51 protein-coding genes are annotated in these 48,436 nt (G+C 41.7%); 23 read left to right on the forward strand and 28 right to left on the reverse strand.

The window, feature by feature from the left end; all coding sequences use genetic code 11:
* Positions 1-167: 167 nt before the first annotated feature.
* Positions 168-2,492 (forward strand): TonB-dependent receptor, encoded by a 2,325-nt coding sequence (locus HU824_RS13475; RefSeq protein WP_217994203.1) that lies wholly within the window; start codon positions 168-170, stop codon positions 2,490-2,492.
* A 15-nt stretch (positions 2,493-2,507) separates the two neighbouring features.
* Positions 2,508-4,721 (forward strand): peptidase domain-containing ABC transporter, encoded by a 2,214-nt coding sequence (locus HU824_RS13480; RefSeq protein ID WP_136010047.1) that lies wholly within the window; start codon positions 2,508-2,510, stop codon positions 4,719-4,721.
* 293 nt (positions 4,722-5,014) lie between these two features.
* On the opposite strand, the gene argS is transcribed toward HU824_RS13480, so the two are convergent.
* Entirely contained in the window at positions 5,015-6,832 is a 1,818-nt protein-coding gene (gene argS, locus HU824_RS13485; RefSeq protein ID WP_176469119.1) for an arginine--tRNA ligase, read from the reverse strand.
* A 156-nt stretch (positions 6,833-6,988) separates the two neighbouring features.
* Positions 6,989-7,255, reverse strand: coding sequence for an HU family DNA-binding protein (locus HU824_RS13490; protein WP_136010045.1), 267 nt, complete (start codon positions 7,253-7,255; stop codon positions 6,989-6,991).
* 244 nt (positions 7,256-7,499) lie between these two features.
* Between HU824_RS13490 and HU824_RS13495 the strand changes: the two genes are divergently transcribed.
* The 6 genes from HU824_RS13495 (at position 7,500) to HU824_RS13520 (ending at position 17,582) form a co-directional block, all read left to right on the forward strand.
* Complete coding sequence (locus HU824_RS13495; RefSeq protein WP_168354310.1) at positions 7,500-8,183, forward strand: rhomboid family intramembrane serine protease; 684 nt, start codon at positions 7,500-7,502, stop codon at positions 8,181-8,183.
* Positions 8,164-9,054, forward strand: coding sequence for a rhomboid family intramembrane serine protease (locus HU824_RS13500; protein ID WP_176469120.1), 891 nt, complete (start codon positions 8,164-8,166; stop codon positions 9,052-9,054). Before HU824_RS13495 ends, HU824_RS13500 begins: the two co-directional genes overlap by 20 nt.
* Positions 9,055-9,139: 85 nt before the next feature.
* A complete protein-coding gene (locus HU824_RS13505) occupies positions 9,140-10,240 on the forward strand; it encodes an endonuclease/exonuclease/phosphatase family protein (RefSeq protein ID WP_136010043.1) in 1,101 nt (366 codons plus the stop codon).
* Between the two features lie 35 nt (positions 10,241-10,275).
* Positions 10,276-12,360: a M3 family metallopeptidase gene (locus HU824_RS13510; protein WP_136010042.1), complete on the forward strand. Its 2,085-nt coding sequence runs from the start codon at positions 10,276-10,278 to the stop codon at positions 12,358-12,360.
* A gap of 82 nt (positions 12,361-12,442) precedes the next feature.
* Entirely contained in the window at positions 12,443-15,439 is a 2,997-nt protein-coding gene (secDF, locus tag HU824_RS13515; protein ID WP_176469121.1) for a protein translocase subunit SecDF, read from the forward strand.
* Positions 15,440-15,611: 172 nt separating this feature from the next.
* On the forward strand, positions 15,612-17,582 hold the full coding sequence (locus HU824_RS13520) for a family 20 glycosylhydrolase (RefSeq protein ID WP_176469122.1): 1,971 nt from the start codon (positions 15,612-15,614) through the stop codon (positions 17,580-17,582).
* A gap of 348 nt (positions 17,583-17,930) precedes the next feature.
* Here HU824_RS13520 and HU824_RS13525 read toward each other — a convergent pair whose 3' ends face one another.
* The 26 genes from HU824_RS13525 to HU824_RS13650 all read right to left on the reverse strand — a co-directional run bounded on the left by HU824_RS13525 (position 17,931) and on the right by HU824_RS13650 (position 41,507).
* Positions 17,931-18,110: a hypothetical protein gene (locus tag HU824_RS13525; protein WP_176469123.1), complete on the reverse strand. Its 180-nt coding sequence runs from the start codon at positions 18,108-18,110 to the stop codon at positions 17,931-17,933.
* Positions 18,111-18,573: 463 nt separating this feature from the next.
* Positions 18,574-19,161, reverse strand: a complete 588-nt coding sequence (locus HU824_RS13530) for a DUF6549 family protein (RefSeq protein ID WP_016274611.1) — start codon at positions 19,159-19,161, stop codon at positions 18,574-18,576.
* Entirely contained in the window at positions 19,154-19,753 is a 600-nt protein-coding gene (locus HU824_RS13535) for an N-acetylmuramoyl-L-alanine amidase (RefSeq protein WP_016274610.1), read from the reverse strand. Before HU824_RS13535 ends, HU824_RS13530 begins: the two co-directional genes overlap by 8 nt.
* 3 nt (positions 19,754-19,756) lie before the next feature.
* Positions 19,757-20,353, reverse strand: coding sequence for a hypothetical protein (locus tag HU824_RS13540; RefSeq protein ID WP_016274609.1), 597 nt, complete (start codon positions 20,351-20,353; stop codon positions 19,757-19,759).
* A gap of 87 nt (positions 20,354-20,440) precedes the next feature.
* The gene (locus tag HU824_RS13545; protein ID WP_016274608.1) at positions 20,441-20,920 is read right to left on the reverse strand and encodes a hypothetical protein; all 480 of its coding nucleotides are present in this window, start codon (positions 20,918-20,920) and stop codon (positions 20,441-20,443) included.
* A gap of 11 nt (positions 20,921-20,931) precedes the next feature.
* A complete protein-coding gene (locus HU824_RS13550; RefSeq protein ID WP_016274607.1) occupies positions 20,932-25,164 on the reverse strand; it encodes a hypothetical protein in 4,233 nt (1,410 codons plus the stop codon).
* A gap of 5 nt (positions 25,165-25,169) precedes the next feature.
* Positions 25,170-25,484 (reverse strand): hypothetical protein, encoded by a 315-nt coding sequence (locus HU824_RS13555; protein WP_115502139.1) that lies wholly within the window; start codon positions 25,482-25,484, stop codon positions 25,170-25,172.
* Complete coding sequence (locus HU824_RS13560) at positions 25,484-25,876, reverse strand: hypothetical protein (protein ID WP_016274605.1); 393 nt, start codon at positions 25,874-25,876, stop codon at positions 25,484-25,486. Before HU824_RS13560 ends, HU824_RS13555 begins: the two co-directional genes overlap by 1 nt.
* Positions 25,857-26,897 carry an RNA-directed DNA polymerase gene (locus tag HU824_RS13565; RefSeq protein ID WP_016274604.1) on the reverse strand — a complete coding sequence of 347 codons (1,041 nt, stop codon included), beginning with the start codon at positions 26,895-26,897 and terminating at the stop codon, positions 25,857-25,859. Before HU824_RS13565 ends, HU824_RS13560 begins: the two co-directional genes overlap by 20 nt.
* 60 nt (positions 26,898-26,957) lie before the next feature.
* A complete protein-coding gene (locus HU824_RS13570) occupies positions 26,958-27,152 on the reverse strand; it encodes a hypothetical protein (RefSeq protein WP_016274603.1) in 195 nt (64 codons plus the stop codon).
* Between the two features lie 43 nt (positions 27,153-27,195).
* A complete protein-coding gene (locus tag HU824_RS13575; protein ID WP_176469124.1) occupies positions 27,196-28,623 on the reverse strand; it encodes a hypothetical protein in 1,428 nt (475 codons plus the stop codon).
* 38 nt (positions 28,624-28,661) lie between these two features.
* Positions 28,662-29,423, reverse strand: a complete 762-nt coding sequence (locus tag HU824_RS13580; RefSeq protein ID WP_016274601.1) for a hypothetical protein — start codon at positions 29,421-29,423, stop codon at positions 28,662-28,664.
* A 1-nt stretch (position 29,424) separates the two neighbouring features.
* Positions 29,425-30,162, reverse strand: a complete 738-nt coding sequence (locus tag HU824_RS13585) for a hypothetical protein (RefSeq protein ID WP_016274600.1) — start codon at positions 30,160-30,162, stop codon at positions 29,425-29,427.
* On the reverse strand, positions 30,152-31,120 hold the full coding sequence (locus HU824_RS13590; protein WP_016274599.1) for a hypothetical protein: 969 nt from the start codon (positions 31,118-31,120) through the stop codon (positions 30,152-30,154). The genes HU824_RS13585 and HU824_RS13590 overlap by 11 nt, the downstream gene beginning before the upstream one ends.
* Complete coding sequence (locus HU824_RS13595; protein ID WP_016274598.1) at positions 31,117-35,952, reverse strand: tape measure protein; 4,836 nt, start codon at positions 35,950-35,952, stop codon at positions 31,117-31,119. The genes HU824_RS13590 and HU824_RS13595 overlap by 4 nt, the downstream gene beginning before the upstream one ends.
* Positions 35,945-36,148, reverse strand: coding sequence for a hypothetical protein (locus HU824_RS13600; protein WP_032941290.1), 204 nt, complete (start codon positions 36,146-36,148; stop codon positions 35,945-35,947). The genes HU824_RS13595 and HU824_RS13600 overlap by 8 nt, the downstream gene beginning before the upstream one ends.
* An 8-nt stretch (positions 36,149-36,156) precedes the next feature.
* Entirely contained in the window at positions 36,157-36,690 is a 534-nt protein-coding gene (locus HU824_RS13605; RefSeq protein WP_016274597.1) for a hypothetical protein, read from the reverse strand.
* Between the two features lie 7 nt (positions 36,691-36,697).
* Positions 36,698-37,171: a hypothetical protein gene (locus HU824_RS13610; RefSeq protein ID WP_016274596.1), complete on the reverse strand. Its 474-nt coding sequence runs from the start codon at positions 37,169-37,171 to the stop codon at positions 36,698-36,700.
* A gap of 3 nt (positions 37,172-37,174) precedes the next feature.
* The gene (locus HU824_RS13615; protein WP_016274595.1) at positions 37,175-37,582 is read right to left on the reverse strand and encodes a hypothetical protein; all 408 of its coding nucleotides are present in this window, start codon (positions 37,580-37,582) and stop codon (positions 37,175-37,177) included.
* On the reverse strand, positions 37,579-38,013 hold the full coding sequence (locus HU824_RS13620) for a hypothetical protein (RefSeq protein WP_016274594.1): 435 nt from the start codon (positions 38,011-38,013) through the stop codon (positions 37,579-37,581). Before HU824_RS13620 ends, HU824_RS13615 begins: the two co-directional genes overlap by 4 nt.
* Positions 38,013-38,324, reverse strand: coding sequence for a hypothetical protein (locus tag HU824_RS13625; RefSeq protein ID WP_016274593.1), 312 nt, complete (start codon positions 38,322-38,324; stop codon positions 38,013-38,015). Before HU824_RS13625 ends, HU824_RS13620 begins: the two co-directional genes overlap by 1 nt.
* 3 nt (positions 38,325-38,327) lie before the next feature.
* Positions 38,328-38,654, reverse strand: a complete 327-nt coding sequence (locus tag HU824_RS13630) for a DUF6706 family protein (RefSeq protein WP_005850280.1) — start codon at positions 38,652-38,654, stop codon at positions 38,328-38,330.
* Positions 38,655-38,657: 3 nt separating this feature from the next.
* Positions 38,658-39,005 (reverse strand): hypothetical protein, encoded by a 348-nt coding sequence (locus HU824_RS13635; protein WP_016274592.1) that lies wholly within the window; start codon positions 39,003-39,005, stop codon positions 38,658-38,660.
* A gap of 12 nt (positions 39,006-39,017) precedes the next feature.
* Positions 39,018-40,247, reverse strand: coding sequence for a hypothetical protein (locus HU824_RS13640; protein WP_016274591.1), 1,230 nt, complete (start codon positions 40,245-40,247; stop codon positions 39,018-39,020).
* A 13-nt stretch (positions 40,248-40,260) separates the two neighbouring features.
* The gene (locus HU824_RS13645; protein WP_016274590.1) at positions 40,261-40,908 is read right to left on the reverse strand and encodes a hypothetical protein; all 648 of its coding nucleotides are present in this window, start codon (positions 40,906-40,908) and stop codon (positions 40,261-40,263) included.
* Positions 40,909-40,919: 11 nt separating this feature from the next.
* The gene (locus HU824_RS13650; RefSeq protein ID WP_016274589.1) at positions 40,920-41,507 is read right to left on the reverse strand and encodes a hypothetical protein; all 588 of its coding nucleotides are present in this window, start codon (positions 41,505-41,507) and stop codon (positions 40,920-40,922) included.
* 378 nt (positions 41,508-41,885) lie between these two features.
* Here HU824_RS13650 and HU824_RS13655 point away from each other — a divergent pair, with 378 nt between their 5' ends.
* From HU824_RS13655 to HU824_RS13720, 15 genes are all read left to right on the forward strand, one after another.
* The gene (locus HU824_RS13655; RefSeq protein ID WP_016274588.1) at positions 41,886-42,251 is read left to right on the forward strand and encodes a hypothetical protein; all 366 of its coding nucleotides are present in this window, start codon (positions 41,886-41,888) and stop codon (positions 42,249-42,251) included.
* 37 nt (positions 42,252-42,288) lie between these two features.
* Positions 42,289-42,480, forward strand: coding sequence for a hypothetical protein (locus tag HU824_RS13660; RefSeq protein ID WP_016274587.1), 192 nt, complete (start codon positions 42,289-42,291; stop codon positions 42,478-42,480).
* A 39-nt stretch (positions 42,481-42,519) separates the two neighbouring features.
* Positions 42,520-42,660, forward strand: a complete 141-nt coding sequence (locus HU824_RS13665; protein ID WP_016274586.1) for a hypothetical protein — start codon at positions 42,520-42,522, stop codon at positions 42,658-42,660.
* Positions 42,661-42,702: 42 nt separating this feature from the next.
* Positions 42,703-43,026: a hypothetical protein gene (locus HU824_RS13670; protein ID WP_016274585.1), complete on the forward strand. Its 324-nt coding sequence runs from the start codon at positions 42,703-42,705 to the stop codon at positions 43,024-43,026.
* Between the two features lie 21 nt (positions 43,027-43,047).
* Positions 43,048-43,293, forward strand: coding sequence for a hypothetical protein (locus tag HU824_RS13675; RefSeq protein WP_217994204.1), 246 nt, complete (start codon positions 43,048-43,050; stop codon positions 43,291-43,293).
* A 10-nt stretch (positions 43,294-43,303) separates the two neighbouring features.
* Complete coding sequence (locus HU824_RS13680) at positions 43,304-43,477, forward strand: hypothetical protein (protein WP_016274583.1); 174 nt, start codon at positions 43,304-43,306, stop codon at positions 43,475-43,477.
* Between the two features lie 545 nt (positions 43,478-44,022).
* Positions 44,023-44,826 (forward strand): DNA cytosine methyltransferase, encoded by an 804-nt coding sequence (locus tag HU824_RS13685; RefSeq protein ID WP_176469125.1) that lies wholly within the window; start codon positions 44,023-44,025, stop codon positions 44,824-44,826.
* 183 nt (positions 44,827-45,009) lie between these two features.
* Positions 45,010-45,540, forward strand: a complete 531-nt coding sequence (locus HU824_RS13690; protein ID WP_016274578.1) for a hypothetical protein — start codon at positions 45,010-45,012, stop codon at positions 45,538-45,540.
* Positions 45,527-45,739, forward strand: coding sequence for a YopX family protein (locus HU824_RS13695; RefSeq protein WP_016274577.1), 213 nt, complete (start codon positions 45,527-45,529; stop codon positions 45,737-45,739). Before HU824_RS13690 ends, HU824_RS13695 begins: the two co-directional genes overlap by 14 nt.
* A 102-nt stretch (positions 45,740-45,841) precedes the next feature.
* On the forward strand, positions 45,842-46,126 hold the full coding sequence (locus tag HU824_RS13700) for a hypothetical protein (protein ID WP_016274576.1): 285 nt from the start codon (positions 45,842-45,844) through the stop codon (positions 46,124-46,126).
* Positions 46,127-46,430: 304 nt separating this feature from the next.
* On the forward strand, positions 46,431-46,697 hold the full coding sequence (locus HU824_RS13705) for a hypothetical protein (protein ID WP_016274575.1): 267 nt from the start codon (positions 46,431-46,433) through the stop codon (positions 46,695-46,697).
* Positions 46,698-46,703: 6 nt separating this feature from the next.
* Positions 46,704-46,955: a hypothetical protein gene (locus HU824_RS19535; RefSeq protein ID WP_016274574.1), complete on the forward strand. Its 252-nt coding sequence runs from the start codon at positions 46,704-46,706 to the stop codon at positions 46,953-46,955.
* On the forward strand, positions 46,952-47,170 hold the full coding sequence (locus tag HU824_RS13710) for a hypothetical protein (RefSeq protein ID WP_005850325.1): 219 nt from the start codon (positions 46,952-46,954) through the stop codon (positions 47,168-47,170). Before HU824_RS19535 ends, HU824_RS13710 begins: the two co-directional genes overlap by 4 nt.
* 2 nt (positions 47,171-47,172) lie before the next feature.
* On the forward strand, positions 47,173-47,958 hold the full coding sequence (locus tag HU824_RS13715) for an ADP-ribosylglycohydrolase family protein (protein ID WP_016274573.1): 786 nt from the start codon (positions 47,173-47,175) through the stop codon (positions 47,956-47,958).
* Positions 47,949-48,275, forward strand: coding sequence for a hypothetical protein (locus HU824_RS13720; RefSeq protein WP_016274572.1), 327 nt, complete (start codon positions 47,949-47,951; stop codon positions 48,273-48,275). Before HU824_RS13715 ends, HU824_RS13720 begins: the two co-directional genes overlap by 10 nt.
* Positions 48,276-48,436 lie beyond the last annotated feature (161 nt).

The raw sequence follows: 48,436 nt of genomic DNA on the forward strand, positions 1-48,436 counted from the left end.
CATAAGCGGCCTTCAATTTGACCGCTAAGCTACGAATTCAAATCCGTTTCATTCTAAAGGACTGCTTAAAAGACTGTATTTCAATAATTTCAAAGACCGATTAGCTAACTTTTATTGGACAGTAGTGAATGCGTATATTTACGCCACTTTAAATCAATAATCAATACATGATACCGATGAAACGTATTCTCTCTCTTATCTCAGCCATCGTGTGCAGCCTCTCGCTGCTGCATGCGCAAACGACCGCCATCACCGTAAGCGGCAATGTGAAAGACAAAGACAAGTCGCCGCTACAAGGCTGTACCGTATATTTCATACAAGCCGACACACTTGTGGGGGGCAGCATCACCGACAAGAAGGGCGACTTCTCCGTAAAAGGCCTACAGGCAGGAGACTATGTCTGCCGCGTGTCCATGGTAGGATTCAAGAAAATAGAACACCCCTTCAAGCTGACAGGAAGCGTGCGCCTGCCCCAGTTCACACTGCAGGAAGATGCCACGCAGCTGAAAGAGGTGACCGTGACAGGCGACAAGCGCAACATCGTACACAGTAGTGCGGGAAGTACCACCTTCTTTCTGTCCGAACATGCCAAGAAGGCGAAGACTGCTTACGATGCACTGTTGGAAGTACCCAAACTGGTGGTGAACCCCATCGAACGCAACATCAAACTGCTCACGGGGGAATCTCCCATAATTCTGATAGACGGGGTCAATCGACCGGGTTACATCAACGTGATGAATCCCGAGATTATAGAGTCCGTGGAGATTATAGACGTACCGGATGCACGCTACTTAGGCGAGGAGGGCGTGACTGCCATCCTGAACATCCACCTGAAACGCGTGGCTACCCCTACCTATGTCAACGGAAATATTTATGCAAACCATGCCCTCACCTACCGGTATGGAGTGACAGGTGGGGGAGCCGAACTGGGGAATGCCAAGTCGTCCCTATACTTGAATCTCCAGAGTTTCTACTTCTCCGATACCAAGAGCAATGAGTATTCGGAAAGCCAATCGGGGGACATCAGGCGCAAATTCTCCGGAGAGCAACTCTATAGCGCCAACAGCTACTACGCAGCATTGGGGGGAGACCGCATCTTTTCGGACAAGAACTATGCCGCCTTTGCCCTGAAATACATCAGTAACCCCTCGGACACCGAAAGCCACAGACAAGGAAACGTGGAATATGCCTCCGAACAGAAACAGTCGGATGCCACAGTCTACAACCAGTCGGACAACAAATACCATCTGGCCACCGCCTATCTCTATTACAAGCACTCCTTCAGCAAGCATCAGTCGCTGGAGGCCACCGGAAACTACTCCTACAGCTATTCCGGTTCCATCGGGGAGCAGCAGGAGCATAACGATTTCTACCAATACCATAACCTGATAGACTACATCAACGACCGGCACTACGGGAAGTTGGATTTGGACTACACAAACCTCATACAAGGCAAATACTCCCTCACAGCCGGCTCCAACACTTCTTATTCAAGCACCAACATAGACGACAAGGAAGATTGTTTTCCGGTGTACAACTACAAGAAGTGGCAAGAATACCTGTATGTCGGCTTCAACAACAACCGTTCGGGAGGCAAGTTCTTCTATTTGCTTTCCATAGGGATGGACATGCTCTTCACCGAAGCGGATGGGGTAAAGAACCATTACATAGACGTGCTTCCCTCCGTGGCACTAATTTATAAGTTCAATCAGAAACACAACTTGAACCTGAGCTACCGGCGCCATCGCTACAGCCCGACACTCAGCATGCTGAACCCGCGCAACACCTCTACCGACAGTTTGCTCATCAATCAGGGTAACCCGTATCTGAGACCCAGTTTCCAAGATCAGGTCCGGCTCTCTTACAAACTCAGCTACAAAAGCCTGTTCCTTGAGCCTTACATCTCCTACAGCTATTCGTCGAAGCTGATTAATGCCGTCGGTACGCTAAAAGACAACATCTATATCCAGTCTTACCGGAACCTCCTGTGTGCCAACTTCCTTAACGCGGGAACCTCGGCCAACTACAACTTGCCTTTCGGCAACATAGGCATGAGCGCCTACTACGAGAGAAGATATCAGAAAGGAATGACCTTTGCCAACGCAGATCTGTGGAACTTCAATATGAATGCCTATCTATACTACAAGCAGGTATCGCTCTCGCTGAACATGGGCTATACGACCGCCAGCTACGGCTACACCACCAAATCGGAAGGGACACCCTACAGCAATGCCAACCTCTCATGGAATCTGCCCAAGAACTGGAGAGTCTATGTGATGGGACAATATTTCGTAGGAACCGGCATGTGGTCGAAGTCGTGGGTGAAGGACGAAGGGTACACCTCATACAAGGCCAATTACCTGACAGACCGCACCCCCACCTTCTCAATAGGTGCCTCATATACCTTCAAGAACAAGGTGCAGAACAAGTGGAGACAGAAAAAGCAGTTCAATAATGATGATAGAGAATTGCAGGGCATAGGGGTGAAATAACTTAATTATATATTGATGATATTCAAGCCCCGTTTCCACCACATCAAGCAACCGGACGCCATGGAGTGCGGAGCCACCTGCCTCCGCATGATAGCCCGTCATTACGGCAAAATGTACTCTGCCGAAGCCATGCGCCGGATATGCACCGTAGGCCACAACGGGGTGTCCATGCTGAGCTTAAATGAAGCGGCCGTCAAAATCGGTTTCCGGACGGTCTGCGGACGAATGACCGTAGAGAAGCTGGTGGAACAGCATCCTTTTCCGTGCATCCTGCACTGGAACCAAGAACATTTCGTGGTGTTGCACCGCGTGGAAAGAGACCGAAAAGGCAAACTGAAATTCCACATCGCCGATCCGGGGAAGTACCTGCTTGCCTTAGACGAAGAGGCTTTCCGCAAGGCATGGACACCCGGCGAAGGAATGCAAGGCGAAAAAGGAATACTGATGGCGCTGCAACCCACCTCCGTCTTCCACTCGCTGAAAGAGGAAGTAGGCACGGAACGTTCATTGTCTTTTCTCTGGAGCTATCTGAAAGACTACAAGAGCCTGTTCGGACAACTGATTGCAGGACTGGTCATCGGCAGTGGACTACAGTTGCTCTTCCCCTTCCTGACGCAGGCAGTGGTAGATAAGGGAATAAACGGAAAGAACCTGAACCTCATCTACTTGATTCTGCTGGGGCAGCTGATGCTGACCATAGGAAGGACTTCGGTCGACTTCATACGCCGGTGGCTGTTGCTGCATATCAGCGTACGCATCAACATAACTCTGCTGTCCGACTTCTTCCTGAAACTGATGAGACTGCCCATGTCCTTCTTCGACACCAAACTGAAAGAAGACTTGATGCAGCGCATCAACGACCACCAGCGCCTCGAACAGTTCATGGCCGCCCAGACGCTGAATACCCTGTTCTCCGTCTTCAGTTTCCTCATATTCGGCGGGGTGTTGCTTTACTACAGCACCGCCGTGTTCGCCATCTTCTCAGGCGGATGCCTGATATATGCATTGTGGATTTGTACCTTCCTGCAAAAACGCAAGGCCATGGACTACGAATTCTTCGACCTCTATGCACGAAGACAAAACAAGACCATCCAAATCATAGACGGTATGCAGGACATCAAATTGCAAAACTGCGAACAACGCAAATGCTGGGAATGGGAAGACACACAAGCCGACTTGTTCCATACCAACATTGCCTCCATGAAACTGCAACAGACGCAAGAGGGAGGAAGCCTCTTTATCAACGAGGTGAAAAACATCCTCATCACCATCGTGACGGCAACCGCAGTGATAGAGGGGCAGCTCACCTTGGGAATGATGCTGTCCATACAATATATCATCGGCCAGCTGAATGTCCCGATAGAACAACTGATGCGCTTCATCTACTCCTGGCAGGATGTCCGGCTCAGCATAGAACGAATCAACGAGGTTCACCTGAAAGAAAACGAGAACACACATCGGAAGGTAATCGATTTCCATTGCAGCCGGGAAGACATCCTATTGAAAAACGTGACGTTCAGCTACAACGGCTCTCATTCCCTCAAAGTTCTCGAAGATATCTGCCTAAGAATCCCCAACGGGAAAGTGACGGCCATCGTGGGTGCCAGCGGCAGCGGAAAAACCACGTTGCTGAAACTATTATTAGGATTCTATCCGCCCGCATCGGGCGACATCCTGATAGGTGAGCATCGGCTGAACGAGATAAACCTCCGATTCTGGCGCAGCTTGTGCGGAGTGGTCATGCAAGACGGTTACATCTTCTCCGAATCAATAGCGCGCAACATCGCTTTAGACAATGAAGAGATAGATTACGAACGTATGCTGTCTGCCGCCCGAATAGCCAACATCACGGAAATGGTGGAACAACTGCCACTGAAGTACGACACCGTCATAGGTGCCAACGGACAAGGCATCAGCCAAGGACAACGACAGCGTATCCTGATAGCCAGAGCCGTATACAAGAGCCCGGCCTTCTTGTTCTTTGATGAAGCCACCAATTCCCTGGATTCCGGAAACGAACGACTGATAGTGGACAATTTGCAGAAATTCTACCAAGGAAAAACTACCGTCATCGTTGCCCACCGCCTAAGTACCGTGAAGCATGCCGACCAAATAGTGGTGTTAGACAAAGGAAGAATATCGGAAACCGGCACACATGACGAACTAATCCGAAAGAAAGGGACGTACTACAACCTGATTAAGAACCAATTGGAACTAGGGAACTCATGACTAAAAAATTAAAGGAAAACAACCACAGCAATTTTACAAACGAAAACGATTGCCACAGTGACAAAGTGCGCCGTATTATCGAGCAAAAACCAGCTTTTATCGTGAGGTGGGGAAACACATTGCTATTGGCAGGAATACTGGTACTCCTTCTGGTTATCTTGATAAGCAAACAATAATAAAGAGAGGTGCAGCAAAACGACTTGCTACACCTCTCTTCCGGCTTCGCCCCGCCCTAACACATCATTCCGTATCATCGGCAGTGGCAAAGATAAGATGTTTTTCAACAACCAAACTTACATCCTATCCGGCACCTCAATTCCCAGTAAGCCCATACCTAAACGTACCACCTTGGCTACATTCTCGGACAACGCAAGGCGGAATACCTTCACCGCTTCGTTCTCCTCACGCAGGATGCTGAAGTCGTGGTAGAACTGGTTGTATTCCTTCACAAGGTCATACGTATAGTTGGCAATGATGGACGGGCTGTAATCCTCACCTGCCTGCTTCACAATAGCGGCAAAGTCGGCAACCATCTGTATCAGTCCCTCTTCCTTCTCACTCAGTTCAATGCCGGCAGGCAACTGGGCAGGGATTTCGATACCGGCCTCTTTTGCCTTGCGCAGAACAGACTGGATACGTGCATAAGTATATTGGATGAACGGGCCCGTATTGCCATTGAAGTCGATGGACTCTTTTGGATTGAATGTCATGTTCTTGCGGGCATCCACTTTCAGGATGAAGTACTTCAAGGCACCCAGACCGACGATACGGGCGATATCGTCCGCCTCTTCTTTCGTCAGACCGTCCAGTTTGCCCAGTTCGTTGCTGGTCTCCTTGGCTGTATCAATCATCTCCGCCATCAAGTCGTCAGCATCAACCACGGTACCCTCGCGGCTCTTCATCTTGCCTTCGGGCAGTTCTACCATGCCGTAAGAGAAATGCACCAAGCCTTTTCCCCATTCAAAGCCCAACTTGTCGAGCAGAATAGAAAGCACCTGGAAGTGGTAGTTCTGTTCGTTGCCCACTACATAAATCATCTTGTCGATGGGATAATCTGCAAAGCGGAGTTTGGCAGTACCTATATCCTGCGTCATGTAGACGGATGTACCGTCCGCACGCAACAACAGTTTGTGGTCCAACCCCTCACCCGTGAGGTCCGCCCACACGGAACCGTCTTCTTTCCGGTAGAAGAAACCTTTCTCCAGGCCCTCCATCACTTTCTCTTTCCCTTCAAGGTAAGTGTTCGACTCGTAATATATCTTATCGAAAGTCACGCCCATCATGCGGTAAGTCTCGTCGAAACCGGCATACACCCAGTCGTTCATCTTCTTCCAAAGCGCACGTACTTCGGGGTCGTTGGCTTCCCACTTCACCAGCATCTCACGGGCTTCCTTCATTAAAGGAGATTCGGCTTCCGCCTTTGCCTTGGCCTCTTCCTCATTCATGCCTTCGCTTTGGAACTTCGCCATCAACTCCTTCACTTCCGCCTTGTAGTGCTTGTCGAAAGAAACATAGTAATCGCCAATCAGGTGGTCGCCCTTCTTGCCGGATGATTCGGGAGTCTCACCATTGCCGTACTTCTGCCATGCCAACATGGACTTGCAGATATGAATTCCACGGTCATTGACAATATTGGTCTTTACTACCTTATTGCCGTTGGCAGCCACTATATTAGCCAGCGCATTTCCCAAAAGATTGTTGCGTACGTGGCCCAAATGGAGCGGTTTGTTGGTGTTGGGAGAAGAATACTCAATCATCACCAACGGAGAGCTGTCAGTAGCAGCCATGATGCCGTACTGCTTGTCCGCATGAATGCCATTCAGCAATTCTATCCACGCGGAAGAGGCAATGGTCAGGTTCAGGAAGCCTTTGATGACATTAAATGCAGCAACCGAAGGTTCGTTTGCCTGCAAGTATTCACCGATTTCTTGTGCCGTCTGCTCCGGTCCCTTCTTGGACATGCGGAGGAAAGGAAATACCACCAACGTGAGGTGTCCTTCAAATTCTTTCTTGGTTTTCTGCAACTGCACTTGTGCGGCAGGAACATCCTGCCCGTAAAGCGCTTTCAGTCCGCCGATGACGGACGCTACCAGTTTCTGTTCTATATTCATGATTCAAATGTATTTTCCTGCGTGCAAAGATAACGTAAACCAAAATCAGTACAAAACAAGCAGGCTTGTTTTTATTGACCCACAAGATATTCAACATACAAAGAGGGGACGCTCTTTGCAAAACGTCCCCTCTTTGTATGTTGAGTATACTGTTATCTATTCAGCTGTCAATTCCGCACCCGGTTTGAATTTAACAACTTTCTTTGCAGCAATCTCGATAGGCTTTTTAGTAGAGGGATTGATACACATACGTGCTCCTCTTTCCACCACACTGAAAGTTCCGAAACCAACCAATGATACTTTATCACCGGCTTTCATCGCCTTAGTGACTGATGCGGTAAATGCATCCAATGCTTTCTTTGAATCCGTCTTTGACAAACCAGACTCCGCTGCCATAGCGCCAATAAGCTCCGCCTTATTCATAATACTCAAAATTAATAATATGTTACACAAAATATTTTTTCACTTTTCAGTACAAGCCTCTACAAAAATAGAGCAATATTTCTGAATATCAAATAAAAACATAAAAAAACATTGGAAAACAGCGAAAAAGAAGGAATAGAATTTGCTTTTTCTGTTATAGAACAGAATTTATTCGTATTTTTGCCGGAGAAAGCAAAGACAGGCAACTGTTTTTAAACCATAAAATGAATTGAAACAACAGATTATGAATACCATACCTACTATAACCAAGAACCTCTTAATCATTAATGTGCTGATGTTTCTGGGCACCATTGTCGCCCAAAGCTACGGCATCGATCTCGCTCAATATTTAGGATTGCATTTTTTCCTTGCCGAAGAGTTCAATGCTGCTCAATTAATAACATATATGTTCATGCACGCCGGATTCACGCACATGTTTTTCAACATGTTTGCCGTATGGATGTTCGGACGTATTTTGGAGCAGGTATGGGGCCCAAAACGGTTTCTGTTCTACTATCTTGTATGTGGTATGGGAGCCGGAATTATCCAGGAAGCGGTACAGTACATTCATTACGAGACAGTGCTTTCTGCCTACGACAGCGTGAATACCGGCATGGCCATCATCCCGATGGAAGAATATCTCAACATGATGACTACCGTAGGAGCTTCGGGCGCAGTATATGCCATTCTGCTGGCATTCGGCATGTTATTCCCCAACCAACAGATGTTCATCTTCCCGCTACCGGTTCCCATCAAAGCCAAATATTTTGTTATCGGATATGCCTTGATTGAGCTTTATGCCGGATTTGCAAACAGCGCAGGAGACAACGTGGCCCACTTTGCACATTTGGGTGGTATGGTATTCGGCTTTATCTTGATTATGTACTGGAGAAAAAAGAACAGAGGAAATGGCTACTATTATAACTGATTTGAAAGAAAACTTCCGCAGGGGGAATATTTATATCCAACTGATCTACATCAATGTAGCGGTATTCATACTCACTACGCTAACCGAAGTCATGTTCCAGTTGTTCAACCGGAGCATAGTAGGCGTATTCGAATGGTTGGAACTGCCGGCATCAATCCTACGCTTCATCCTGCAACCGTGGTCACTACTGACCTATATGTTCATGCATGCAGGATTCATGCACATTCTTTTCAATATGCTGTGGCTTTACTGGTTCGGTGCACTGTTCCTGAGTTTCTTCTCTGCAAAACATCTGCGGGGTGTATACATTCTGGGAGGAATTTGTGGCGGTTTGCTCTATATTGCCGCCTATAACATTTTTCCGTATTTCCGTCCCATGACAGACTATTCGTTCATGCTGGGCGCCTCTGCCTCCGTACTTGCCATTGTAGCCGCCACCGCCTATCGCGAGCCCAACTATCCGATACGGCTGCTGCTGTTCGGAACCATGCGGCTGAAATACCTGGCACTGATTGTTATAGGTACTGATTTGCTGTTCATCACCTCCAGTAATGCCGGCGGACACATCGCACATTTAGGAGGTGCGCTGGCTGGGTTCTGGTTTGCCGCCAGCCTCAGCAAAGGCAGCGACCTGACCTCATGGATAAACAAATGCCTGGATGTCTTGGTTTCCATCGTTAGCTTCAAACCCCGAAAGCCGAAAATGAAAGTACACTACGGTACCAGTAAACAAAAAGATTATGATTACAACGCGCGGAAAAAAGCCCAATCCGACGAGATAGACCGCATTCTCGACAAATTAAAGAAATCGGGATACGAAAGCCTTACTACGGAGGAAAAGAAAAGCTTGTTCGACGCGAGTAAACGTTAAACAAATGGAAAACGGAAAGTGGAAAATAAGAAAATAACCGCTACTCTTATTTTCAGTTTTCACCTTTCAATTTTCAACTATTATAATGAAGCATTTAGGTAATTTTGTCGCCCTCCTGATTTTGGCGGTCAATGCCTTGTTTACGGGCTTGCTGCTGTTTACCGCCTACAGTCCGCACATCCAGCCGGTCACACATCCGGTGCAGTCGTGCCTGGGACTGACATTTCCCGTTTTCCTGGTGATAAATATAAGTTTCTTCATCTTTTGGCTGGTCATCCAGCGTTACAGAACCGCATTGCTTCCTTTGATAGGATTACTACTTTGTTATTCACAAATACGCACTTATCTACCCATCAACTTTCATACAGACAAGCTGCCTGAAACAAGTTTCAAATTACTCTCCTACAACATCATGGGATTTGACGGCGCCATCAAGCAGAATGGCAAGAATCCCATACTGACTTATTTAAAAGAAAGTAATGCCGATATCCTCTGCCTCCAAGAATACTCCACGACGGAATCATCCCGGCACCTTTCGCAAAAAGATGTGGAACGGGAACTCAAGGCATATCCATATCACCGCATCAACACGGTGGGCAGGGAAAAAGGACACACCAACAAGATAGCATGTTACTCCAAGTATCCGATTCTCTCGGCACGCGTACTGGATTATTCCAGCGAGTACAACGGTTCGGTACTCTATGAAGTAAAAATAGGAGAGGACACAGTTACCCTCATCAACAATCACTTGGAGTCCAACAAACTGACCAAAGCTGACAAAGCCGTGTACGAAAACATGTTGAAATCCCCTGGAAAGGAAAAGGTGAAAAGCGGTATGCGCCTGCTCATACGCAAATTGGCAGAAGCATCGGCCATCCGCGCTCCGCAAGCAGATGCAATCGCACACGAAATAACAACTTCACCACATCCTAGTATTATTGTATGTGGTGACTTTAATGATACCCCCATCTCCTATACTCACCGTACTATCGCCCAAGATTTGGATGATGCATTCACCGAATCGGGACGGGGATTAGGAATTTCCTACAATCAGAACAAATTCTATTTTCGGATAGACAACATACTGGCCAGCAAGAACCTGAAAGCCTACAATTGTACAGTAGACCGCTCCATCAAGGATTCAGACCACTATCCGATATGGTGTTATATCACCAAGAAGAATTGAGAATTAATACTTAACATTTAATACTTTAGAAAACAATGTTCAAAAAATGTATTCTAACTTTAGCTGCAAGTTGTATGATGTACTCCTGTGCCACCCGGACGGAAAACAATCCGTTTCTTACCGAGTTTCAAACCCCCAATGGTGTGCCTCCATTCGATAAAATCAAGTTGGAGCACTATGAACCTGCATTCCAGAAAGGTATAGAAGAGCAGAATGCCAATATCCAAGCCATCATTGACAATACAGAAACCCCCACTTTCGAAAACGTCATTGTTGCCCTCGACAAAAGTTCGCCCACCCTGGACCGTGTAGGCGGTGTATTCTTCAATCTGACCGAAGCCGAAACTACCGATGAACTGACAGCCCTTTCCATGAAACTGGCTCCGACACTGGCTGAGCACGAAGACAACATCTCGCTCAATCAGGAACTTTTCAAGAAAATAGATGCTGTCTACAATCAGAAAGAAGCTCTCGGCCTGACCCGTGAGCAACAAAGACTGCTGGAAAAGACTTATAAGGACTTTGTCCGTTCCGGTGCCAATCTTCCGGCCGACAAACAAGCCCGCCTGCGCGAAATCAACAAGCAGCTCTCCACGCTCGGAATCACGTTCAGCAACAACATCCTGAACGAAAACAATGACTTCAAGCTTTATGTAGGAAAAGAGGAAGACCTCGCCGGACTTCCCCAATGGTTCCGCGAAAGTGCCTTGGCCGAAGCCCGTGCCACCGGACAAGAAGGCAAATGGCTGTTCACCCTGCACAATGCAAGCCGCCTGCCTTTCCTGCAATATTCAGCCAACCGCCCGCTACGCGAGCAGATGTACAAAGCCTACATCAACCGTGGCAACAACAATGACAAGAACGATAACAAGAAAATCATTGCCGACATCGTAAGCCTGAGACTTGAAAAGGCACAACTGCTGGGTTTTGACTGCTACTCCAACTTTGTACTGGACAATACAATGGCAAAGAACTCCACCACCGTGATGGAATTCCTCAACAACTTGTGGAACTATGCACTCCCCAAGGCAAAAGCCGAAGCAGCCGAACTGCAAAAGCTGATGGACAAAGAAGGCAAAGGAGAAAAACTGGAAGCATGGGACTGGTGGTACTACACCGAGAAACTGCGTAAAGAGAAATACAACCTCGAAGAAGAAGATATAAAGCCCTACTTCAAGCTGGAAAACGTACGCGAAGGCGCTTTTATCGTTGCCAACAAGCTCTACGGCATCACGCTGACAAAACTCGAAGGCATCCCCGTCTACCATCCCGATGTAGAAGTGTTTGAGGTGAAAGCCGCAGACGGATCACAAGTGGGTATCTTCTATGTGGATTATTTTCCCCGTCCCGGCAAGAGCGGTGGTGCCTGGATGAGCAATTACCGCGAGCAGCAAGGCAGCATACGCCCATTGGTATGCAATGTATGCAGCTTCACCAAGCCCGTAGGAGACACTCCTTCCTTGCTGACCATTGACGAAGTGGAAACCCTGTTCCATGAGTTCGGCCATGCCCTGCACGGACTGCTGACCCGATGCCAGTACAAAGGCACTTCAGGTACTAATGTCGTGCGCGACTTTGTGGAACTTCCTTCACAAATCAACGAACACTGGGCCACCGAACCCGAAGTGCTGAAAATGTATGCCAAGCATTACAAAACCGGTGAAGTCATCCCCGACAGCCTGATTGAAAAGATATTGAACCAGAAAACGTTCAACCAGGGCTTCATTACTACCGAATTGCTGGCAGCCGCCATCCTCGACATGAATCTGCATAACCTGACTGATACGAAAAGCATTGATGCCGTAGCATACGAAAAAGAAGCAATGGACAAGCTGGGACTGATTCCTGAAATAGCGCCGCGCTACCGTACCACATACTTCAATCACATTATCGGCGGCTATGCAGCAGGCTATTACAGCTATCTATGGGCCAATGTTCTGGACAATGATGCCTTCGAAGCTTTCAAAGAACACGGCATCTTCGACAAGCAGACAGCCGACCTTTTCCGCCAGAATGTTCTGGAAAAAGGAGACAGCGAAGAACCGATGACTCTCTATAAAAACTTCAGAGGTGCTGAACCTCAATTAGACCCGATGTTAAAAAATCGCGGTATGAAGTAAGATTTGTGAAAAAAAAGCTATATTTGCAGCCTTGTATGCAACAGAATCTAATTAAAAATAATCATAATAAACTAAAAGTAACATGCAAAACAAAGGATTTGTAAGGGTTTTTGCGATATTGCTCACACTGGTGTGTGTGTTCTATCTTTCCTTTTCTTTTGTGACTCGCCATTACACAAATAAGGCTAAAGAGTTTGCAAAAGGCGATGTGAAAGTAGAGCAGGACTACCTCGATTCTCTAGCTAATGAGAAAGTGTATTTTGGCAATTGGACGCTGAAACAATGTCGTGAGATGGAAATCAGTTTAGGTCTGGACTTGAAGGGCGGTATGAACGTCATCCTTGAAGTCTCCGTACCCGATGTCATCAAAGTATTGGCTGACAACAAGACTGACGAAGCATTCAACCAAGCATTGGCCACTGCCGCCAAACAAGCTACCACGAGTCAGGATGACGTTATCACCTTGTTCGTCAAAGAGTATCACAATATTGCTCCGGGTGCTCCTCTTTCACAACTGTTCGCAACCCAACAATTAAAAGACAAAGTAACTCAGAAGTCTACCGATGCCGAAGTCGAGAAAGTATTGCGCGAAGAAGTAAAGGCAGCTGTTGAGAACTCCTACAACGTACTTCGTACCCGTATCGACCGTTTCGGTGTAGTTCAGCCCAATATCCAAAGTCTGGAAGACAAAATGGGACGTATCATGGTGGAACTTCCGGGTATCAAAGAGCCTGAGCGTGTAAGAAAATTGCTACAAGGTTCTGCCAATCTGGAATTCTGGGAAACATACACTGCAAAAGACGTTACTCCCTATCTGCAAGCTGCCGACAACAAGTTGCGTGCCATCGTTGCAAGCGAAACTCCGGCAGAAGAGGCAGACAACGCAGCCGCCGAAACTCCTGCCGCAACACAAGCTACCAGCACAGCCGACAGTCTTGCCGCTGCTTTAAAGGGCGAGAGCAAGACACAAGCTGTAGACCTTGCACAGATAAAGAAAGAACATCCTCTGCTCGCTATATTGCAAGTCAACCCAAGCGGTCAAGGTCCGGTAGTAGCTTATGCCAACTATAAGGATACTGCCGAAATCAACAAATACCTCTCCATGCCGGAAATCCAGGCTGAAATGCCGAAAGATTTACGTTTGAAATGGGGTGTTTCTCCTTATGAATACGATCCGAAAGCCCAAACTTTCGAACTTTATGCAATCCGTTCTACAGAACGTAACGGCAAAGCTCCGCTGGAAGGTGATGTAGTAGTAAATGCCAAAGACGAGTACGACCACTACGGTAAACCAGCCGTAAGTATGTCTATGAACACTGACGGTGCACGCCGCTGGGCTCAGCTCACCAAACAGAATATCAACAGGAGTATCGCTATTGTACTGGACGGCTATGTTTACTCTGCACCGAACGTAAACAATGAAATCACCGGCGGTAACTCACAAATCACCGGTCACTTCACTCCTGAACAAGCAAAAGACTTGGCGAATGTATTGAAATCCGGTAAAATGCCGGCTCCTGCACACATCGTACAAGAAGATATCGTAGGTCCTTCATTGGGACAAGCTTCCATCAACGCCGGTATCATGTCATTCATCGTGGCATTGATTCTGTTGATGATTTACATGTGCTCCATGTACGGGTTCATTCCAGGTATGGTGGCCAACGGCGCTCTGGTTCTGAACTTATTCTTCACGCTGGGCATCCTTTCTTCTTTCCAAGCAGCCTTGACAATGTCCGGTATTGCCGGTATGGTGTTGGCACTGGGTATGGCTGTGGATGCCAACGTATTGATTTACGAACGTACCAAAGAAGAGCTGCGTACAGGCAAGGGCGTGAAGAAGGCTTTGTCCGACGGTTATGCCAACGCATTCTCCGCTATCTTCGACTCCAACTTAACGTCTATCATCACCGGTATCATCTTGTTCAACTTCGGTACAGGCCCTATCCGTGGTTTTGCCACCACTCTGATTATCGGTATCTTGATTTCGTTCTTTACTGCCGTGTTCATGACACGTCTGTTCTATGATTATTTCATGGGCAAAGACAAACTGCTGAACCTGACATTCTCTTCCAAGATTTCCAAGAACCTGATGGCGAACGTACACTTCGACTTCATGGGCAGAAACAAACTGTGGTTGAGCATCACCGGAGCTGCCGTAGTTGTATGTATCGCTTTCCTTGCTATCCGTGGCTTGAGCCAAAGCATCGACTTCACTGGTGGACGTAACTTCAAGGTACAGTTTGAGAACAAAGTGGAACCGGAACAGATCCGCGAACTTATCTCCAGCAAGTTCGGTGATGCCAATGTAAGCGTTATTGCTATCGGTACAGACGGTAAGACTGTACGTATCAGCACGAACTACCGCATTGAAGAAGAAGGCAACAACATCGATTCTGAAATCGAGGCATATCTGTATGAGACTCTGAAACCTGTATTGACCCAGAACATTACACTGGAAACTTTCATCGACCGCGAAAACCATACGGGTGGCAGTATCGTCAGTTCTCAGAAGGTAGGTCCGAGTATCGCAGACGACATCAAGGTATCAGCCATCTGGTCTGTTGTACTTGCATTGATTGCCATCGGTATCTATATCCTGATTCGTTTCCGCAATATTGCATACAGTATCGGTTCAGTAACCGCACTGGCATGTGACACTATCATCATCCTGGGTGCCTACTCTATCTGTTGGGGTTGGATGCCGTTCTCTCTGGAAATCGACCAGACCTTCATCGGTGCCATCCTGACAGCTATCGGTTACTCTATCAATGACAAGGTGGTAATCTTCGACCGTGTACGCGAGTTCTTCGGTCTTTATCCGAAGCGCAACAAGATGCAGTTGTTCAACGAATCATTGAATACGACTCTGGCACGTACTATCAATACTTCACTGAGTACCTTGATTGTATTGCTGTGTATCTTCATCCTCGGTGGCGATTCTATCCGCAGCTTCGCATTCGCCATGATTCTGGGTGTTGTATTCGGCACAATGTCTTCTCTGTTCGTTGCATCTCCTATCGCTTACACGTTGATAAAAGACAAAAAGAGCAATGAACTTAATGAAGTTTCAAAATAAGAAAAACTTTATTGTTAATAATTAAGCTATTAAGGGACTATTCATTTTTGGATGGTCCCTTAATAGCTTAATTATTAACAATGAACATCAAAGTCCATAGCCCTATCAGGATTCTCACATATTTTTCGTGCTTTTTATCAAAACTATTTTTATCTTTGCCCAAAATACCAACATGAAAACCGTTAACCGTTTTTTCACAGCATGTCTCTTGCTGTTATCAGTCTGCACCAATCTGGCAGCAGCTGTAAATCCCAAACCGTTTGTAATCCCCGAGTTAAAGGAGTGGAAAGGGGCTGAAGGCACTTTTGTCCCCACCACAAAAACAAGAATCGTTTGCCCCTCCGGAGATCCGGAACTGCTGCGTATAGCCCGGCTCTTTGCCGAAGACTATGAAACGATGTTTGCCTGCAAGCCCGAAGTCATCCAAGATAAGGCTGCTGCCGGTGACTTTGTACTGGCATTGCGCACAGACAAGAAACTGGGCAAAGAAGGCTACAGTATTAAAGTGACCGACCGTGTGCAAATCAGCGCGCCGGAACCAACCGGCATCTATTGGGGCACACGCACCCTGCTCCAGATAGCCGAACAAACGCCCAACCATCAACTGCCCCAAGGCACCCTGCGCGACTGGCCCGACTATGCCATCCGCGGATTCATGATAGACTGCGGACGCAAGTTCATCCCCCTTCACTTCCTGCAAGACTATGTCAAAATAATGGCCTACTACAAGATGAATACCCTGCAGATTCACCTGAACGACAACGGCTTCAAACAATACTTCCAGCAAGACTGGAGCAAGACCTACGGCGCCTTCCGTCTTGAGTCCGACACTTATCCGGGCCTTGCCGCCGAAGACGGACACTACACGAAAGCCGAATTCATCGACCTGCAGAAGCTGGCCGAACAACGCTTCGTCGAGATTATCCCCGAAATCGATGCTCCCGCCCACACACTTGCCTTCACCCACTACAAGCCCGAAATAGGCAGCAAGGAATATGGCATGGACCACCTCGACCTCTTCAATCCCGAAACTTACACCTTCATGGACGGACTCTTCAAAGAATACCTCGAGGGTGATACTCCCGTGTTCCGTGGTCCCAAGGTGCACATCGGTACCGACGAGTACTCCAACAAGAAGAAAGACGTCGTAGAAAAGTTCCGCGCCTTCACCGACCATTACATCCGCTACGTGGAAAGCTTCGGCAAGCAGGCCTGCGTATGGGGCGCACTGACCCATGCCGACGGCGAGACACCCGTGAAATCGGAAAACGTCATCATGAGTGCGTGGTACAACGGCTACGCCCAACCCAAGGAAATGGCTAAACAAGGCTACAAGCTCATCAGCATCCCCGACGGAATGGTATACATCGTACCTGCGGCCGGCTACTACTACGATTACCTCAACACGGAGATGCTCTACAACAAGTGGACGCCTGCCCACATCGGCAAAGAAGTGTTTGAGGAACAAGACCCCGCCATTCTGGGAGGCATGTTCGCCGTATGGAACGACCACGTAGGAAACGGAATCTCCACCAAAGATATCCACCACCGCGTCTTCCCTGCCATGCAGACTCTGGCCGTCAAGACGTGGACCGCTGCAAAAACCACGCTTCCCTACGCCGACTTCGACAGGCTGCGCCACCGGCTCAGCGAAGCGCCGGGCGTGAACCAACTGGGCCGCATCGAAGGCGGGCCGGGACTGGTGTACGAACAATCCGCCGTAACTCCAAGCAGCCGCACTCCTCACCGCGAAATCGGCTACGACTACCGCGTCACCTTCGACATCGACGGAGCCGCCGAGACCCCGAACACCATACTGTTCCGCTCGCCCGACGCCGTCTTCTACCTTGCCGACCCCATCCGCGGCATGCTGGGCTTTGCCCGCGACGGATATCTGAACACATTCAGCTATCGCATCCACCAAGGCGAGCGCATGAACATCGGCATCGAAGGTGACAACAAAGCCACCCGCCTGCTGATAAACGGCAAGGTGGTAGAGGAGTTGAACATCGAAAAGCGGCTCTTCGACGAGGGAAAAGCGAAGATGAACTACGTGCGCACGCTGGTATTCCCGCTGCAAGAAACCGGAGAGTTCAAGAGCAAAGTCACCAACTTGAAAGTATATAAGAAGACGGCCGATTAACAAAACAAGCCGACCGGTGCGAATACAGAGGCACGGGAGTCGTCGAGAACCTGCCACGGACAAACATCCGGTTCACTACCTTTTCAAGCACTGAATTACACGGATTTCACAGAAAGAACAACCAATAAACGCGAAATCCGTGTAATCAGCGCCCAAAATCATAACATCAAAAGTAATTTTCACCCTTCATCACCTTCACCTCGGTCTCCAATCTCCCTATTCATCGGCTTTTCCGGTGAAACTCCTTTTTTGCATTACCGCATCTCACAACCGTTAACGCACCTATCTCATCAATTGTACAACCCTCCTTGGCAGAGCACCTTCTGCCGACAGTCAACTGATTATGAATCAAAGGACAAGCACTGCAAAATTCTGAAACAGTTTTGCAGTGACACTGCAACTATACTTGCAGTAGCGCTGCAACTGTTGTGCAGTAGCGCTGCAACCGTTATGCAGTGACAGTGCAAACAGCTTGCAGAATCTTGCAGCCATGTTCATCACCGTTGCGTTGCCACCACATTTTTCCATTGCAGTGAAATTGACAACAAGCCAAACTACAACTTCCCGTCACTCAACGGGAAAGCGAACACAAACCCAAACCACTTTCACCGGAAAAGCCGATGAATAGGGAGATTGAGAACAGAGGTGAAGGCGGTGAGGAATAAAAACAAGCATCAGAATGAGGGCAAAAAATGGAATGAAAGTGGTACCTCGGAGGGGAATCGAACCCCTATCTAATGTTTAGGAAAGTCTTGTTCTAATTCTAATAATCAGTGGATTACAACGGATATTGTGATTTTTGTAGAATATTTGTAGAAATAGTATGATAATTAGGCTTTCTACAAAGAAAATGGAAAACCCCACTTCTACAAAAAAGAAGCGAGGTTTTCACTAATGCAACACCGATATAAATTCGGCACTACAAAGATAGACAAAACGTGCGTACTTCTCAGTATGCACGTTCTGAAATGAAAAAAGTATTCTACAAAAGCTATTTTTTTAGCTCTATATATTCAGTATATGTAATTTTGTTGTGTGGATTTGAATTTACAACTTCCATTTTTATAGCCTTCACTCCAAATCGGAAGAAAAGAAACTTTTTCGGTATCTTATGTATGATATGGTGTAACGTGTCGGCACTTTCTATCTTAGCAGATAATACCCCTTTGTCAATAGTTCCCATTAAATCTATCCAAGAATCACGCCATCGAAAATTTGAAAGAGTATCAAGCTGGTTGCGATATACTATGCTATCACGTACTTCTGTTTTTATTTCTATTTCCGTTTTGGTTGCTGTTGTTGTAGCTGCCTGAATGCGTTTGAGCTTTATATTCAAATCATCTACTGTTTTGGTAAGACCCTTGTTTTTCTTCTCCAGCTCATTTTTCGTCAATTCCAACCTTAAAACAGAAGTAGCGTTTTTCCCTGATTCTGTTTTGTAGTGTTCCACATCTGAAAGCAATGCTGCTTGATTACTATCCAAGCGATCACGCTCTTTCTTTACGCTATCCAATCGTTTAAATAGAAAGATATTTGCCCCTATGAGTAAAACAAGCGCAATAAACAAAAACTTACGCATAATCTTCTATGTATTTAAGGATTGAATCAACGTGTAACTGGATAATTTGAGCCTTTCCTTCTGGAGATAGTAGAAACTTACAATCGGTTTCATTATCCATAAAGAAATTTTCCGTCAAAACAGCCGGGCATGAAGTCTTTTTGAGTATGTAGAAGTTACTTTCCCAATCTCCATCCCCATCCGACCAATCACCTCTAATTTTCCAAGTTCCTCCAAACATTCTGTTAGCTATATCCCAGAATATTTGCGCCAAATCATCAGCTTTTGTTTTTCCAGGACTGGTATGTATTTCCCATCCCGTACCCTTGCCAGTTCCAGAAGCGTTACAATGAATAGAAACAAGAAGCGTTTTTGTTTTACCGTATCGGGCTGCTATCTCGTTTGCTCTTCTGGCTCTTTCAGCCAAAGGTACATCTATATTTTCCTTTACCAACAATTCAATATCTATACCTTTTGCTCGTAATTGATTATATACGCCTCTGGCAATTTCTCTGGCATATTCCCACTCAAATAACTGTGATCCGTCCGACCACTTCGGAGATCTTTTACCTGGTGTATTTTCACCATGTCCGTTATCAATTAAAATTTTCATAAGCTAATTATTTATTCGATGATAGAAATCTAATTTTATATTTTCATATACAGCTTGTACATTAGTATAGGCTCTCCCGTTATTTGCACCATTTTCATTATAAATCTCATTCTCTATAACTTTTGATACCCATTCCACCCAATCGGGATTAGTATAATCTGACAGTTTCTTTCCTCTATAAGAATAGCAATCAAAGCGGCTATTTCTGTCCTCATGTAAGTTTCTTACTAAATTATGGATCTTATCAACTGTAGCCTTTCTATCTACAATATGGTTTTCCTCCCTAATCTTTTTAATCAATCGGCAAACCTTTTCCACAGATAAATCAAAATAAGTAGAAGAGGTATTTTTGATCCTTAATTGAGTTTCTGGGCGTAATCCTTCTGATATATCCGCAAGCATTTCGTTCTGAACACGAGTTTCATTTAGTAAATCATTCATAGTTTTATCCGTACTGTTGATAATACCATTAATGATTGATTTAAACCACTTAAAACAAGCTATCATCAAACCAGCAGATAAAACAAGGAAAAAAGCTGCCGTTATAGCCATCATACCCCAGTCGCTAATTCCTTTTGCAATAGTTGTTACATCATCCATGAGTTTCTACAAAGTATTTGGTACACATTACTATAATCACTGCAAATATACTATTTGTGGCGTATATATACACCACAAAAGACAAAATTATATATTTGAAACTATTAAGGCTTCCAATCTATTTATTTCATTCCTTACTTCCTGTCTTTTTTGGTGCAACTCAGATATATCGTAAGGCATACTTTCACCGATAAGAGAAGCCTCATAGCACTTTGTAATACGATAATCACCTATACAACTATCATTACTGGTAAGAGAAGCTTTTAACTCATCTATCTTATTCCGAACAATCTTAACATTAAACCTTTGTTCATATTTATACCTTATCTTATCTCCAGCGTCATAAGGAGCAATATGTACACTATAATAAAGAGGACAATTCAATTTTGTATCATCAACAAGTTCTACTTGTTTCCATCCCAAGCCTGAAAGGATATTCGCTTGTTCCTCTACAGAAATAATACGCTCTTGTATTTCTCCATCATCATCACGAAATTTTTCTGTATATTCTTCCAGTATCTTAGATGTAAGATACCCACTTTCGTCTATATATCCATATTCTACCATAACATATATTTTTAAAATCTGAATCTACTTACCGTCCAACATTGACGAAGTACGCCATTAAACATAAAACGAGTAAAAACAAAAACTCCCATCCACCCCTCAGGTATATCGTAATAATCATTTGCAGAACTATCATCATGTATATATTGTCCTGAACGTGGATAAAATTTTAATTGTCCTACACCTATTTGCTTAACAAACACAAAACGTCCTACTATTCCATCATTAGGCAAATAAACATTCTTTGTCACACCTTTATTTGTCAAACCAAGAACAAACGACTGGTATTCTGTTAAATAAGTTGTTCCAGAGTTATCATCTATAGATTTGACATTTAAAAGTAATCCAGCAGCCATCAGGTTTTGGAAAAAGCCTCCATAAGCAGGGGCAGTACCTCTATTACTCGCAGTACCATAAATACCAGCGATAAAATTTTCATTATCCCACTGAGATTTATCCAAATTACCAAAACCAAGTCCAACGATAGCAGCCTTTCTGGTTATTCCTAAAGTTGCAGAAACAGCATCTGTATTAGCCCAGTTTGAGAAAATGCCTCCAGGGGTCATATATGAAACACCCATATCATTTCTTGCCTCAATTAATCCATTGCCAGCATTCAATTCTATCTTAGAATGAAGCCCTTTCTGATACCTTCTTGACATCCATTCATATTGATAAGTTGAATTTACGCCCTGAGAGTAATAAGTCCATCCATCTGGCAGATACCCAGATACATTCTTTCCAGAAGGTGTAGAAGGACGGTTATTAGTTGTTGTTCTACAATAAATATACTCATATCCTTCTTCCTCTTCATTAGTTAATGATTGACCGTATTGCTTCCATAAAGATGGATATGTAAAGCTCGACCATTCACCTCCATAGGTATAATCCCCTGAAATACGCTTGCTTTCTATTATTATCCGAGCCATAGAAGCATCAAGGATAATCTTATTACCATCCAAAAGTGTAGAAACAATCTTTCCACCACTCATAAACCAATCTCCAATATTAGCCCCCTCAGCCAATAATAAGTTGGTTGCTATGCTTTCAAACTCTGCACCGAAATCATTCCAATAAGCTGTATCAGTAGGTACATGGTTTAGATATCCGTTTCCGGCATCCACTCTGGCAACATAATAGTGACCGTTATATTTCACTGCATCTACACGCTTTGAAGTGCCATAGTAAACTTTATCACTCGCATAAATGCCACGATAAACCATAGTCGGACCAGTATCGCCATTTCTGCCATCCACACCATCATACGGAGTTTGCCGAGCTGGCGTACTCCAGTTCTGTATCAATGAATTTGTTTCACCATTGATTTTTGCTACTGTAAACCATAAGTATTGCAAGTTTCCTACAGTTGGTACGGTTGTACTCCATCCCGAAGGGTTACGGCTCGTTTTACTCAGTGAAGGTGGTGTACTTCTGGAACCATTAACAGCATACCGATATTCAAAATAATCACCATTTATACCATCGTCTCCTTTTTCTCCAGTAACACAAATAGCCTCTGTAGTAATGCTGTTACCGTTTGTGTAATTAATAACGGATCGTGTCCATATATACCAACCATTTTTCCAAGTTGGGCTTGAATTAGACCAGCTACCATTTAAAAGAGAAGTTGCAGATGATGATAAATAATATTGCTCAATTATTGAACTTATACCATTGCCTGTTTCCCCCTTTCCACCTGTGATACAAGCTGCATCTGTATATACTATATCACCGTCCGTATAAACAACTTTTGTTTTACTCCAAATGTAATATCCATCTTCCCAGGCTGGAGCTGTTGTCTGCCAACCGGATGTTGGTGCTGTAGTATTATTGGATGATATGGCATACAGAACGTCTGTATTTGAAATACCCACACCTCTTTGGGCTACAATAATCCAATAGTTACTATTCTTTGGAGAAATACCTTTAACGGGATTCTTTGATACAAAACGATACATAGAATAGCCAGTACCATCATCATAGATAACCTCATCACCCCAATAATAGGTATAAGAGTTGTCATATACGTAACGAAAACAACCTATAGGGCTTTCATCCCCACTTTCACTTTGTACGATTGTACCTCTCAGACGTAATTTTTTATCTCCCCTGGTATTCCAGTCAAAATAACTGTCTGAATCTCCTACACGAAAAGCGTTATTCACAAAGTCCATGAAATTTAACCCATCGCTTGAAACGATTCTGTCTGTAGTTATTCTTCCTGGAAGTATCTCTGTAAATCCGAATAGTTCGACAAAGGAACGATCCTCTTCAAATTCACTGTTTAGAATACCTACAAGGAAATGATAATACCCCTCTACACCTTCCAGCTTGATAGCGTTTTTACTTAAAACGTATGATCCAGTAGTGCCATTTCTGTTAGCTTTCACGTAGAGATAATATCCTACTGTTTCTGTTAATGTTGGAGAAGTATATTTTTCAATATCCCAAAACTTATACTCACTGGCTTTATGCCCAGAAGAAAGTGTATCAATCCCAATAGTCATGTGCTGTAGTATTCCTCCTGGAGCCGAAAGCACTTTCTTTGCGTTGTCATAGGTAACAAGGTATTCTACTTGTGTCGGATTGGTTTTGTTGTTCACGAAACGAAACTGCAAACTTTCATCACCAACAAGCAAACTCATTGTTTGTACTGAGATTGGACTAATGGAACCTGAGAAATGCAAAAGCGCATCATTCAGCATTGAAATCGTTTCTTTTGCATCCCTAAAACGTCTTTTAGTGAATTGGATAGAGCTTTTATACTGGTTATCAGTCTTGATCTCATTACTCTCTATCTTATTTAACTCACTTGAAATAGTAGCTCCAGTAGTCGTGTTAGATAATTCAATAATTGGGCTGTAAGGTCTGTGTATATACTCTTTAATACTGGTGATCCTTATCTTTATTCCTTCTGGTATGAATTGCGGATCCTTAAAGAGTATATAGCCACCTAATTTTATTTTTCCACCGATAGAGAGCCAACGCTTTTTAGAATAGATACTATCCAGTTCTCCCTTGAATGTAAACTTTGGATCTTCATTCTCATAGAGGTATTTAGCAGCTTCCCTAAACATATCCCAGCTTGCACCTTCTTTTGTTGAATTATTGCAAATGTACGCATCTGGTAACTGTATTCCGAATACAGCGTATTTATCTCCCAAATTAGGTTTGTATATGTCATTTGGCATAATTTGACCGTCTATTTCTTGGGGGGTTATCAAGAATTTGCGTTCTTTATGAATGTATTTAACTTCAAACTCTTTACCTGCAAGCATACCAGACTGAAATATAACAGTCATAGTATTACCCTCTATCAAACAATCTTCAAAATTCAAATCATTTGGAATAGAACTATCTATAAAATCATAGAAATTCTTTTCTTTATCGGAAACAACAACATTAGAAACACCGCCTACTCTTTTAGGTGAAATATGAGAACAATCCAAACTATCCTCTTGAACATCCCTAAGTGGTGTATCAGCCCGTTTTATATACAAGCCATCTGCATCTGAAACATAAGTACGTCCTTCATACTCCAATCTTTGATTTTTAGGCAAAAGCAACTCCTTAGAGCCATACTTACTAAAGTCTATATTCTGTTCTCCACCTTGAACGTACAAGATAGTAACAGGTCTATTTCCGCTTTGGCTGGATCGCCCCAAACCAGGTACAAACCCTTTATCTTTTCCATATTCAAGAGGTAACGGTTCATTTTTGTTATATTCAACTTTACGCAAGTGTACCGTTTTAATAGCTGGATCTATCTCATACTCCGTTTTAAATATATTAGCAATATTAGGCAAAGCCTCACTACAAAACGTGTGATTATAGTTAATAGTCTTTTCCTCAGCTTCTATACACTCGCCAACTTTCCATCCGCTATCTCTCATATTGAGATTATCCACAATTAACTGTAGATGCTCGTGAGGCTTTGCTGTGTAATCGAATTTCAAACGCTTAGAAACAATATCCCGGCATTTGTATTTACCTAATATTGCGCCTATATCATACATTACAATGGTGTACTCAAAATTCCGACTGCTTTTCTTCTTGAAGTCGTTAGGATTCATCAGGTAGTAAGTGATATTCTTGTAGATACAATAAGCTCCTACGGGAATGTTTATGAACTCTTCACTGGCAAAGTACAGATAAAGAGTGCCTACATTCTGTAAAGCCGTATATCGGTAGCTGCTTGTATCTACCAGAATATCAATCTCATTGTTGTTGAAATGTATTTTCATGTTTACTAAGTGAATTGATAGATCTTACCATTTCCGCATTTCATCCCTTTTATCGTAGTGCTGAAAGGAAAAGCGTCTTTGGGAATCTGATCCAAAGTTTTCTTTAAAGAAGCTGCGTTTGTGAAAAACTTACCATCCGCACCATTGCTATGTTTAAATTTCACAAGGTATCTTCCTTCACCGTGCGAAGTCTTTACATCTGGAATGAAATCTTCTACAATGATCTCACAATTCAGCACGTCCGAAATAGAAACCTGACTACAGTTGAACATTTTACGTTCATCCTGTACGGTTACACCTAACTCACTAAACTTTTTCATCACAATATAATATTAAGTTCCTTACAATCGTTATCTATCATTTCTTTGATAGCTTTTCTCTTTTGCAAATACTCCTTGTAATCATCGGTAGCTGATCTTTCAGTAAGAATACCGAGCTGGGCAGCGTTATAATCATTGACAATCTTGGCTTCTTTATCAGAATCCCACAAATGGGTAATAACTGCCTTTTTCAGCTTATCATTTGTAACCATTCCCCAAACAACAACTTCGTTACAAGTCCATTTTGTAGTTTGCCCGGCTTCCGTTTGTTCATTATCTCCAGCTTCTCCAAAATGGTTTTCTACTTGAACTTCCTGAATATCCCAACGGTATGTGTAAGAACCATTTCCGTTAGCCTCTAACTTAGAAGGCTTAAAATCGTAGTGTATCATATACTTGCTTTTTAATTATTGTTCTTAATAGATGTTTAGAATTACTGTATTTAGCCCAGCCAAACCAACTGCAAATAACTTGCTTATATTCCATATCGGAAATGTGTGTTTTCTTATTCAGTTTGGCAGCCTTCCTACATAGATTCTTTTTGATTCCCTTCCGAATAAGGGTATGGGTATGATAAAAGACATACCCGACAAAATCAATACCTCTATGGCTATCAATTTTGAATACTTGAAACTTCCATTTCTTTTTTCCAGTTTTAGAATCCACTTTACGGAGTGATAGCTTTAAATTGTCATGCAGATATTCTTCAATCTCTATACGGAGTTTGTGAAGCTGTTTAGAATCATCGCCTAAAATCACAATATCATCTGCATATCTAAAGTAATATCTTACCTTCTTAACCTCTTTTATCCAGTGATCGAAGTAAGCCAGATAAATATTAGCAAAGTACTGACTTAGATAGTTCCCTATGGGTACGCCATCGGCACTGTCTATAATCACGTCAAGCAACCAAAGTAGATCTTTGTCTTTGATTTTCTTCCGTAGTACTGTTTTCAAAATATCATGGTCTATACTTGGATAGAACTTCACTATATCCATTTTCAAACAGTAAGTAGTGTGTTCTGGATCTTCTTTCAAAGCCTTCTTTACTTTAGCTGCTGCTTTATGAATACCACGATCCTTAATGCAAGAATAGGTATCTTCTGTAAATAAGGACACCCATATAGGTTCCATGATATTCATAATAGCATGGTGTAAGATTCTATCAGGATAATAAGGCAAACGGTAAATAAGCCGTTCTTTGGGATCCTTGATTATAAATACCTCATATTTAGAATTTACAAAAGTCTTTTTTTTCAAAGATTCATGAAGAGCCAGTATGTTTGCTTCCCTATTCTTATCGTGCCGTTTGACACCATAAGAACGTAACTTGCCTTTCCTGGCTTTTTCATCAGCCAGGCGCAAGTTATCAAGTGAAATAATTTGCTCGTATAAATTACTTAATCTCTTCATATTCTTTGTTTTTCGTACTCAGAGCCTTCGGTTTCCCTACCAGCACCTTTATGAGTTATGTTATCTTCTACCAATAGGTAAGGTCGTTGCTTCGTTTATTGAGTTATTTTGAGAAAACCATAGCTGAGAGCTGACATTCGCATTCGCATTCGAGGGGGTGTTATTCGTATTCGCATAACCGAAGCCTGCATGAACGCCATTATTCGTATTACCGCTGAAAAGGACACCCACCAGCAACCAACCTATTTTATTCATTTGTATTCCAATTATTTATGTTTTGCAGTCAAGCCCGACCGCTTCACGCTTTAGGGATAAAACAAAGCCGAGAGCCGACATGCGCATTCGCAGCCGAGGGGGCGTTAGCCGTATGCGCATAACCGAAGCCCGCAAGAACGCCACGATACGTATAACCGCCGAAAAGGACACCCTGCATACGATTCTCATTCTTATAGGTATAGTAATAATCACACCAATAGGTAGTAGAACCTCCACCAACAAGAGAAGCAATCAAATCGCCATGTTCTCCAAAAATCATTTCTTTGGTATAGCCTTCTTGTCTTGCTGCCAGCCCTCTAAGTGTATAACCATTGTAATTACTATCGTTATAGTTGGCTGGATCAATAGCAACAAACACTTTGCTTGTACCACCATTGGCATCCGTTTTAACCTCCATATTCATACCATCCGTCCATTTCCAGACGTGCCCGAATGGATTTTCAATACCACGATAACGGGGAACAGTAAAGACTTTACTATTTTCTCCTTCTGCTTTTTCTAAAGTATAAGCAACCTCACCAGAAGCATTTCCCAATTCATCACTCGTACCACAAGGGATAATAGGATAATAACCGCTAAAGTTGTTCCACTTTGTTCCATCCCAGGTAGTTACACCATTTCCCAAACCACCCTGAGCATAACCGTTACTATCTTTCTGTGCATTGAAAGCCAACTGACAGTTAAGATTTCCGTACTCTATGTAATAGAGCCATGCCAGGGTAATGTAAGCGTTATAATCCATACAGTTCCATTCTGTAGTAGTGCCACGTTTACGAGCTGCATTACGAAAAGCGGTACGGCTCATATATGTAGCTGGCTTACCTAATTGAGTTTTAGGCAAAGCATCCCAATCCGCTTGGTTATTCCCTCCCCTGTAATCAGCCGAAGTATTTACTACAGAAGCCAGTTTACCAGTGCTTCTTTGTACAGTAGCTTCATAAGCTGAGATATAGCATTTTTTCACGAAATGATAACCAGGTAACGGGTATTCGCTGATCCGTACACCTCTTTTATTGCCATTGGTATAAAATCTTCTCCAGTGATCCGGAATTTCTACCATTACCATACCATTAGAGCCATCCAACTTGTGCGCTCTCCAGTTGTTTGGATTTAGGTATTCTATAACAGTACCATTATCCGATAACAAACAGCCTCTCATTTTACTCTGGATAGGTAATGTTTTATGCAGTGTGACATTCCCCGTTCTGGTTAGTACCGAAGAGGAAACAGAAAGATCCAATTCACCACCATAGCTACACTGTTCTTCTACATAAGGAAGCATAGCAGCCAAACCTGCTTGTTTTGATTCTCCATCACTATCCAGTACCTCAGTGATAAAACCAAACGGATTTGAGCCATCCGCTATAGGAAGTTCATTCAATCTTTTCCCATTATTGTAAGCTGCAATAATTTGTCTTACCTTTACTTCTTCATCTGCTGTAAGTGCCATAATTAATAAGTTTTTAATAGTTCAACATTCATTTTTTACTAAGTTAATCTGATACCTCCAGATCCAGAGAAGCGAATACCCCTACCAGATATAAATCTCATTCCTGGCTCTTCTACAATGATCTGAATTGTTTGGTATAATGCTGTATTTTCAGTTGGAACAACATGGATTCTGCTCATACCTACACCGTTAATCATAAATACGCCATCAGGAGTGATAGACACCGCCCGATCATCACCGAGAAACAATACATTCCTACCAGTATCTACGGGAAGTAATTCTACCTCAACTTTGAAAGGATGGGTATTCCTGTAAGTAACTTTTTTCGGGTAATTTAGCTTCATGGAAGTAGGGATCAGCTTATATTTTGATATAAGCGATTCTTCCAATTCTTCCAAACGTGCAATAACTACCCTTGCATCGCCAGTAGCTTCATTTGCATTGTTTTTAGCAACATTGGCTTCTTCCGCTTTTTCGTGAGCTTCATTAGCCTTTGCGTTAGCATTGTTGGTAGCCTCTACTGCCCTACCTGCTGCGTTATCGGCTGCTGTAGCTTTTTCATTAGCCAGTTTAGCAGCATCCTCAGCCTTTTTAGCTGCTGCTGTGGCTGTTGTTCCACGAGCTATACATTTCCACCAGGTAGTTTCGGTTAAAGCGTGTCCTTTATTCCCATCCTTGATACAGAGATAGCAACTATCATCCGTAGTAATGAAATCAAATGTATTATATGTGGTAGCTGCTGAATAAGTTCCCTTATCCACGAAAGCAACCTTTCCTAATCTTATGTTTCCTTCTGCCATATCACTTGGGGTTAAAAATTAAAAATCCTTCATTGTCAATATCAAACATATCAGCAGCTATATCATCCTGGTAATACATGATTAGTTCCATTGTATCGGGATCAATCGTAAAAGTAGGATAGAGAATACCACCTTTTGCCAAAATCCCGGTATCTACATATTTCTTTTGCGTTTCATCCCATTTCCACCAGTTGCCATTATCACCCATTTTGGGGGGATTGTCTGCGTGTTCCTTAGCCCGGTCAGCCTGAGTGTTGGCGTTAGTTGTAGCCTTATTAGCATTCTCAGTAGCTTTATTTGCGTTACTGGTTGCAGTATTGGCATTACTGGTAGCTGTGATTGTTTCCTGCTTGATCCTATCCAATCCTATACGTGCTTCATCAGCTTTACCAGCAGCCGTATTAGCTTTATTGGTCGCTTCATTGGCTTTCTGGGTTGCTACTCCAGAAACACGAGTAGCCTCATTTGCGTTTGCCGTAGCTGTGTTGGCATTTTCAGTAGCAGTAACAGCATTACGGGTAGCTGTATTTGCATTATTGGTAGCAGTAATAGCGTTCCTTGTTGCAGTGATAGCTTCCTGAGTTACTTTCAGCATATTTTCATAGGCTGTCTGTATTACACCCAGGCTAACTTTCACGCTCGTTTGTACTCCGTTTATCAACTTTACGCCAATAGTGTACAGCCCTGTTAGGCTATCAGAAAGCGTTAATTCACTGATTTTCTTTTTCCTAATTGCCATAACTTTTTAGATCTATATAAAACTCACCATCTTCCGTAACTATCAATTCTCCAGCCTCAGAAGCAAGTAAATATTCATCCTCTCCAACTCTAAAGGCAGTGAATACCAACATTAGGGTAAAAGCGCACCAGACTTGATCGTCAGGGGAAAACAGACTTACTTTTGAGCTTTTGTAGTAACATGGGTATTCCTCGCAAGTGCTTTCAACGAACAAGGATCTTTCAGCCGTTTGCACCTTCACGCCATCGCCTTCGTCTATTTCCACCACCTTTATCAAATCGTGAAGGAAAGCATTGTAATTTCTCCAGAACTCCGTTAGATTCTTAGCGATTAAGCAACAACTCAAAGTAACTTCTTTATGTTGGTACACTACTTGTTTACCATCATAAATAGCCCCATTTTGAGTAGAAAGGTTACGCAACATATTTTTCTTTACTGCTGGAGCTTTAAGTATTTGTGCCTCGCTTCCTTCCAATACACGAATACCGTAAACGGAGAAATCTATCCCGTCTATTTCATACCCCTGCGTAGGTATATTGGTTGTCGATAAAGGAGCCGTATATTTATAATCTTTCAAAGGGAAATCATCTGCGAATTTTAACGAGAAACTTTTAGCACCGATATACAGAGCTACATTTACCTCTGAAACCAATCGGAGCTTATAAGTATAGCCGATTCTTTTAAACTCAAAGGTATGGTAGGCTCCATCGGACAGTAGAGAAATGAAATCTCCAGTCTGATACATACCCACTGCGTTGAACTTTATTTCAAGTTCTTTAGTATCAAGTTTAGGATCCGACAAATCCACTTCGATACCGTCATACTCAGCCCAATCATTAGAAACCTCTGGTTCTTTTAATGCCGGGAAAGCAACAACTTCGTTATGCCCACCCTCAGCGATAAAAACCCCAAACCGAGTAAAAGCGTCCGTACCGTCTATGTATAAGTTATTTTTCATTTCCTCATTATTACACCTTTATCATTCATGTTACCTATGCTTTCTTTCATTTCCTTTATATTGGAATTGATAGATTCCAGATTCTTGCAATAGCTTGTATTCTCTCTGATACCAGTTAATATCTCAAGAAATTTGGCACAATGGCTAACTAATGATTTAATACCTTCATTTATAGAATAGGTATGCCCTTGAATTGCAGTTGCCCTTCCGTTCAGCTCGTTTACGCTGTCCTGGCTTGCTGCTATGCCGTTATTGCTGGAAACCTCACGATTCTCTGTTTCCCAAAGGTGAAAGCCTTGTTTGTTTGCTTCTTCTTTCCAATGCTCCATCCATTGTTGAGCGTTATTCATATCCGTACCGATACCTTGATAGAAAGAGGCAACCAAATCCCTTGCTTCCTTAGCTATTTCTTCTTCTGTTTTGCCGGATCCGTAGATTTTCTCCAGATCAGCTTGTAGTCTTTTGAACTTATCAGAGAAGAATAAAGAGTAGGCAATCTGTTTACCCAAATCTTCCAATACAGAAGATCCTTTTTCCCCGAACTTTTCCCACGCATCTACACCGTCATTTTCAATAGCCTCAGTGATACTATCCATTATACTATCACCTAAAGAGCCAAAAGTACCCTCTAAGTAATCTCTTAGTGCTTGTTGGGCTTCTTCCGCTTGTTCTTGAAGATCTATAAGGTTTTGCAACAAATTCCGATTCTCATCGCTCATTGTTTGAGTATCAAGAATTGCTTGCGCTCTTTCTTTATTCAGTTTGTTTTCCCCATCTATCAAATCCGGGTAAACCTGGAGTACCGAAGTATAAATATCATGCTGCTTTTTCCAAAACCAGGCTCCGGTAGTATAGCTACCCGTTTTCACCGTAACATTATTTAATGCGCCTACACCTTTATCATAAGCCTCTTTTTGCTTTTTATAGTCATTCAGGCTCCCTCTCAAATTAAAAGGGTTTAGTTTTAGCGTTGGAGCATCACCCTTTAAAGTTTCTTTATAATCCTCTATAGCTTGGCGATATACCTCTACAGATCTGGCAGCTTTAGCAATCTGATCCTCACCGAAAATTGAAGTTGCTTCTTTCATAAGAAGATTTTGCTCCATGAGCAATAAATTGTACTGGCGTTGCATTTCCAGTTTGTTTTCGGCTACTTCTTTAAGTGCCTCTTGATGTTCCTTTTCAGCCTTAGAGGATAACCCGAACAAAGTAGTGATAAGTGAAATGGCTGTACCGACAATGGAAAGAATAACCGAAGCTCTCTCTACCCCTTTGATAGCTTCTGCACCAGTAACCGCCAACGCTTGAATACCTGTTATCATGGAAATTATACCTCCTGCGATATTGGTAGCAGCAGACAAAGCAGCTTTGGTCGCATCATCCATCCCGTCAAAGTCAGAAATGATATTATTAACAGTATCATCTACCTCATTCATCACCTTTAGGGTATCGCTCCACTTCTTTTTGTTTTTTTCAGCAGACGAAGTGCTTGCGTCCTTCGCCTCAGCAACCTCTACTTTTTTCTCCAGGGTTTTAATTTGCGCACGAAGAGTAGCTTTTTCTTTATCATCCAACTTGCCACCTTCTTTTTTCAGTGTGTCTTGGGCTGTTTGTAAAGCCTCCTTTAGCTGTTTTAACCCCATAGAGGATATTTGTTCTACCCATACATTAAAAGTCGCTTCACGAGAAGCTATCTCTTGATCTAAAGCGTCCAAAGCATCTTGTTTATCACTTTCAGCCTGAGCGATATTTTCTTCGGAGAAAGTAACTTGCTTTCCGGCTTTCTTATCTTTCTCATTAACAGCTCGCATTTCGTCAATATCTTGCTGAAATTTTTCCTCTATCTCCTTACGCTTTTCCGCATAGGTCTGATACTGCTTTAGCATTTCTTCTATTGCAGTCTGGTTGCCAGCAGACAGTTTCTTTCCAGCAGCATTCTCAAGAGCCTTAAATTGTTGCTCATCCTGCTCTGATAATTGGGTGGTAGTTGGCTTAAATGTACCTTTTTTGCCCTGAGATTCCCATATAGTTTTTTCCCACTCTTGAATTTTTGTGAGCTTATCCTCCTTTTGACGTTTGATCTGCTCCATTTCCTGCTCATAGTTGAGCTGGTTTTGTTCCAATGTTTTAGAAAGTCCTTCCTTATGGGTGTTGATCTCAGCTTGCCTTACAGCAAATTCCATATCCTTTTCAATACGAATCTGCTCTTGTGCATTACGTTTTATCTCATCGGAATAATCCTTTTGAGAAGAGGACGTTTTTCTATCTGGTAACTTTTTACTCAGTGAATCTATACGTCTTTGATAGTCGTTGTATTCAGCACTACCCTTAACGGTTTCTTTCTGCTCCTGTTTCAGTTTAGAAATACGGTTCTCTACTTGGCTAATAATTTGTAGCTCGTTTTCACGTTCAAGAACGGTAGCTTTCAATTTAGCTATATAGCTTTCCTGCCCTTTTACAACAGCATCGGTTACTACTTTGCCATCAGACATTAAGCCGTTGTTCTCTTTGAGAGCCTTTTTGAAAGCCTCCAGTTTTTCTTGACCTTTAGTAATGGCTGCTTCTATCTCAGAAATGGATTTTCCTTTGGTATAAAATACCTCTTCCTGATTACCTGTTTTCTGATTTTGGTTAGGATTCTCCCCAAAGCGTTTTTGAGCCTCTTTTATGATATTATTATAAATACCACGAGCTTTGAATACTTTGGTTATTTCATCTTGCAAGCTATTAGCCATGTATGTTTGCGCACCTATACCAGTCATGGGATCGCCAGGCAAGTATTTGGTTTCGTCAAACTGCTTTATAATATCCTGGATTTCTTGGGTAATTTCTCCCTTACCTTCCAACACTGGCTTAATCTTCCAATAATAAGTTTCTGCAAGGTCGATACCGTCTTTATCCTTCTTCCCCTTGAACTTATCTTTTAGTAGCTCTTCTACAGTTTCTTTGGCTTCTACCTCCTTATCAATATAGTCATTAGAAGCCTCATTAACCGCTTTATCCATAGCTCTTGCACGAGCTGATTTTTCGGCTTCTTGCGTAATGATACGATAAGCCTTAGCCAGATCATCCAAAGCATTCTTTTCATCCCCCAGCCCCTTCAAATACTCACCGTATTTGCTCATTATGGCTTCCTTTGCGGAACGGTATTCATCCGTACCTTCTTTGGCTGCTTTCAAACGTGCAAACATCGCATCAATTTGCAATCTTTCAGCTCCAATAACCTTTTCACTTTCAGATATGGAGTTATTTAGTTTTTCTTGCGCCTTTTCTGCGTCAGTCTGATAAGTGATAAGTTTATAAATACCATAACCGAGAGCTGCTATAGCTGCTGCTGCCAAAGTATAAGGATTTGCCAGCATAACGGCTTTCAACCTGGTAGCTACAGCCATAAGTTTGAGCTTTGCAGTTGCCAACAAGTTTGTTGTAGTTACATTGGCTGCTTGTGCTGCGGTGTTGGCTGCTGTCTGAGTGGTATTCAATGTTTTAGCAGCCGTTTCTACCACTACTTTCTTGGTGCTAAAATCACGTGTGGCTGCTTGGTATTGTAAGGCTGCTGTTTCTCTGGCTGTTTCGGCTGCGACTAATTTTCTTTCTGCTGCTTCTACTTGTTTTGCTGATCCAGTAGCACCGATAGACATAAGTTCTGCCAATCTTTGCTTTTCCAATTCCTTAGCAGCAAGGTATTCGGCTTTCTTGGCTGCTATGGCTTGGCTGGCTGCTGAAACCTCTGTACGAGCTTTGGCTAACGCTACGGTTTGAGCCTCTATATTTGCTGCCATTTCAGCTTTTACGGCAGTTGCATACTCTAACGTGCCTTTGGTTAGATTCTTCTTTGAAATGGCAGCTTGCTGCTCTACAGTAAGCAATTTGCTTAGTTCCTCAGCTTCTCCAGTAGCTTTAATGGTAGTAACGGCATTTTTTGTAGCAGCAACCGAAATTACAGCAGCTTTGTATAAGCCATAAGTAACAATCAATTCCTGTATGGTTGCACCAATAGCCTCGTAATTCTCTATAGCAGAAACACCAGTTTCCAATATAGAATTTATAGTGCTTTCATTAGCTTGACCGATTTCATTAAGCATTACAGAAATAGCATCCTCCATATTGGAAATTTTACCTGTAATAGTCTTACTTTGCTCTTCCATCAGATTGTAGAACATACCGCCAGAATTTGTAAGGTTTTCTATAACCTTCTGAACTTCTGGGAATCCTACTTTTCCTTCGGCAACCAAAGCCTTAACTTCATTTTCAGCTACACCCAACTCTTTAGCCAGTTCACGAATCATCGGAATACCTCTACCCGTAAATTGGTTAAGATCCTCAGCATATAATCTGCCTTGTGTCATAGTTGTACCGTATAACCAGGCTATATCTTGTAATGGAATAGATAAGCCAGCAGCGATATTTCCTAACCGTACCAAAGTGTCATTCACTTTGTCAGCAGCTATACCATAAGCAAGTAATTGTTTTGCGCTACTTGATACACCAACGAGATCAAACGGAGTTTTAGCAGCAGTATTAATAAGCTGTGTCATTAAAGCATCAGCTTTAGCCTTACTGCCCAACATGGTATTGAAGGCTACTTCTAACTGTTGGTATTCACCTCTTACTTGAGCTATCTTCTGAGCATATCCCAACGCTTGTTGAGCCGTGAAAAATCCAGTTGCAGCGACTGTTATTTTACGGAAAATATTGTCTATCCTGCTACCTTCCTTTTCGGCTGTGTTGCCTATGCTTCGGAAAAGAGAATTAGATTTCGCCACATCGCTTTCAAATTTGGCGTTATCCAATCCTAAAGCCCACCATGTTGTACCTTCGTTGTTATTCATCTTCGTTTACGTCAAATATTGCGTTATTTACTGCATCCTGATTATTAGGATCATCACCATTTAGAATAATGCCAGTATCTTTTTTCCCATCCTTATTTGCTGAGAAAGAAGGAAGAACCGCATTATACAGACGAACATTCGCAAAACTCATTTTGTATAGGATATAATCAAAAGTCAGATTATAAGCCTTTGCCATTCCTGCTACTACCGCCCAGATGCTATCGTTTCCTTCGGATCCGCTTCTCCTGCTTTTGTCGGTTTGAGAAGGTTTATCTCTATCAGGGAAGCGGTAAGCCCGAAAAAATCTCCTATCTCCATCCTGTTTATGATTTTTAGAGTAAGAGCGTTCACTTTACTTGGTGAAAGTTGTTTCAAGATCTTATCGGATAAAACAGATCTGTTGTCAATCGTAACCTTTTTGCGTGTGCGTACCAAACCGAATAAAGACTTTTGAACTACGGTTGCTTCTGTTATTATATTCTCAGCTCCTAAAATGAGAGTAGCTACAATATCGCCTAAAACCTTACAATCTTTCGCAATACGGAGCGATTCAAATGTAACCAGGCTTTTATCTAACTCTACTTTAGGAAGCTGAGAAATAAGTTCAGAAGCAAGGATAAGAGTAGCAATAGAAGGAGGTGCAACCTCGTATGTTTCTTGTCCTATCTGTATAGAATACGGCTTTTGTAAGATCGTATCAGACACAAGCCCTTCTATGTTTTCTTTTTCCTTGTTCATAGTTCAATCAACCTACAGCTAATGAATCTGCTTTTTTGTACTTCTCAATCATTTTACCCGTCTTGGGCTTTAATGAGCTAAAGATGTATTTTAACATCTTCCCTTTTGCGGACGACCATTCTTCCTCAACTTCAACGGAGCATTTACGCATGATGAAGCCTTCCAGTGTATCATCTTCTGGAGTAAGGCGTACTGCATATTCATCTTTTACAACTCCGTCCTCTTCCGGAATAGGATCCTCTGTGCCAGAAGGAATAAACACACTCATAGCAAGCTGCTTATAAGACTTTTGCATTTTTCGAGCTACCAGTTCATGTCCTTCTCCGTACAATTCTTGCGCACTTCCTTTTACGGTTGTAAGAAGAACTGTATTTTCTTCAGCTGTGGGCATTGTTTTGAAACTGGAAGGAGCTGCATCTTCAACACCAGTTAGCCCAAATTCGACCAGGGGTTTACCCCATGTAATACCACTGTTTGCCATAACTTAAAATGTTTTTAGTTCAAAATTGATCTTTACGTTTACAAAGTGCATAGCTACCTTTTCTGCTTTGTAGCTTTTAATTGTTGCACCTAAAGAAAATCTGTAATCAGTAGGTTTTAAGGATCTAACAACATCATCGGCTTTACGTGCCAGATAACGGCATCTGCCAACATCTTTAACCAATACCTTACTGCCATTGTCTTTGTCTGGAACATAAATATTTACCGTTACAGAGCCAGTTTGAAACTGCCCATCCAAACCTGTAAGAAACGATACAATTATATCCTCTTCCATGGGGTTTAGATCTCGTGTTCCTTCACGATAAACGTTACCTTTTATTTCCTTTGCAAGTTGGCTGTTTGTGATAATATTGAAAACGTCCAGCTCTATTTCATCACCTGTCTTATTCATTTCATTTCAAAGCCTAATTGTTTCATAATCTGAGGTACAAGTTTGTTAGCCAGCAGTTCGGAAGAAGTAAGTACATTATAATTACGGGCTTCTACATAAGCAGCATAACTCATTCCAGTAGATACAATCAAGACAATACCGTTTTGATAGTTCTTTTTCAAGCTATCCAAATGCTTCTTTCCGTTTTGCCCACCTTTTGTGTTGGCAAAAGCACTTTCTTCCATAACTTCACCATTAAAAAGTACGGCATAACCGATAGAGTTTCTAAGGTTTCCCGTCCTGTCTGTATAGTTACCGTTTAAACGGGCTTCTTTCAGACACGCTTCACCGACATAGATAAAAGCCTTAACAGCTCTACCAATAACGGCTTTCTTGGCATCATCAAGAAAGTTGCTAAAAGCACTATCCGGCGTTTTCTTCGTGAATCCCATTAAACCGTAATCTTTACTCTTCCTGAGCGATTAACAAACTCAATATCCTGTACTTCAAACTCACCCAAAAACTGTGTTCTATCATTGGTAAGTTTTACCGTATCAGCTTGAAAATCCCTACTTTCAATTAGGATCTCATAGCTTCTATCAGTAAACTTACCTTGTTGATAGATTGTGTTACTATGCTTTACCGTTTTGTACAGACACCGTATAGGCTCACTCCACGATACGGTAGAGATAATCGGCTCACCGTTGCCATCCAAACCGCCACCAGATAAAACCTTATACTGTATTGTTCCGTTGTATTGCATAACTTACCATTGGTTAGAACCGTCTGATACAGAAGATTCTTCGACAAAATCAGAGCTATCTATATTGTACTCCCTACAAATAGCGGAGATACTTTTATTAATACGATCCGCATCCCACCCGTCAGAAATTCCACTTTCCGAATGGCTGTTTTCAGTCATTCCCTTAACGACACTGATAGCAGCCTTCACCAGTTCAACATCTTTGGGGATGAAGTTTTTAGAAGGATCTATACCATTATCCAAAAGGGTAAATTCAAGTACATTCTGATCCGGGTAGAAGCCGGAACATATTTTAGTGCATAAAGCACGGATAGCGTCTAAATTCGTCATAGGTTACTCTTTACATAAGATTTCAGAAAGAGCATTGTTTTGCTCTTCTGTAAGTTCACTGAGTTTGTTGGTGATTGCTTGAACGCCAGCATTTTTATTGATTGAAACGCCAATCTCAGCCAAAGCATTTTTTACAGCACCGATTTCAAACTCTTTATCAAAAAGGCTAATTTTTTCGGGTTTCTTTTCTTCTTTGTTAGCCTCATTGATAGCAGAAATACTGCAAATTCCTCGTGAAACAAGATCATTTACACGATCCAAATCGCTTGTGGATAGAGTTTCACCGACTTGGTAAATTTTCTCCTTGTTGTCCTTGTCTTGGAACTTCTTTAATACTTTTAATGTTACCATATTGCATCGTTTTTAGCCGACCAAAGAAGCTGCTGCTGCCTTCTGATCGAATTGTTCTTTCGTATAAAAAGTTACTCCCTCTACTGCTTCTCCTGGCTCTTCAAAGCCTCTAACTTGCAAGCAGACAATACCGTTAATTTCAGTGATAACCGGGATCAAGCGGGCAGATCCTTGTGTATATTCACCAGCCTTTTGTCCTGTAGATTCACCAGTACGCCATTTGGCTATACGAATACCGTTACCAGCGTTCATGTAATCTACATTGTCCTCTTCAAACAGCTCGTTATCTTCAATAGAAGGTTGGATAAAGCCGATCTTTCCAGCAGGTTTAAATACAATCATATTGTGATTCCAGGGATCTAACGGCTCACGTTCTCCGTCCTTTTCAATACCCACAAGGCGGGTGATTTCACGAACTTTAGGCAGACCGTTATCAGCAAACAAGGTGTTCAAGTCCGGGATAGTAACAACTTTGCCGGATTTATCCTTACCGTAGGCTGCTTCTCGAATTGTAATATCTCTTCGGATAAATGCAAGCAGTTCAGGAGCCATCAGCAATTCTTCAAATACGACACCTTTGTTTTTGAACAAGGTAACGATCATGGTAAGAGTTAGAATAATATCCAACTTGCCAGCTTTTGAGTTAGCGTCATTCCACAATAAAGCTGAAACGAGCTTGTTAGCTTCATCCATCAGGTAATCAATTTCAAACTCACGTCCACCAGGGTTGTTGATAGAAGGAATGAAACGACAAACACCGAAGTTTGATATAGCTTTCAGGATCATAAAATCAGCAGTATCTTTGCAGCCCAGATAAGCGTTTTCCACATCGTTACGCAAAGTCTTTTCAATCTGCTTTACTTTTTGACCGTCTTTCAAGAACGGAGATTTATAAACTTCCAGTAGCTTACGGTAAGTGGAAGCCTTCATAAAGAACTTATGTCCGACACGTGGAATTTCTTCATTCCAAATATCGAAACCGTCAGAACGTCTTAACGGAGTGGGGGATTCATCACCGATCAGGGTTGCCATCACACGCAAATGATATTTTCCCATAATACCCTCAGCTCTCAAAGAGAGTTGCGGAGCCTCCCAATCAAACCACTCATCCGAATAAGTTTTCTGGAACAATGCTACTTCACGTTCAGAAGCCTTATCCAGTGTCTTTTTCCACGTTGCGAGAAAATCAATAGGTTTGCCATCTTTAAACAAACCTGTAAAAGTTGAATAAATAGATTTCATTTAGCACCTCCTTTTAATAAGTTTGCGACAATCGAATGTGAGAGTTCGCTTTTAAATAGCGTTTCGTGCTATCCTTCATGCTGTCTGGAATAGGCAAAACACGTCTTTCCATTACAGCATATTGCATAGTGTCCTCTGTAACATCTATGGCTGTTTCAAACTCTTTTACAGTAACTTCTTCGATTGTTAAAGAGTTAGGTTCACCAATAACAGCAGCATTAGTAGAGCTTTCAACAACCTCTACAAGCACATCATTTACTGCCAAACCTGAGATCTCAGCAGAAAGTGTAATTACATACGGAGCGTTTGACACACCAGGCTTTTCAATAGACACAATAGAAGGAGCATCTTCAAAAGTTCCACTAACGGATTTAGCTTGTAACAGCTTATCTCCAACAGAAAAGCAGGGTGAACAATAGCCATTTGAATACAAAGTGATAACTTTCTTATCCTTTGTGCTGATAGTTTTAACCTTCGCTGTTTTTACAATCTGTACCTTTCTTGTAACTTCATCGAAAATAGCGAGTGTTCCGGCAGGGATAATATCACCTACAGAAAAACGCTGTTTCTCTCGATCCAGATTAAAACCGCCTGGTACAATTTGCGGACTGCCTGTGAAAATCGGTTTTTCACCGACAAATGAAATTTTTGTTCGTTTCATTGTAAAATGATTTATTTAACGATAATTGATTCCAGCAACTCATCAGAAGCCTCTTCAACATTCTTTGCGTTTGCTGTTTTTACACTCTCTGGATCTTCCGAAATAAGGTTTTGAGTTATTAAGTCTTGTTTCAGACCAGCGCAATAAGCATCTGGATCCTCTTCATCAGGAATAACCAAACCTTTTCTTCTCCATTCGGGAATACCATGCTTGTTAAGAGCTGCTTGAACGGCTGTTTCACGATCTTTCTTAGCTTGCTCTTGTTTCATTTTATCCATTTCCGCTTGAAGTTCGGAGATCCGTTTGTTTGGATCGTTATCAGGTTCCTTTGGCTCCTTCGGTTCTTTAGGTTCTTTGGGTTCCTTCGGTTCTTTTGGCTCCTTTGGTTCCTTCGCTTTGTTAGCCCACCTGGTAGCTTCTCCTTGACTTTCTTTTGCCACATCTGCTATTTGGTTTGCTACTTTTTCGATTTCCGCTTCATCAGTAGAATCATCCTCAATGCTGCCACCCATTTTTTCGGTTATCGCAGTAAGGTACTTCTCTGATAAACCAGTGTCCTTACATAAGTCTTTGACTTTCTTAAAGAGTGTCTTATTCATATCAATATTACTTTAGTTATACTGCAAATGTAGGTAATATTTTCAATAGCGGTGTATATATACACCAATGTTTTTTATACTTGTTTTCTTCAAAATCAGAGCTATAATCCTAAAATATCTATTTTAATAAGTAGAATAAATCAAAAAGCATACATTTCTACAATGTTAAAAAATGCTTTTTCTGAAATTATTTTGCAGTGTTTTTGAAAAGCTATATATCTGATAATGATAATATTTCTATGTTTTACTTGGTAAATATTGGTAATATCGCTTGAAAACATTACCTATTTCATTTGGTAATATTACCAATGTTGCATATATTTGCAACGTAATAAAAACAGTTACACGAAAAGAATATAAAACTAAATACATTCAGATATGACACAGAAAGAATTTGAAGAAAGAACGGGTTTAAAGCTATCGGCAGATGGTTATACGGAAGTAGAAGAGTGCTACATGAATACAGACCTTGACAAAGACGCTTTTTGTAAGTTGTGGATGGATAACCCAACAGCCCTAAAAGAGATAGAGCGAAAGACGGTATTAGTACGTGAACTTTACGAAGAAAGAAAGTGCCTTACAAACCTTCTGATAGATCAAGCTGAAAAGTGGAGCGCATCAGATTTGAGAGAAAGGGCAATCGCCATGATCGGGGAAAAAGAGTATCTAAGAAGAAAGATCGCCAAAGGGTACAATCTTTGGGATGCTGATAAAAAACTGTTAGACGAAATTTTAAGAAAGTAATAATCAGTAGAGAGAAAGCCCTGTATAACATACGATTATGAGAAAGTACAACAATGTTACAGTTAATTGTAAGAGAATAGCCGTCAATCCTTGCGCATTGGATGAATACGAAGTAACAATAAAGTCCAATGATTTAGAGCACGTGATATATACCTATAGCGGCTTATTTGAAAGCGATGAAGCCATTTGTGATAGAGTTTATCAACAGTGGTTGAAAGAACAAGTATAATAATCAGGTAGCCTTCGGGCTACCACAATGTAACACCGTATGAAGATATATTATTTACAAGGCAAGGAGATTAGCGAAAAACAAGCTAAAGCTATTGAAGCAAAAAACAAAGAATATATAAACAGCAATGATATTTCGCTTTGGGCTAAATGTCAGTTTATAACAGTTATCAATAAATAATAATCAGTGGGGCAAAAGCCTCATATAAAGCAATATCGAATTATGGATATAGATATGTGTAAGAGCTTTACAGCTATAGAAATGATAGATAGGAAAACCGAAAACACAGTAGCAAGTATTCAAGGAACAATGTATTTCGGCAAAATACTACCCCATGCTCGTATTAATCTTGAAGGATATGTAATGCGTTCTGGATTAGGCACAATGTGGTTTATTGCTACACATTACGTGTTAGCAAGTACGGTGGAATCTATACAAAAAGAGATAAACCACATGAAGAAAATGCACCCTAATGCTAAAATCAGTGTTACAGAACGAGGTAAACAGTTCATAGATAAATTAAAACTTAATATATCTAACGAATAAGTAATAGCAATAAATAAAACATTGAATATAAAAGATTTAATCAACATCAGAGTTTTACAGCATGATACAAACGATCAGATCCGTATCGGCATGGCTTATCCTATTATTGATTTGGATAAAGCGGAAAAGGATATAGTAGATAATTATGAGAAGAAAACCGCTTGGTGTGGTGGTTTTAAAGCTGCTTGTGAGAAATATTACCAACGTATTGCTATTGTTCGTGCGGACACGCTGGAAGTGATACGCCCAATTTACCCCAATAAATAATTATAGCCCTATGAATGAATACACATATATAATTTTCGATCACAAGGGAAAACGCTTGGGCAAAATTGAATTTGGGAAACGAATAAGTGTACCATCAGCCAGCGAGATTGAAGAAGCCATAAAAGACGGTTTCCCCAACGAAGCGACTTATAAATTAATCGTGCCTATAAACAGCACCTATTGATAAACATTAAACGACTTATGATTCTTTCTACAGATAAAATGGTTTTTGTAACTGATTCAGAAGATTCAGACGAATATATAGAAAACCTGAGAACTGAATACGATACTAATTGCTATCGCATACAAATTAATAAGACGTTAAATCCACCATATTACCAATTATCCCATGAATGGAAAGAAGGAAAGCGAAAACTTAATAATTGTTTGTTTGCTTCAAGCAAGTTGGAAAAGATAGTGAACTACATAAATCAAAATATTCAATAAAGAATATGGAAATGCAAAAACATAAATTCCCCTATAATTGGAGGCTTTCAGAAGCCAAATTCACGAATGATAAAGGCAAGGTATTTTCTTGCTTTGCGTGTGGTGGTGGCTCTACAATGGGGTACAAGTTAGCCGGATTTGATGTAATTGGCTGCAATGAGATAGACGCAAAGGTTAATCGGTGCTATGTGGCTAACCACTCACCCCGATATAATTTTTTGGAAGATATACGAACATTGAGAGAGAGAGAGAGAGAGAGAGCTACCGCCCGATCTTTACAATTTGGATATTTTGGACGGTTCTCCCCCATGCTCCACCTTCTCCATTGCCGGGAATCGTGAAAAGGATTGGGGTAAAGAAAAGAAATTCAGAGAGGGGCAATCTGCACAAGTTCTTGATACGCTTTTCTTTGATTTCATAGCTTTAGCAAAGGTATTGCAACCAAAAGTTGTAGTAGCCGAAAATGTAAAAGGTTTACTTATGGGAAGTGCAATAGACTATGTTAGGCGCATATATAAAGATTTTGATAACGCTGGCTATTATTGTCAGCATTTCCTTCTTGATGCGTCAAAAATGGGTGTTCCACAAATACGAAACCGAGTATTCTTTGTATGTATTAGGCATGATTTGGGCGTGCATTTTTTAAAGATATCAGACCTATTCAATGTTGAGCCATATATTAACATGGACTTTAACGAGCCGAAAATTTTCTATGGAGGATTTGCGGATTACATGGGTAAACCATACGGAAAACGCATGAAAGAAATGTTTGATAACAGAAAAGAAGGTGATATAGATATGTCAGCAGCTTATCTTAAACTGACTGGTAAAAGAGGTTTTTTCAATCAAAATTACCTATATGAAGATAAGGTTTGCAATACTTTGACAGCCCATGTAGATAGCACCATACCTTTTAAAAGCCCCGTCTATCTATCCACTTCTGAGGTATGTAATATATCCACGTTTCCACAAGACTACAATTTTTGTGGTTTATCGCCACACTACATTTGTGGTATGAGTGTTCCACCCGTAATGATGGCTCAGATAGCCACACGTATTTATGAACAATGGTTGTCGAAATTATGAAAGGAATAACTAAAGCAGCAAAGCAAGCCAACGGACGAAGCCAGGCTTGCGCTACGTGTCCTCTAAATCGAAGTAGAGGTGTTTGTTTGCCCGAAATACAAAGGGTTTGCTCAGATTCGTTTGTAGAAGGATTTAAGAAAGGTGTAAAATGGCTGCAAAAGCAGCAGGAAAACAACTGTTGAAATGACACAAGAAAGCATAGACTACTTTATACAGATGGCAAAGGATTATGCCAAAGCTGAAAAGGAATTAGATGTTCAACGTTGGGTATTTGTGAATTTCGAGCGCAAAGATGAAAGTAATAACTATGATTATGTACATCTATTCAGTTACGATTTACCACGTGAAGTTTACGAACATAGAAAGTGGGTAATAGAATGGAGAAAGGCAAAACTTGTTTGCCAATATCCTAAAGGATGTGTACGATACACGTTGCATTTCTATGATAAGCGTTTTGGTAACAACATACAACTGAATAAGGATTTGAATCGGCTTATATCGGCAAAGGCTCAGGTTACAAAGGCTCAACGCAAAATTGATAAATATGTAGTCTACAATAAGGCTAATAATCTATTTTTCGATGAGAATACCGATACGGATTTATTGAAAGCTCGTGAGAAACTTGAAACTAAAATAGCAAACATAAAGGAGGCAGAAGAAAGAATGAAATTAAAAATCAAACAAATACAGGAGGGAAACAATGAGAAAAATTAAATTTAGAGGTCGCATTACCGACACTAAAGAATGGGTATGCGGTTCACTTATCATTTACCCTGATGGTGAATACAACATTCTTACTTCTCGTAACAATCATTCATCGAAAATGGATGACTGGCGCATAGATGCAGACACTGTAGGGCAGTTCACAGGCTTACACGACAAGAACGGCAAGGAAATCTATGGTCTGGGGTGAATACGGATGGATAGAAAATTATCTTGATAATTTCAGTGAATCCGAATTTGAAGTTACTATAACCCACTGGAAACCAATAAATAAACCGAAAGGAGTTAAAGAATGAGATATGCACTAAGGAAACAAGATAAAATAGCTTCTGTATATAGTGAGGCTTATTTGAAAGAACATATCATAAGCAGCCTTGATTCTTATTTTGGCAAATGCGATGATGAGCGCATAATAGATGATATTTCACAAGAGGGATATGTAAGCCGTACTGGAGAAGATTATCCACTTTTAAGGATTAACGATCTTTTGGATGATAACGCTATGTTGGAGTTTGCCGTTATAGGTCAGCAATACGATGTATTAAAGCTGTCTTTTTTAGGACGTATGAAAGGATAATTTATGAGTAAGTGCCATTACATATACGATAAGCAAGCTGGCAAAGTCTTAATACCTTGTTGTTGGGCTGTTGTTTTGAGCAATGATATACGGGATTGTACTTGTAGGAATGAGGATCTTACGTTTGCTCAATTTGAACGTGAACGATATAACAAAGAACTTGAAAAGCGTAATTCTATCATAAAAGAGCTACAGAGCGAAAACAAGTATCTACATAAAGAACTAAAACGGCACGTTACTTTACTAAGTAAAAAGAAGTAGCATTTTATTTGTTATACTTAATAAAATAAATTATTTTTGTATTATGAGAACAGACAAAGAGATTATAGAAACAATCGCTAAACTCGAAAGCAAGTTAGCAAATCCGAGAATGGCTATTCCTGAAAATGCCTCTATAATGGAAGGCTATCAAAAAGCGATAGAGATCCTAAAGAATAAAACTGGCAACATAAGCAACGCCAAATTAGAGGCATTAAGCAGTGTGCAAAGTCGTGCTATTGCTGCTTTGACGATTGATTTTATTAATGGCGAGTGTCCTCAGTATGTTTTGTTAGATGTGCCAATAAAATAAATAATTATGAAGTTACCGAAAGTTATTCATGTAGAATTGAGAGAGCCGTACAATGGGAAAAGACACTTCTATTTCGGCTCTATTGCTGCGATCTTTGACGAACTTTCAGAGGAACAAATAGGTATCAAGAAAGAAAGTCTTTGGAACGTAGATCTAAGTCGGGTTGAGTATCAAAACAAGTATTGTACAATCCGTATGGGGTTTATTAAGCGAAAAAAAACTTTTAGAGGTAATTTTAAAAAAAGAGGTAGTTTATGAAAAAAGAGAGGATAAGACACGAGTTCTGTATTCAATGTGGAGATCAATATGTGAGTGAATGGAGTGAGCCACAATTTACAAGCTATTACCTCAGTACATTTGATGATGTACACCTTTTCCGCTATAGAGAACTTGCAGAAAAAGAAGCTGTAAAATTCCCTGGATCCGAGATAAAAAAAATAAAGCAAACCATAATAACAGAATTGGAGGAATAACAATGTTAGGTGCAATAATAGGCGACATTGTAGGCTCACGATTTGAGTTTAACAATACAGATAATTATAACTTTGAGTTGTTTACGGAAGAAAGCACTTTTACAGATGATACGATTTGTACTATTGCTATTGCGGATGCAATATTGAATAAGAAAAGCTACAAAGATAGCTTGTTGGAATGGTGTAGAAAGTACCCGAATCCCAAAGGGGCTTATGGGGGTAGCTTTGCTCGTTGGATTGTAGCAGATGATCCACAACCATATAATAGCTTCGGTAACGGTTCAGCAATGAGGGTTAGCCCTACCGCTTGGCTGTTTAATGATTTAGATACTGTTTTATTGGAGGCTCGAAAAACGGCTGAAATTACGCACAATCATACAGAAGGTATTAAAGGCGCACAAGCAATAGCAGAGTTGATATATAAAATCCGTAAAGGAGCTATAGAAGTACCCAAACATGGATATGTAACTAAGGTATATCTTGAAGAAGGATATTATGATATTCCCTTGTTAAGCGAAATTAGAAAACATAATAATTTTAATGAAACGTGCCAAATTACAGTACCACAGTCTATTTGTTGCTTCTATGAAGGCAACAATTTTGAAGAGTGCATACGCTTAGCCATTTCTATAGGGGGTGACAGCGATACGATAGGAGCTATTACTGGAAGTTTGGCAGAAGCACGTTTCGGAATACCGCCAATAATGGTACATGAAGCCTTAAAAAGATTACCTGATGAAATGATAAGGATAGTCAAACAATTTTATAATATTATACAATGGGGGTAACTAAAGATTGGAACAAAGCCGGATTCTTTTCTGGCATAACGGAAGATTATTCAAATTACCATTGGTACAAAGGAGAAAAAGAGAATCCTTATAAAGGTGATACTTTTCACCCTTTGGCAGCTTCTTTTTGGGAGTATGAGAAGGAGTTTCATTATTCCTACTTGGATGCTTGCGACACAAAAAAGCCTTTAGATGAAGTGTACAAGGAATGGAAAGAGCAACTATTATCAGAGCATTTACCAGGTAAAAGCCCAAACCCAGAAGGAGATACAACCAACTGGAAGAAATCATTTGAAACAGGTAAGAGGGAGGTATAAAACCTTCCTCTTTTTTGTGTCGTGCATAGATTAATAACTAGGGTGTTCAGTTTGATGTTCCGAACAACGTCATTCAAAACACCTAAAAATTTAATAAAAATACGTGCTTAAAATATTGAATTTTAGCGCAAAGGAGTACATTGAAAATTTGTATAATTCAT

Origin of the sequence: Bacteroides sp. L10-4 (assembly GCF_013373675.1) — a bacterium.
Classification (GTDB): Bacteria; Bacteroidota; Bacteroidia; order Bacteroidales; family Bacteroidaceae; genus Bacteroides; species Bacteroides muris.

Bases quoted from the DNA above. Each gene is read 5' to 3' on its own strand.
- HU824_RS13475 (WP_217994203.1), top strand. From the start codon at position 168: ATGATACCGATGAAACGTATTCTCTCTCTTATCTCAGCCATCGTGTGC.
- HU824_RS13480 (WP_136010047.1), top strand. From the start codon at position 2,508: ATGATATTCAAGCCCCGTTTCCACCACATCAAGCAACCGGACGCCATG.
- argS (WP_176469119.1), bottom strand. From the start codon at position 6,832: ATGAATATAGAACAGAAACTGGTAGCGTCCGTCATCGGCGGACTGAAA.
- HU824_RS13490 (WP_136010045.1), bottom strand. From the start codon at position 7,255: ATGAATAAGGCGGAGCTTATTGGCGCTATGGCAGCGGAGTCTGGTTTG.
- HU824_RS13495 (WP_168354310.1), top strand. From the start codon at position 7,500: ATGAATACCATACCTACTATAACCAAGAACCTCTTAATCATTAATGTG.
- HU824_RS13500 (WP_176469120.1), top strand. From the start codon at position 8,164: ATGGCTACTATTATAACTGATTTGAAAGAAAACTTCCGCAGGGGGAAT.
- HU824_RS13505 (WP_136010043.1), top strand. From the start codon at position 9,140: ATGAAGCATTTAGGTAATTTTGTCGCCCTCCTGATTTTGGCGGTCAAT.
- HU824_RS13510 (WP_136010042.1), top strand. From the start codon at position 10,276: ATGTTCAAAAAATGTATTCTAACTTTAGCTGCAAGTTGTATGATGTAC.
- secDF (WP_176469121.1), top strand. From the start codon at position 12,443: ATGCAAAACAAAGGATTTGTAAGGGTTTTTGCGATATTGCTCACACTG.
- HU824_RS13520 (WP_176469122.1), top strand. From the start codon at position 15,612: ATGAAAACCGTTAACCGTTTTTTCACAGCATGTCTCTTGCTGTTATCA.
- HU824_RS13525 (WP_176469123.1), bottom strand. From the start codon at position 18,110: ATGGAAAAATGTGGTGGCAACGCAACGGTGATGAACATGGCTGCAAGA.
- HU824_RS13530 (WP_016274611.1), bottom strand. From the start codon at position 19,161: ATGCGTAAGTTTTTGTTTATTGCGCTTGTTTTACTCATAGGGGCAAAT.
- HU824_RS13535 (WP_016274610.1), bottom strand. From the start codon at position 19,753: ATGAAAATTTTAATTGATAACGGACATGGTGAAAATACACCAGGTAAA.
- HU824_RS13540 (WP_016274609.1), bottom strand. From the start codon at position 20,353: ATGGATGATGTAACAACTATTGCAAAAGGAATTAGCGACTGGGGTATG.
- HU824_RS13545 (WP_016274608.1), bottom strand. From the start codon at position 20,920: ATGGTAGAATATGGATATATAGACGAAAGTGGGTATCTTACATCTAAG.
- HU824_RS13550 (WP_016274607.1), bottom strand. From the start codon at position 25,164: ATGAAAATACATTTCAACAACAATGAGATTGATATTCTGGTAGATACA.
- HU824_RS13555 (WP_115502139.1), bottom strand. From the start codon at position 25,484: ATGAAAAAGTTTAGTGAGTTAGGTGTAACCGTACAGGATGAACGTAAA.
- HU824_RS13560 (WP_016274605.1), bottom strand. From the start codon at position 25,876: ATGATACACTACGATTTTAAGCCTTCTAAGTTAGAGGCTAACGGAAAT.
- HU824_RS13565 (WP_016274604.1), bottom strand. From the start codon at position 26,897: ATGAAGAGATTAAGTAATTTATACGAGCAAATTATTTCACTTGATAAC.
- HU824_RS13570 (WP_016274603.1), bottom strand. From the start codon at position 27,152: ATGAATAAAATAGGTTGGTTGCTGGTGGGTGTCCTTTTCAGCGGTAAT.
- HU824_RS13575 (WP_176469124.1), bottom strand. From the start codon at position 28,623: ATGGCACTTACAGCAGATGAAGAAGTAAAGGTAAGACAAATTATTGCA.
- HU824_RS13580 (WP_016274601.1), bottom strand. From the start codon at position 29,423: ATGGCAGAAGGAAACATAAGATTAGGAAAGGTTGCTTTCGTGGATAAG.
- HU824_RS13585 (WP_016274600.1), bottom strand. From the start codon at position 30,162: ATGGCAATTAGGAAAAAGAAAATCAGTGAATTAACGCTTTCTGATAGC.
- HU824_RS13590 (WP_016274599.1), bottom strand. From the start codon at position 31,120: ATGAAAAATAACTTATACATAGACGGTACGGACGCTTTTACTCGGTTT.
- HU824_RS13595 (WP_016274598.1), bottom strand. From the start codon at position 35,952: ATGAATAACAACGAAGGTACAACATGGTGGGCTTTAGGATTGGATAAC.
- HU824_RS13600 (WP_032941290.1), bottom strand. From the start codon at position 36,148: ATGGCAAAGGCTTATAATCTGACTTTTGATTATATCCTATACAAAATG.
- HU824_RS13605 (WP_016274597.1), bottom strand. From the start codon at position 36,690: ATGAACAAGGAAAAAGAAAACATAGAAGGGCTTGTGTCTGATACGATC.
- HU824_RS13610 (WP_016274596.1), bottom strand. From the start codon at position 37,171: ATGGCAAACAGTGGTATTACATGGGGTAAACCCCTGGTCGAATTTGGG.
- HU824_RS13615 (WP_016274595.1), bottom strand. From the start codon at position 37,582: ATGAATAAGACAGGTGATGAAATAGAGCTGGACGTTTTCAATATTATC.
- HU824_RS13620 (WP_016274594.1), bottom strand. From the start codon at position 38,013: ATGGGATTCACGAAGAAAACGCCGGATAGTGCTTTTAGCAACTTTCTT.
- HU824_RS13625 (WP_016274593.1), bottom strand. From the start codon at position 38,324: ATGCAATACAACGGAACAATACAGTATAAGGTTTTATCTGGTGGCGGT.
- HU824_RS13630 (WP_005850280.1), bottom strand. From the start codon at position 38,654: ATGACGAATTTAGACGCTATCCGTGCTTTATGCACTAAAATATGTTCC.
- HU824_RS13635 (WP_016274592.1), bottom strand. From the start codon at position 39,005: ATGGTAACATTAAAAGTATTAAAGAAGTTCCAAGACAAGGACAACAAG.
- HU824_RS13640 (WP_016274591.1), bottom strand. From the start codon at position 40,247: ATGAAATCTATTTATTCAACTTTTACAGGTTTGTTTAAAGATGGCAAA.
- HU824_RS13645 (WP_016274590.1), bottom strand. From the start codon at position 40,908: ATGAAACGAACAAAAATTTCATTTGTCGGTGAAAAACCGATTTTCACA.
- HU824_RS13650 (WP_016274589.1), bottom strand. From the start codon at position 41,507: ATGAATAAGACACTCTTTAAGAAAGTCAAAGACTTATGTAAGGACACT.
- HU824_RS13655 (WP_016274588.1), top strand. From the start codon at position 41,886: ATGACACAGAAAGAATTTGAAGAAAGAACGGGTTTAAAGCTATCGGCA.
- HU824_RS13660 (WP_016274587.1), top strand. From the start codon at position 42,289: ATGAGAAAGTACAACAATGTTACAGTTAATTGTAAGAGAATAGCCGTC.
- HU824_RS13665 (WP_016274586.1), top strand. From the start codon at position 42,520: ATGAAGATATATTATTTACAAGGCAAGGAGATTAGCGAAAAACAAGCT.
- HU824_RS13670 (WP_016274585.1), top strand. From the start codon at position 42,703: ATGGATATAGATATGTGTAAGAGCTTTACAGCTATAGAAATGATAGAT.
- HU824_RS13680 (WP_016274583.1), top strand. From the start codon at position 43,304: ATGAATGAATACACATATATAATTTTCGATCACAAGGGAAAACGCTTG.
- HU824_RS13690 (WP_016274578.1), top strand. From the start codon at position 45,010: ATGACACAAGAAAGCATAGACTACTTTATACAGATGGCAAAGGATTAT.
- HU824_RS13695 (WP_016274577.1), top strand. From the start codon at position 45,527: ATGAGAAAAATTAAATTTAGAGGTCGCATTACCGACACTAAAGAATGG.
- HU824_RS13700 (WP_016274576.1), top strand. From the start codon at position 45,842: ATGAGATATGCACTAAGGAAACAAGATAAAATAGCTTCTGTATATAGT.
- HU824_RS13705 (WP_016274575.1), top strand. From the start codon at position 46,431: ATGAGAACAGACAAAGAGATTATAGAAACAATCGCTAAACTCGAAAGC.
- HU824_RS19535 (WP_016274574.1), top strand. From the start codon at position 46,704: ATGAAGTTACCGAAAGTTATTCATGTAGAATTGAGAGAGCCGTACAAT.
- HU824_RS13710 (WP_005850325.1), top strand. From the start codon at position 46,952: ATGAAAAAAGAGAGGATAAGACACGAGTTCTGTATTCAATGTGGAGAT.
- HU824_RS13715 (WP_016274573.1), top strand. From the start codon at position 47,173: ATGTTAGGTGCAATAATAGGCGACATTGTAGGCTCACGATTTGAGTTT.
- HU824_RS13720 (WP_016274572.1), top strand. From the start codon at position 47,949: ATGGGGGTAACTAAAGATTGGAACAAAGCCGGATTCTTTTCTGGCATA.